This window comes from Sulfitobacter sp. PM12 (assembly GCF_045586035.1).
GTDB lineage: Bacteria > Pseudomonadota > Alphaproteobacteria > Rhodobacterales > Rhodobacteraceae > Sulfitobacter > Sulfitobacter pontiacus.
In genome coordinates, this window is sequence record NZ_CP151536.1 from 1 (window position 1) to 53,432 (window position 53,432).

At 52.6% G+C, this 53,432-nt stretch carries 46 protein-coding genes and 5 pseudogenes; 15 read left to right on the forward strand and 36 right to left on the reverse strand.

Annotated features, from left to right (window positions below; genetic code table 11):
* The 13 genes from AADW22_RS18770 to AADW22_RS18830 all read right to left on the reverse strand — a co-directional run.
* Positions 1-973 (reverse strand): glycosyltransferase family 4 protein (locus tag AADW22_RS18770; protein ID WP_407474953.1); only part of this gene is annotated, 973 nt, incomplete at its 3' end.
* Positions 970-2,238 carry a glycosyltransferase gene (locus AADW22_RS18775; protein ID WP_407474954.1) on the reverse strand — a complete coding sequence of 423 codons (1,269 nt, stop codon included), beginning with the start codon at positions 2,236-2,238 and terminating at the stop codon, positions 970-972. The genes AADW22_RS18775 and AADW22_RS18770, both read right to left, overlap by 4 nt.
* Positions 2,239-2,556: 318 nt before the next feature.
* The gene (locus tag AADW22_RS18780) at positions 2,557-3,693 is read right to left on the reverse strand and encodes a glycosyltransferase (RefSeq protein WP_407474955.1); all 1,137 of its coding nucleotides are present in this window, start codon (positions 3,691-3,693) and stop codon (positions 2,557-2,559) included.
* An 81-nt stretch (positions 3,694-3,774) separates the two neighbouring features.
* Positions 3,775-4,611 carry a capsular polysaccharide synthesis protein gene (locus AADW22_RS18785; RefSeq protein ID WP_407474956.1) on the reverse strand — a complete coding sequence of 279 codons (837 nt, stop codon included), beginning with the start codon at positions 4,609-4,611 and terminating at the stop codon, positions 3,775-3,777.
* 24 nt (positions 4,612-4,635) lie between these two features.
* On the reverse strand, positions 4,636-5,610 hold the full coding sequence (locus AADW22_RS18790) for a glycosyltransferase family 2 protein (RefSeq protein WP_407474957.1): 975 nt from the start codon (positions 5,608-5,610) through the stop codon (positions 4,636-4,638).
* Positions 5,610-7,106, reverse strand: a complete 1,497-nt coding sequence (locus tag AADW22_RS18795; RefSeq protein ID WP_407474958.1) for an O-antigen translocase — start codon at positions 7,104-7,106, stop codon at positions 5,610-5,612. Before AADW22_RS18795 ends, AADW22_RS18790 begins: the two co-directional genes overlap by 1 nt.
* Positions 7,099-7,998, reverse strand: coding sequence for a hypothetical protein (locus AADW22_RS18800; RefSeq protein ID WP_407474959.1), 900 nt, complete (start codon positions 7,996-7,998; stop codon positions 7,099-7,101). The genes AADW22_RS18795 and AADW22_RS18800 overlap by 8 nt, the downstream gene beginning before the upstream one ends.
* Positions 7,995-9,098 (reverse strand): DegT/DnrJ/EryC1/StrS family aminotransferase, encoded by a 1,104-nt coding sequence (locus tag AADW22_RS18805; protein ID WP_407474960.1) that lies wholly within the window; start codon positions 9,096-9,098, stop codon positions 7,995-7,997. Before AADW22_RS18805 ends, AADW22_RS18800 begins: the two co-directional genes overlap by 4 nt.
* The gene (locus AADW22_RS18810; RefSeq protein WP_407474961.1) at positions 9,095-9,517 is read right to left on the reverse strand and encodes a sugar 3,4-ketoisomerase; all 423 of its coding nucleotides are present in this window, start codon (positions 9,515-9,517) and stop codon (positions 9,095-9,097) included. Before AADW22_RS18810 ends, AADW22_RS18805 begins: the two co-directional genes overlap by 4 nt.
* The gene (locus tag AADW22_RS18815; protein ID WP_407474962.1) at positions 9,514-10,278 is read right to left on the reverse strand and encodes an acyltransferase; all 765 of its coding nucleotides are present in this window, start codon (positions 10,276-10,278) and stop codon (positions 9,514-9,516) included. The genes AADW22_RS18810 and AADW22_RS18815 overlap by 4 nt, the downstream gene beginning before the upstream one ends.
* A 19-nt stretch (positions 10,279-10,297) precedes the next feature.
* The gene (gene tviB, locus AADW22_RS18820; RefSeq protein ID WP_407474963.1) at positions 10,298-11,560 is read right to left on the reverse strand and encodes a Vi polysaccharide biosynthesis UDP-N-acetylglucosamine C-6 dehydrogenase TviB; all 1,263 of its coding nucleotides are present in this window, start codon (positions 11,558-11,560) and stop codon (positions 10,298-10,300) included.
* An 8-nt stretch (positions 11,561-11,568) separates the two neighbouring features.
* On the reverse strand, positions 11,569-12,579 hold the full coding sequence (locus tag AADW22_RS18825) for a GDP-mannose 4,6-dehydratase (RefSeq protein WP_407474964.1): 1,011 nt from the start codon (positions 12,577-12,579) through the stop codon (positions 11,569-11,571).
* Positions 12,580-12,602: 23 nt separating this feature from the next.
* Positions 12,603-12,971, reverse strand: coding sequence for a MarR family EPS-associated transcriptional regulator (locus AADW22_RS18830; protein WP_407474965.1), 369 nt, complete (start codon positions 12,969-12,971; stop codon positions 12,603-12,605).
* 411 nt (positions 12,972-13,382) lie between these two features.
* On the opposite strand from AADW22_RS18830, the gene AADW22_RS18835 reads away from it, so the two are divergent.
* Positions 13,383-13,895: a transcription termination/antitermination protein NusG gene (locus AADW22_RS18835; protein ID WP_407474966.1), complete on the forward strand. Its 513-nt coding sequence runs from the start codon at positions 13,383-13,385 to the stop codon at positions 13,893-13,895.
* Between the two features lie 12 nt (positions 13,896-13,907).
* On the opposite strand, the gene AADW22_RS18840 is transcribed toward AADW22_RS18835, so the two are convergent.
* Positions 13,908-14,690, reverse strand: a complete 783-nt coding sequence (locus AADW22_RS18840) for a YdcF family protein (RefSeq protein ID WP_407474967.1) — start codon at positions 14,688-14,690, stop codon at positions 13,908-13,910.
* 5 nt (positions 14,691-14,695) lie between these two features.
* The gene (locus tag AADW22_RS18845; protein WP_407474968.1) at positions 14,696-15,808 is read right to left on the reverse strand and encodes a glycosyltransferase family 4 protein; all 1,113 of its coding nucleotides are present in this window, start codon (positions 15,806-15,808) and stop codon (positions 14,696-14,698) included.
* Positions 15,809-16,247: 439 nt separating this feature from the next.
* On the opposite strand from AADW22_RS18845, the gene AADW22_RS18850 reads away from it, so the two are divergent.
* Positions 16,248-16,928 carry an outer membrane protein gene (locus tag AADW22_RS18850; protein WP_407474969.1) on the forward strand — a complete coding sequence of 227 codons (681 nt, stop codon included), beginning with the start codon at positions 16,248-16,250 and terminating at the stop codon, positions 16,926-16,928.
* A 212-nt stretch (positions 16,929-17,140) separates the two neighbouring features.
* Here AADW22_RS18850 and AADW22_RS18855 read toward each other — a convergent pair whose 3' ends face one another.
* The gene (locus AADW22_RS18855) at positions 17,141-18,226 is read right to left on the reverse strand and encodes a tyrosine-type recombinase/integrase (RefSeq protein ID WP_407474970.1); all 1,086 of its coding nucleotides are present in this window, start codon (positions 18,224-18,226) and stop codon (positions 17,141-17,143) included.
* Between the two features lie 471 nt (positions 18,227-18,697).
* On the opposite strand from AADW22_RS18855, the gene AADW22_RS18860 reads away from it, so the two are divergent.
* Together AADW22_RS18860 and xrtE are read left to right on the forward strand one after the other, a co-directional pair.
* Positions 18,698-19,477 (forward strand): sterol desaturase family protein, encoded by a 780-nt coding sequence (locus AADW22_RS18860; RefSeq protein WP_407474971.1) that lies wholly within the window; start codon positions 18,698-18,700, stop codon positions 19,475-19,477.
* Positions 19,478-19,499: 22 nt separating this feature from the next.
* A complete protein-coding gene (gene xrtE / locus AADW22_RS18865) occupies positions 19,500-21,149 on the forward strand; it encodes an exosortase E/protease, VPEID-CTERM system (protein ID WP_407474972.1) in 1,650 nt (549 codons plus the stop codon).
* 518 nt (positions 21,150-21,667) lie between these two features.
* On the opposite strand, the gene AADW22_RS18870 is transcribed toward xrtE, so the two are convergent.
* The gene (locus tag AADW22_RS18870) at positions 21,668-22,291 is read right to left on the reverse strand and encodes an SMC-Scp complex subunit ScpB (RefSeq protein ID WP_407474973.1); all 624 of its coding nucleotides are present in this window, start codon (positions 22,289-22,291) and stop codon (positions 21,668-21,670) included.
* Between the two features lie 2 nt (positions 22,292-22,293).
* Positions 22,294-23,178, reverse strand: coding sequence for a DUF1403 family protein (locus tag AADW22_RS18875; RefSeq protein WP_407474974.1), 885 nt, complete (start codon positions 23,176-23,178; stop codon positions 22,294-22,296).
* Between the two features lie 303 nt (positions 23,179-23,481).
* On the opposite strand from AADW22_RS18875, the gene AADW22_RS18880 reads away from it, so the two are divergent.
* The 3 genes and pseudogenes from AADW22_RS18880 to AADW22_RS18890 all read left to right on the forward strand — a co-directional run.
* On the forward strand, positions 23,482-23,976 hold the full coding sequence (locus AADW22_RS18880) for a transposase (protein ID WP_407474975.1): 495 nt from the start codon (positions 23,482-23,484) through the stop codon (positions 23,974-23,976).
* A gap of 95 nt (positions 23,977-24,071) precedes the next feature.
* A complete protein-coding gene (tnpA, locus tag AADW22_RS18885) occupies positions 24,072-24,464 on the forward strand; it encodes an IS66-like element accessory protein TnpA (RefSeq protein WP_407474976.1) in 393 nt (130 codons plus the stop codon).
* A pseudogene (locus AADW22_RS18890) lies at positions 24,442-24,801 on the forward strand (IS30 family transposase); the annotation flags it as partial. The gene tnpA (AADW22_RS18885) and the pseudogene AADW22_RS18890, both read left to right, overlap by 23 nt.
* A 74-nt stretch (positions 24,802-24,875) precedes the next feature.
* Here AADW22_RS18890 and AADW22_RS18895 read toward each other — a convergent pair.
* The 12 genes from AADW22_RS18895 to AADW22_RS18950 form a co-directional block, all read right to left on the reverse strand.
* Positions 24,876-26,507 (reverse strand): hypothetical protein, encoded by a 1,632-nt coding sequence (locus tag AADW22_RS18895; protein WP_407474977.1) that lies wholly within the window; start codon positions 26,505-26,507, stop codon positions 24,876-24,878.
* Complete coding sequence (locus tag AADW22_RS18900; protein WP_407474978.1) at positions 26,504-27,268, reverse strand: GNAT family N-acetyltransferase; 765 nt, start codon at positions 27,266-27,268, stop codon at positions 26,504-26,506. Before AADW22_RS18900 ends, AADW22_RS18895 begins: the two co-directional genes overlap by 4 nt.
* Positions 27,258-27,653 (reverse strand): GtrA family protein, encoded by a 396-nt coding sequence (locus AADW22_RS18905; protein ID WP_407474979.1) that lies wholly within the window; start codon positions 27,651-27,653, stop codon positions 27,258-27,260. Before AADW22_RS18905 ends, AADW22_RS18900 begins: the two co-directional genes overlap by 11 nt.
* Positions 27,646-28,641, reverse strand: a complete 996-nt coding sequence (locus AADW22_RS18910) for a glycosyltransferase family 2 protein (RefSeq protein ID WP_407474980.1) — start codon at positions 28,639-28,641, stop codon at positions 27,646-27,648. The genes AADW22_RS18905 and AADW22_RS18910 overlap by 8 nt, the downstream gene beginning before the upstream one ends.
* Complete coding sequence (rffA, locus tag AADW22_RS18915) at positions 28,638-29,795, reverse strand: dTDP-4-amino-4,6-dideoxygalactose transaminase (protein ID WP_407474981.1); 1,158 nt, start codon at positions 29,793-29,795, stop codon at positions 28,638-28,640. The genes AADW22_RS18910 and rffA overlap by 4 nt, the downstream gene beginning before the upstream one ends.
* Before the next feature lie 437 nt (positions 29,796-30,232).
* Positions 30,233-31,114, reverse strand: coding sequence for a glucose-1-phosphate thymidylyltransferase RfbA (gene rfbA / locus AADW22_RS18920; protein WP_407474982.1), 882 nt, complete (start codon positions 31,112-31,114; stop codon positions 30,233-30,235).
* 6 nt (positions 31,115-31,120) lie between these two features.
* Positions 31,121-31,987: a dTDP-4-dehydrorhamnose reductase gene (rfbD, locus tag AADW22_RS18925; protein ID WP_407474983.1), complete on the reverse strand. Its 867-nt coding sequence runs from the start codon at positions 31,985-31,987 to the stop codon at positions 31,121-31,123.
* Positions 31,984-33,021, reverse strand: coding sequence for a dTDP-glucose 4,6-dehydratase (rfbB, locus tag AADW22_RS18930; RefSeq protein ID WP_407474984.1), 1,038 nt, complete (start codon positions 33,019-33,021; stop codon positions 31,984-31,986). Before rfbB ends, rfbD begins: the two co-directional genes overlap by 4 nt.
* A complete protein-coding gene (gene rfbC / locus AADW22_RS18935; protein ID WP_407474985.1) occupies positions 33,022-33,588 on the reverse strand; it encodes a dTDP-4-dehydrorhamnose 3,5-epimerase in 567 nt (188 codons plus the stop codon).
* Between the two features lie 195 nt (positions 33,589-33,783).
* Complete coding sequence (locus AADW22_RS18940; RefSeq protein WP_407474986.1) at positions 33,784-35,103, reverse strand: UDP-glucose dehydrogenase family protein; 1,320 nt, start codon at positions 35,101-35,103, stop codon at positions 33,784-33,786.
* 102 nt (positions 35,104-35,205) lie between these two features.
* The gene (locus tag AADW22_RS18945; protein WP_407474987.1) at positions 35,206-36,249 is read right to left on the reverse strand and encodes a ParB/RepB/Spo0J family partition protein; all 1,044 of its coding nucleotides are present in this window, start codon (positions 36,247-36,249) and stop codon (positions 35,206-35,208) included.
* A 45-nt stretch (positions 36,250-36,294) separates the two neighbouring features.
* Positions 36,295-37,680: an AAA family ATPase gene (locus AADW22_RS18950; protein ID WP_407474988.1), complete on the reverse strand. Its 1,386-nt coding sequence runs from the start codon at positions 37,678-37,680 to the stop codon at positions 36,295-36,297.
* 472 nt (positions 37,681-38,152) lie between these two features.
* On the opposite strand from AADW22_RS18950, the gene AADW22_RS18955 reads away from it, so the two are divergent.
* The 7 genes and pseudogenes from AADW22_RS18955 to AADW22_RS18985 all read left to right on the forward strand — a co-directional run.
* Positions 38,153-39,166, forward strand: coding sequence for a replication initiator protein A (locus AADW22_RS18955; RefSeq protein ID WP_407474989.1), 1,014 nt, complete (start codon positions 38,153-38,155; stop codon positions 39,164-39,166).
* Between the two features lie 125 nt (positions 39,167-39,291).
* Entirely contained in the window at positions 39,292-40,407 is a 1,116-nt protein-coding gene (locus AADW22_RS18960) for an MraY family glycosyltransferase (RefSeq protein ID WP_407474990.1), read from the forward strand.
* A gap of 593 nt (positions 40,408-41,000) precedes the next feature.
* Positions 41,001-41,444 (forward strand): low molecular weight protein-tyrosine-phosphatase, encoded by a 444-nt coding sequence (locus AADW22_RS18965; RefSeq protein WP_407474991.1) that lies wholly within the window; start codon positions 41,001-41,003, stop codon positions 41,442-41,444.
* A gap of 11 nt (positions 41,445-41,455) precedes the next feature.
* Positions 41,456-43,672, forward strand: coding sequence for a polysaccharide biosynthesis tyrosine autokinase (locus AADW22_RS18970; RefSeq protein ID WP_407474992.1), 2,217 nt, complete (start codon positions 41,456-41,458; stop codon positions 43,670-43,672).
* 163 nt (positions 43,673-43,835) lie between these two features.
* Positions 43,836-44,981: a polysaccharide biosynthesis/export family protein gene (locus AADW22_RS18975; RefSeq protein ID WP_407474993.1), complete on the forward strand. Its 1,146-nt coding sequence runs from the start codon at positions 43,836-43,838 to the stop codon at positions 44,979-44,981.
* 61 nt (positions 44,982-45,042) lie between these two features.
* Positions 45,043-45,240, forward strand: a pseudogene (locus AADW22_RS18980) (transposase); the annotation flags it as partial.
* A 152-nt stretch (positions 45,241-45,392) separates the two neighbouring features.
* Positions 45,393-45,937, forward strand: a pseudogene (locus AADW22_RS18985) (transposase); the annotation flags it as partial.
* Between the two features lie 26 nt (positions 45,938-45,963).
* Here the strand turns inward: AADW22_RS18985 and tnpC are convergent.
* The 3 genes and pseudogenes from tnpC to tnpA (AADW22_RS19000) all read right to left on the reverse strand — a co-directional run bounded on the left by tnpC (position 45,964) and on the right by tnpA (AADW22_RS19000) (position 48,445).
* Positions 45,964-47,670, reverse strand: a pseudogene (gene tnpC, locus AADW22_RS18990) (IS66 family transposase).
* Positions 47,671-47,732: 62 nt separating this feature from the next.
* Complete coding sequence (gene tnpB / locus AADW22_RS18995; protein ID WP_407474994.1) at positions 47,733-48,080, reverse strand: IS66 family insertion sequence element accessory protein TnpB; 348 nt, start codon at positions 48,078-48,080, stop codon at positions 47,733-47,735.
* A complete protein-coding gene (tnpA, locus tag AADW22_RS19000) occupies positions 48,077-48,445 on the reverse strand; it encodes an IS66-like element accessory protein TnpA (protein WP_407474995.1) in 369 nt (122 codons plus the stop codon). Before tnpA (AADW22_RS19000) ends, tnpB begins: the two co-directional genes overlap by 4 nt.
* A 92-nt stretch (positions 48,446-48,537) precedes the next feature.
* Here tnpA (AADW22_RS19000) and AADW22_RS19005 point away from each other — a divergent pair.
* Positions 48,538-49,095: pseudogene (locus AADW22_RS19005) on the forward strand (integrase core domain-containing protein); the annotation flags it as partial.
* 45 nt (positions 49,096-49,140) lie between these two features.
* Here AADW22_RS19005 and AADW22_RS19010 read toward each other — a convergent pair.
* From AADW22_RS19010 to asnB, 3 genes are read right to left on the reverse strand one after another with little or no spacing between them, the layout of a single operon-like run.
* The gene (locus AADW22_RS19010; RefSeq protein ID WP_407474996.1) at positions 49,141-50,208 is read right to left on the reverse strand and encodes an EpsG family protein; all 1,068 of its coding nucleotides are present in this window, start codon (positions 50,206-50,208) and stop codon (positions 49,141-49,143) included.
* The gene (locus tag AADW22_RS19015) at positions 50,208-51,287 is read right to left on the reverse strand and encodes a glycosyltransferase family 4 protein (protein ID WP_407474997.1); all 1,080 of its coding nucleotides are present in this window, start codon (positions 51,285-51,287) and stop codon (positions 50,208-50,210) included. The genes AADW22_RS19010 and AADW22_RS19015 overlap by 1 nt, the downstream gene beginning before the upstream one ends.
* Complete coding sequence (gene asnB / locus AADW22_RS19020) at positions 51,284-53,284, reverse strand: asparagine synthase (glutamine-hydrolyzing) (RefSeq protein ID WP_407474998.1); 2,001 nt, start codon at positions 53,282-53,284, stop codon at positions 51,284-51,286. The genes AADW22_RS19015 and asnB overlap by 4 nt, the downstream gene beginning before the upstream one ends.
* Positions 53,285-53,432 lie beyond the last annotated feature (148 nt).

A 53,432-nucleotide genomic window follows, 5' to 3' on the forward strand; every position in this document is an offset into this window, starting at 1 on the left:
CATTGACATCGTCTATTGGGATCATCAGCCCGGTATCGCCGTCTGCTATTATTTCGACGGGGCCACCACTACGGGTAGCGATGACAGGTAAACCATAGGCGCTTGCCTCCAGCACCGTGCGAGAGAAGGATTCGGAACGCGAAAGGTTCAACGATGCGAAGGCACCGGCGAGAACAGAACGAGTATCGTAGGCAAACTCGCCGAATGTTACAGCATGGGATATACCAAGAGAAGCAGCTTGCACCTCTAGTCCGCGACGATAGGCACGATTGCGGGAAAGCCCCATATCCCCACCGTGAAAATGAAGTCTAGCTTGTGGGACATCGGTTAATAGTCGGGCAAAGGCGGTAATCGCCACATCCTGCCCTTTCCCGTCTATGTAATTCCCTAAAAAAATAAAATTCCGAGAATGTGAATCTCGTGGTGACGGAGTTGAGAGGTATTCAGCGCTAATGGGGTCATAAAGTAGGTCCGACTTTATACTATCTGGCAGCAGATCCTGTATGTATTGTGAAACAGCCACAATTTTGTTCGAAAGCCGTGCCGCTATAGCCAGCCAAACTTGTCCCATCCGTCCGAAGGCTCCGGGATTAATGCGAACCCAAGTAATAATCGGCCCATGATGACGGAGTAAACGCAGAAGCAGGCCCTGAGTAAGATAAAAATCGTTGACTAAAATGATAGCGCTCGGTTCACATGCTGTGAGTTGGCGTAGATGCCACGTGGCTTGGACTAGGCGAGGAAGATAAAACGCCGCATCTGTCAGTCTGCGTCGAAGTGGACGGATCGGGATATAGTGCACAGCGGCAAATTCTGTCAGCTCGATAGAAGGAATGGAGGCGGTATCGGATAATATAAGCTCAACATCAGCAATCTCGCTCAGCGCGCGGGCCATATCACGCGCTGATATGAAGGCACCAGTTACGGCGACCGATCCATCTAAGACGAAAACTTTTGGTAGTTTTTTGTTCATCGCGGCATCGCTTCCCGACCCATTTCTTCCGCGAGTTTCAACCATATTGGTCCAGTGTATTCTATATCATAACGCGCGATTGAAGCTAACCGTTCAGGACGAGTCCGGCGCAACTTGAAGTTTGGGCTAATTGCTCGTTTAATTTCGCGGGCCCAAATTTCTATTGCGTCTAGGGAATCTGGTAAGGGCATCAACGTGCCATTGGAGAGTGCAAGAGGCAGCGCGAGCGTGTCGCCGCCTTCAGGCAAAGTACCGTCTGAAAGAATTGATCGTGGCCCCCAAGGGCAATCGGCCGCCAATACCGGAATGCCTGCTGCTAGTGCTTCAATAAGTGCATTAGGTAAACCCTCAAAGCGTGAGGGAAGTACGAAAACGCGCCCTAACTGCAATAAGTGTATGGGGTTTTTCTGCATACCAGGCATGATTATGTCTGCTGTTGCTCCTTTATCAGAGATGCTAAGGCCAAGCTCTGATGCCCTTGAGCGCAGGCGGTCTTCTTCAGCCCCCTCGCCAATCAGCAAAAGCCGGGCGGCCGGGCGCTGTGCACGGACCTCGGAAAATGCCGACAAAAGAACATCATAGCCTTTCTGAATGTGTAACCTACCAAAGGCGACTATTGTCTCGCAATCGGCGAGAGGCCGTAAGTCTAAAGCAACCGGTAGTTCGGCAGCATCGACTAACGCATTCGCATGTACCGTTCCTTCTATCGCGACAACACGTGATGCAATCCAAGGATTGGCAGTTACTAACTCATGGGCTAAGCCCTCCGAAGCCGCGACTACACAGCCAGCGCGTTTATATATTAGTGGGTCTAAAAAACGTGTCCACATAAAGCGCTGGCTCGGGCTCATGCCGATATCATGCTGCTTTGAACCGCGTTCGGAAACGATGGTCTGAGCTCTCACTCCTGTTAGTGCATTCAGTAGATTCATTCCCGAAAGAAAGCTGATTGCTATGTCATTCTGCCGCTTAAGTGATCGAAGATGGCGCAGCATCCGCCACCAGCGTCGCGTTTTGCCGAGAATACCTTTAACTGCACCCAAACCATAATCCAGTTGCAGAACCTTCAAGTCAGTCCATGCGGTTGCGGAATCTAAGGGCTCGCCATACGGTCGGTCCATCACAGCGATAGTCACATCAGCGTCCTTTGCAAGATGATGGGCCAAACGAAGGAAAGCCCCTTCTGCACCACCAAAACCAAGCTGCGGAATGAGCATCAGGATACGTAGACGAGATGATCCGGAGGAAGGTGTCTTACTGCGCATAATGTTGGGCCGAAGCATTCAAATTTTGTGTGCAGTATACAAGACAGAAATTTCGGTAAACCGCATGGCTCTTGCGGGAATTGAGGGTCTGTGTATGACCTATGCCAAGTTCTCTAGAGCCGCTCTTAACTTTTAAATAACCTGTACAGCCGAACACTTTGAAGATCTTCAGGACTAATTTTGTAGGCTTCCAAAATAGAGTAGGAATAGCGAGTGGAAAGGCGTTTGCGCGGAGTGGATACCTATGGCGGTTATGGATCGACTTATAAGGCATAGTTGCTGCATCTTCCTAAATTTTTCAGTTTCACAAAGTTGCAGCTAAAACAATGCACGGTAGCGTGCTGCTACATAGCTAGGTTGGTTTTCTTTCAGAGGAATGGACCCCGGCGGCATGCGGGGTATGGTAGCGGCAACCTCTGTCATCGCTGCGGCAATATCTTCAACTCGGCCTGATCGTACTAGTTGGCCAGGCCGAGTTGGTGTCAAAATTTCTTCGGGTCCAAAATCGCACAAGCGAGCAACTATAGGTAAACCTGCGCTATAGGCTTCGATTAAAACCAGCGGATAGCCTTCCCAAAGCGAGGTGGAGACATATACATCCGCCGCCTGCAATATCTGTTCAGGCGCAGGCAGAAAGCCAGGCATATGCACTCTGCCTTTCAGGCACTTTTCCTCAATTAGCGAAGTCAAATCTGTACGGAGAGGACCCTCGCCAAGAATAATCAGAGAACCTCGTTCTTGTGCAGAGAAAGCACGAATTAGATCGTCAAAGCCCTTCTGAGGTACCATTCGGCCCACTGATATAAAAACGGGGCGTTCCAATTTATCAAACCAAGAAGCTGTGTCGGCAGACATGGGCGCAGAGACAGAAAAACGCTCGTCAACTGGATTAGGAATACCATGCACTAGATCTGGATCGAGTTTAAATAGCGACGCAGCTTGTTTCGCTACGCCGAGCGAACAACCCACAACTGCGGCTGCGCGACGATAAAGAAACCCTGTTTCAAGTGTAAGAAGTAATGCTCGTCGCCGTGGCATGGCGGCCACCTGCTGATTACGAAGGAAATCGTTGTGCTCGACGACGACGACTGGCGCACGAATGATACCGAGCATAGCTGCACGTAGCATCATACGATTCATTCCTGTCATGTGCGACAAGATCCCTGCAATATGGCGCCCCGCTAACTTTTGACGTAATCGCCACAGGAAGGGGATAACCTTTCGTGGCGAAGACGGGAGCCCAATCTCAATAACCTCTAAGTCAGGTGGAAGACGATCAGCATACGGCCCAGACCGGGAACCTACGAGTAACACTGGCCGAGCATGATCCCCGGGCCAAGCACGTGCTAAATCTAAAGCAACTCGCTCGGCTCCGCCTCCACCTAAGGTTTCTATAGCGATTAATATTTGGGGATCGGTTTCCATTGCCGTTTTCGACCTTGTACGAAGAAACATTTGTACTTTCTAATTTTCGGAAAAAATAAAGATAAAGATGGGTGCAATTTCAACCTAACCAAACAAAATTAACACGATATCTTATATTCCCAAAGAAGCGCTCTGCTTTTTTCGGCCATACTGATCCAGTAAGTCTAGAATTCCGCCTTCCGTCCACTCTACTACATATCGTTTAAGTGTAAGTTTTTGAACAGGGCACCCTGCTTCTAGAAAGTCTCGTACGGATTCAACACTAGGTGGCTGTCCACTATTTGTAACTTCTTGCAGATAATGAGGCGATTCTCCGTAAGACATTGCAATTCTATTAAATTCGTTTTTGCAATCAGTGTCGCTTGAGATTAGATATCCCATAAGATAGTTTTGAAAAAAATAAGGCGCTGCTTTAAGAAAACGTCGCCATAGCCATGATCTCCAAATGACGTAGTTTGTACGCCCTGCAGATTTCTCAATCAGATGATAAATTCTCCAAATTCCGCGCAGTTCAAAGTAATGTCGGAAACCACCGAATCGGCATATAAAGTCTGACATTTGTTTGTCCATTGATGAGACAAGCACACTAGTATCGTGCGCGGCAATGAACCAACTATAAATCAACTCGACATTATCAGTGCGAAACATAAATATTGCAGAGTTTTGGAGTTCGGCCGGCAACCAGTCATCAAGTGATTTGTTGCAATAGAGGGTAGCGTCAGCCCAGACGCCACCATACTTTTTTAAGAGGCGCCAGCGTAGAACATCCGCGAAAGCTTGAATTGTGATGCGCGGATTACGGTTGCGCACATCCTGCATGTTGACCCAGTCGGCCAGCGAATCTTCGTCCAAAACTCGTACTGTCCAGCCGGGGTTTCTACGTTGCCAGCTTTCGATGCAAATACGCACTAAAAGAGGTGCTTCAGCAAGGCCGCTGTGCCAATACATCCAAATAATCTTTGGAGCCACCATTTAACGCCCTACCCGCTTTAGGATCGGGGAATAAAAGTCTGTTAATCTCTTTATGCGAAGGATAAAAGCCGATGGCATCCCAATAAAATTAGCGAAAATCTTCCGCAGAAACTTCCCTTGGCGTGAACTGTTTTTGTTTGCGACCGTAACTTTTTGATAACCAATGTACAGTGCCAAAAGCGCGCCAAACTCGGATAACATGCCCAGTCTTTTATTTGCTCTGGCAGTCCTTAGGTTTTCACGCAAATGTGTAACGATAGGCTTTAAAGCTTTACTGCGTAGCCAGCGTCTTTTAACTTCTAATTGTCCAGTTTCACCTGGAGTACGATAACGAACTAGTCTTCCTTTGTGAAATGCTACACGACCAAGAAGAGCAGCTCTAGTTGGTAGAACTCTATCCTCCATCTCGATACATTCTGGGACGAAAGCGGGCCAAGTAAAACACTTTCGCCTATAAGAGTAAGTTGCTCCGCATCCCACCCCCCCAACATTGTTCATATGGTGCAGTAGTGTGTACTCACGCACAGCCTGCTGACGTTGTTTTCTAAAGGGAGCAAAAGGCTCAGACATTGGGAAGAAGTCTGAACATACAGCATAGGTTTCAGGCCATCTATTATAGATCGTGAGATGTTCTGCTGTGCGCTCAGGCAAAGAAATATCATCGCCTGCCGCCATTACAATAATATCGCCTTGTGCTAGGCTCACGACATCGTTGATATGTCCCATAAGTCGGCGGTTTTCACAGCTTTGCCGAACTTGCACTTTATGTGGCCCCTCATACTCGGCTGCCATCTCCTGCATGATTTTGAAGGTCCCGTCGTTAGAGCAATCGTCGGACAGGATGATCTCCAGCGGTTCATAAGTCTGTGAGAACGCTCCCTTAATCGCTTCGCGGATATAATTCTCTTGGTTGTACGAGAAGAGCGCGAACGTAACCAGTTGACGCTCGGATATGAATTTCAGGTTTGCTGTCATCAAGTGCTCCGAATTGGCCAGCCAATGGCGGCATAAATGCGAGCGAAGCGGGCGGCGATGCGCCCTTCTGGCCCCATTTTGATCAGTACGACCCGTAGGCCAAATAGTCCGGTTGCCAGCGCCAAGCAAATCGATGTAAGAGCCGCTGCCTCAGGGGTGGCCCGCGCCAGTGCCAGAAGAGCCAAGGCTAGTATAATGTGCAGTGCGAGCAACAAAAGTGACAGAGGCTGCCATCTAAAGCCCTGAAATGTGTAAGCAAGAACGTTGATTAAACCGAAGTGCAAGCAGTACGCGATTAGGAATGCTGGGCCAGCAACGGACAGACCGAAAGGCTCAAGACCAAACCAAAGTATTAGTGTGAATAGAACGTTGAAGTTAATTTGGATTAAAAGAAAAATACCTCCACGTGCCGCTGCGACAAATGCAAATCCTAGCGCCCAACTTGCAAGCTTGAACACATTTCCTACCGTCTGCCATTGCAGCAATTCCGCAGCAGGTGCAAACTCGGGCGAATACAATAACGCTAAGACCCATGGTGCCAGCCCAATTAGTAGTAGTAGAACTGGCCCACCGATCGCTAGCCCTAATTGTGCCTGATCATTCATCAGCTGGGTGGCGGCGGGACGATCACTGATGACCTCGGTCAAGCGAGGGTAATAATCGGCCGCCATCGCGCCTAAAAGGAACCCAACATAAGTCATTGTGAGGCCCCAAGCCGCAGAAAACTGGCCAGTGGCCTCCACCCCTAGCTCCTGCGTAATGTACCCTCGCACGAATAGCAGGGTAGCCGTAGTGGCAAGCCCGCCCAGCATGAAAGTCGCGCCAAGTTTGGCCATGGGTTTCCACAAGATCCAAATTTGAGCCGCGCTAGGATAACCCGCTGTGGGCTTTGGCAAATTTCTGGTATAATATTTCGCGATTACGATTGTTGAAAGCGGCTGAACGACTACGAACCAAACCAACCCTGCCTCTCCATAGAGCCATACAGCCCACAATCCTGCAATAGCACCAGCTAAGGCCGCTAGAACCGAGACGCGGCCTAGATCACCGACCCGACGCATCCCTTGTAGCAGTGTCGTTTGGGCCGTTCCGAGCAGAGTTAGTAATATGGCAAGGCCGACCAGCCCTACTTCGGTGGCGAAAGATTGATCGCCGAACAGCCATTCAGATAATTGGTCGCGAAGTAACCAGACCCCGATCATGGCAATAAGACCCTGCACCAGATGGGCTGCCATCAACACTTGTCTGATACGGCTCAGTTGTAGCTCTGCCCCTCTAGAGTTGGCAATTTGACGCACGCCGCTCGACCCTATTCCGAGGCCGGCAGCTGTCCCGACGGCATTCAACAAGCTATTGTAGATGCCAAGCAACCCAATGCCGGAGGGCCCTAACAAAACCGCTAGTACTTTCATCCGTATAATAGAGATTAAGATATTTACAGCTTGAGCGCTGCCAATAATCAACATTGATTTTATAAGGCCGCGCGTTTCAGACATCTTCGTTCAAAGTTTTTCGTTTCATTTTCTGATACCCGTCTCCAAATTTTTTAGCAATATCCTTTGGAACCTTAAGCTTGTGAACGCTAGCTCGCTGAAGCATCATTCCGTCAATTAACGATACAAAACGGGAATATCCTGGCCAATACCTTATTTTAAAAGTGCTAAGCGTTTGCTTCACAGGACCAAAGCCACCCAACCTTTTTAAAGAAACACCTGGCAAATATCTGTCTGTTGAAACGTTTCCGGCTTTTCCACTATTGTGTTTTTCAACACTTAAGGTGGATCCAATATATCTATTCTCCCCGGTGAGCTTTCCAATATCCACGTTCCCAGCGGCTAGCTCATCAAAATCGACTAGTATTACGTCCTTGAAACCGACGTTTTCGAGTACAGACAATAATCTTTCGTAGTCATAACATGTCGCTCTATGATCGCGGCAAAACTTTGGAAAATTCAACTGTAGGTGAATTGGGAGAGAGGAGAATATCTCCTGAAAATACGACGGCAATGAAAGTATTGGGTCCCTTATCGTTATCACTATTTCGCAAGGTAAGTCACCCAATATTGCCTTGAGGGATTCTAATTTTCTTTCTATAGACGCATGGTCCTGATGCACTAAAAACATCTCTTCCGAAACAAATACTGTCTTTCCAGCATTAACTAGATTAGATAATTCTTGAGTAATTTCTAGCTTTTCAACAGAGGAGTAATCTCTACTATTTTCACAAAATTTGTGCAACTTATGACTCAAGCTGCCTTCGCTCAATTCACGGGGCTGAAATGTTCCGACATATACAAAATCTTCCAAAGTAACTGAGCTGAGAGCAATCTGCATTGAAGTAGTTGCTGTTTTTGGGGGGCCTATATGACATATGATCTTTCCTCTCATAGACTTGCCCCCAGTGTGATTTGGTTGTTGACGATGGTAATATCATTCGGCAGCATCTGTGGCCCTATTGGCAGACTTAACACCTCATCCGCCAACTGACTGGCAAGAGGAAAGTCAGCATCGGCCATCCCCAAGCTTTTGTAAGCGTCCTGCATATGCGCCGGGATCGGATAATGGATTAATGTACCAATGCCAGCCTCTTCAAGGTGCTTTTGCAATGCATCCCGTTCAGGGCTTCGAACAACATAGAGATGCCACACGGGGTCCGCCCAGTCTGGGACACGTGGCAGGATCAGCCCGCTGTCTTTCAGGTTTTCGCTATAGGCCCCCGCGATCATCCGGCGGCGGTCAGTCCATTCGTCGAGATGTTTGAGCTTCACACGCAGCACTGCCGCCTGGATTGGATCAAGGCGCGAGTTTACACCCTGTACCTCATTCACGTATTTGACCCGGCTGCCGTAGTTGCGCAGCACTTGAACCTTGTCCGCCAGATCGGCGCGGTTGGTGGTAATGGCACCTCCATCGCCCAAGGCTCCAAGGTTTTTTCCAGGATAGAAGCTCCAGCAAACGATGTCCCCATGCCCGCCAATACGTTTATTCTTATAAAGAGCGCCATGCGCCTGCGCCGCATCCTCGACCACTGCGATATTCTGTTTGCGGGCAAGTTTTAAGATCGGATCCATGTCGGCAGGCTGGCCATACAGGTGGACCGGCAACAGAACCTTGGTCCGCGGTGTAATCGCTGCGGATATCCGATCAGGATCGATGTTATGGGTGGCGGGATCGGGCTCAACTGGCACCGGCGTAGCACCAACAGCGGAAACGGCCAGCCAAGTCGCGATGTAGGTGTTGGACGGAACGATCACCTCGTCTCCCGGACCCACGGCAAGTGCGCGTAAAGCAAGGATAAGTGCATCCAGCCCATTGGCCAGTCCCACCGCATGATTGGATTCGCAGTATTCGGCCCATTCCGCTTCAAACGCTTCGACTTCTGGGCCCAGTATATACCAGCCGCTATCTAACACCCGCGAGATTGCTGTATCGATTTCAGACTTCAATTCACGATAGGATGCACCAAGGTCGAGGAAAGGTACTTTCATTTTATACCTTCATTCACAGCAACGATAAATTCATCATAATTCCGATAGTAATCAGCTTCATCGTAAGGGTGTGAAGCTAGAACCATGCAAACGACACCTTGACTAAAGCTATCCATCTCACGCCAAATCAAGCGATTAATGTAGAGACCTTTGCGCGGATCGCGCAGCCAATATTCGGTCTTGTTCGTTCCATCATCTATCTTCATGCGGAAGCTGCCGGAAAGTGCGAAAACCACTTGTTCCAGATCCCGGTGTGCATGACCGCCTCGCTCGGCATCGACCGGAACGTTGTAAAGGTAATATACACGAGCAATATTGAAGGGCACATGGATATTACCCTCTACAAAGGTCAAGTCCCCACGTGGATCGCGCACCTGCGGAAGCTGAATTTGCCTTACCACCCCATTAATCGATCTCATATTCGCACGCCTTCTTCGGGAAATTCTTTTTTCCATTCAGCAACAATATTTTTTGGATAACCTCGCTGAAAATGACGGCGCCAAGGGTAAACAGGATCTCCACTGTTCTTGAACCGAATCTTTGAGGTCCTACCAATATTTCGACCAGGTACTCCAACACAAATCGTGTCTTCCGGCACGTCTTCCCGAACCAGTGTCATTGCCCCAACCAATGCTCCTCGCCCAATCTTCTTACCGGGCAGAACCGTTGACATTGTAGCGATAATTGCAAAATCACCGACGGTGCATCCTTCAAGAATTTCACTAGGCGGATGAGGGTCATTCGTAAGTACAACGTATGGAAATATCCAAATAAAACTGCCTAGAGTACTTCTTTGGCCAATGTGAACATTGCTGTGCAATCGGACATGATTACCTATCTTACAGTGCCCCTGCAGATCGCTCAATGTTCCAACCTGAAAACCATCGCCAGCAACTATCCCTTCACGAAGCGTAACGCGATGTCCTGTCTTCAGCTCGCTTCCAAAAGTGCTATTTTGATAAATAATACTACCCGAACGAATGATCGCTTCAGCACCAATACGAACTGTCCCGGAAGAAAGCATCCCGGATTCAACTCCAATTTCGCAATGTGAACCAATTTGACAACCTGCACCAATATCTGCCATTTCTCCAATTATCGAAAAAGGCCCAATAACGGTGTTATCGCCTATCTTTGCTCCTGGCATCACTATTGCCGTCGGGTGAATATTTACCGTCATATTTTTCCCTCTTTTAAGCTCACAATCTCAGGTCGCTTTCATGCGTATCAAGTACATTCTTTAAGTCGTAAAGAATGTGATTATCTTTGCCGAAACCGCGCATCTCATTGGCTCCCATAACTTTGAATTGGTCATGCGCAACGGCCAGAACGATCCCGTCGTAGTAGTCACATTGCGGAGATTCTACGAGGTTCACTCCATATTCCTCGTGCGCCTCGTCTGCGTTCGTCCAAGGATCATGCACATCCACGTGCACGCCGTAATCCTGCAATTCATGCACAACGTCGACAACACGCGTATTTCGTAGGTCAGGACAGTTCTCCTTGAAGGTAAGCCCTAGGACCAGCACTCGCGCACCATTGACCTGAATACGCCGCTTCAACATAGCCTTCACCAGTTGCCCGGAAACATATGCCCCCATGCCATCATTGATACGTCGCCCTGCAAGGATCACTTGAGGGTGATACCCTATCGCCTCGGCCCTATGGGTCAGGTAATAGGGGTCCACGCCAATGCAATGGCCGCCGACCAGCCCCGGGCGGAACGGCAGAAAGTTCCACTTCGTACCTGCGGCCTTCAGCACGGCCTCGGTGTCGATGCCCATCTTATTGAAGATGATGGCCAGCTCGTTGACCAGAGCGATGTTCAGATCCCGCTGCGTGTTTTCAATCACCTTCGCAGCTTCTGCGACACGGATGCTTTCAGCTTTGTACGTGCCTGCTGTGATAATTCTGGCATAAAGCTGATCCACTTTCTCGGCGATGTCGGGTGTGGATCCGGACGTTACCTTACGGATATCTGGCAAGCGGTGCGTCTTGTCTCCGGGATTGATCCGTTCAGGAGAATATCCCGTAAAAAAGTCTTCGTTAAAGGTCAAGCCTGAGACGCGCTCCAGCACGGGCACACAGTCTTCTTCTGTGGCACCGGGATATACGGTGGATTCGTAGATTACGATGTCGCCGTGTTTCAGAACTTTGCCCAAGGTTTCTGACGCTTTAATCAGCGGCGTCAGGTCTGGGCGCTTGTGCGCATCGATCGGGGTTGGAACGGTAACGATGTAGATTTGCGCGTTCGCCAGGTCTGCAGAATTTGTCGTGAATGAAAGGTGTGAAGCCTCGCGAAGCTCTCCCTCAGAAGCCTCCAGCGTATCGTCACGACCTTCGCGCAATGCATTAATGCGGCTTTGGTTGATGTCAAAGCCGATCACTGGGCGAATTTTACCAAACTCTATGGCAAGCGGAAGGCCAACATAGCCAAGCCCGATGACTGCTATTTTTTGCATTTCCGAACTCATTTCCCTGAATACTCCCTGTACCACTCGACAAACCGTGCGATGCCATCCCGGAAATCTGTCTGAGGGCGATAGCCCGTGAGTGTTTTCAGAAGCTCCGCATTGGCCCAAGTCGCGGGCACATCGCCGGTTTGCATGCCCATATAGTTCCGCTGGGCTTTTTGACCGAGACAGTCTTCAATCGCGTTTACAAAATCTAGCAACCGTACTTTGTCGGAGTTACCGATATTGACCACACGGTACGGAGCCACCGGGGAAAGGCTGTCGCCTTCTGCCACAACGCCATCCTCTGGCCGCTTTGGTACTGCGTCGATCAACAAGCGGATCGCGCGGACAAGATCATCAACATAGGTGAAGTCACGGTACATATCGCCGTGGTTATAGATGTCGATCGGCCGCCCATCCAGCATTGCATCTACGAACTTATAAAGCGCCAGATCTGGCCGACCCCATGGGCCATAGACGGTAAAGAACCGGAACATTGTGGTGGGTAGATCGTGTATATGAGCATAGGAATGCCCCATGCTCTCGGTGGCCTTCTTTGTCGCCGCATAGATGGTCAGCTGCGTATCAGCCTTTTCAGTCTCGATGAAAGGCATCTCTTCGTTAGCACCGTAAACTGACGAGGTCGACGCCATCATCAAATGCTTGACCTTTAAGCGCCGCGCCGCCTCCATCACATTGAAGGTACCGATCACATTGCTATCGAGGTAGGCGCGCGGGTTCTCCAGGCTGTAACGAACGCCAGCCTGCGCGGCCAGATGGACAATGACATCCGGAGCGAATTCATCAGCGACGCGGTCGAACAAAGCCTGATCCTCAAGCATCCCTTCCGTCGCGGCAAAATTTGGGCTTTGAAGCAGCATCTGGTGACGGCGCTGTTTGAGAGCCACATCGTAGTAATCCGTCATCCCGTCAAAACCGTGGACAATAAAGCCTTCAGCGAGCAGGAGCTTGGCCAGATGGAAGCCGATAAAACCAGCGGTGCCGGTGATTAAAATGCGTTTCATTAAAATATCTTTTCGGTTTGCTATTATTGTCGAGATCCGGATGCCATATCGGCCCCCAAATTCACTTCGGTTTGAAGCGTCTCTATTTCCTTTTTAAGCGCTTCGTATTCTTCCATCTTCCGCTTGAGAAATCGTGATGTAAGCGCAGCTTTTTCAGTCAGGCCCTTTGGCGTCAGGATATAGGCATAGCGGCGCTTGTCGTTCGCAGCCGAGAAATTTCCGAGCTTAACCATACCTTTTTCCACTAAGGCATTCAGACAGTAATGCACACCGCCAACACTTATCCCGACCGCGGCCGCAATATCCCGTTGGGACATTTCGGGGTTTTCCTGCAGCAAGCGCAGAACGCGAAAACGCAAGTCCTCTTGTGCTTCGCTGCGCTGCCCCACCATCAGATAGCACTCTTTTCGCAGGCTGCCGCACAAGAAGTGCCGGCGGCTCTTCTTGTGCTTACTGTAATCTGAATAAGATGCTCTAATTTAGGCATAATCGTTCAACTTTGAGCGGTAGCATGATGCTGTCTTTACGAAAAGCTAGAACTGTTCAAACAATGTTATTTATTTGCGACACTCAATGGAAACTGGTTGGGTTGGAGTGCCTTATACACGCGCATCACAAGCGTAAAACGCTTCGGGCAACATACGCTTTGAGCAAGCCGCGAATGAACGGCAACACATGAACAAGTCCGGAAGAGAATATCCGCGTCTCCTCAACCCACAGTAGGGGGCGTATACATAAGTTCGGGGTTGAAGACGGGCGCGATCAAAGGCACGGTCGTTCAAAGTTGAGCAAGCAGGGCCCCTATGAGAGATCACAAGAGCGGAACAACTTGGTTTCTGGCCCAATTCAAACCCAACAGCCATAAAATTGCCTACCGCAATCTGGTTCAGCAGGGCTTCGAGACGTTTTTACCCCTACATGAAGAGACCACACGCGTCCGTGGCAAGTTCACTGTCAGGAAGCGCCCGCTGTTTCCAGGCTATCTGTTTGTGGCTTTTGATGTGAAGCAAGGGCATTGGCGTGCGGTGAATTCCACCTATGGCATCACACGGATTGTTAGTCTCAGCAATAAGCCGACCCCAGTTCCCTTTGGCCTAGTCAGCCAGTTGATGCTGCGCTGCGATCAAGGCGACGAACTTCTGTCGCCAAAATGCCTGCAGCCGGGCGATCAGGTCGCGATAACGACAGGCCCGTTTGCGGATGTAATCACCACTATCGAAACCATAGAGCCAGATCGCCGCGTTTGGGTGTTGCTGGATATCATGGGCAGGCAAACCAGAGCTGCCCTAAAATCGGATCAGCTACGCGCAGTATAGTGTAGCAACCCTTCATCGCCTGCTAAGCCGGTACGCAAGCTGTCCCACGCGCTCACGAATTGCAGTGTTTAGCACAGCTAGATTCTGAATTAGGTTCCAGCCGATGCCGTCCCCGAACCTTGATGTGCGATAGTCGACAGGCCAAGCCACAAGACAATCCCAGCCTGCGGCTTCAAAGCTACGCATGGCGCGCGGCGTGTGAAACGCGCTGGTGATCAGAACCCAAGTTTCATCCGGGGCAGGCCTCGCAAGCTTCAAACTAAGTCGGGCGTTTTCCGCAGTGTTGCGCGATCGCCCCTCCAGAAGCAGGCGTTCAGGCAATATGCCTTGTTCAAGAAAAAATCGCTCGGCAATAGCAGCCTCCGAGGTGGTGGCACCGGCCGCGTTCCGAAGTGCGCCGCTCCCCCCTGTAAAGAGAACCTGTGCCTCGGGGAACCGACGCGCGAGAGCCAGCGCAGCCGTGTAGCGCTCCGCGCCTTCGTTGAGCTGCACTTGGCTCCAAAAGGCACTGGCACGGGCGTTTTCACCACCACCGAGCACAATGATGCCATCGACTGCATCAAGGTTAGGATTAGCCGGATAGCGGCGCTCGATGGGCTGCAAAAGAAGATCTCCGAGCGGCAGGGCGCTCAGCGCGATCAGCAGCGCCAATGAGATGCTGCTGATCCAGAGCGCCATACGCCTGCGTTGAAAGATCAATGCAAGTACGATGCCCGCCAAGGCGATGACAATCCAGGTATCCGGCCGTAAGAGTGCGCCAACCAGTTTCGATACAATGAAAAAGACGGTGTCCACTAAGATCAGCCTTGCCCGTGGCCGGCGAGGGCCTGACGATAGGCTGTGACAACCAACGCCTGGTCAAATTCGCGCTCCATCTTAAGACGCCCGGCTTGTCCCATCTCGGCCCTGGCTTGCGGCGAGAGCGCCAGAAACCGCTCCATCGCCGCAGCGAGACTATCAGCATTTCGCACTGCGCACAGAAAACCCGACACATCGTGATCGACCACAGCACGGCAACCAGGCACGTCGGTTGCGATGAGCGGTCGAGCCATGGCAGCCGCCTCGATCAGCGTGCGCGGTGCGCCCTCGCGGTACGAGGGCAGCACGACACAGGAGGCGGCAGCGATCGCCGGGCGCACATCGCTGGTCGTGCCAAGATATTCGACCACCCCTTCGGCCACCCACCCCTCGACGGTCGCGGTGTCGATCGCGGTACGGTTTTCCGAACCGGCTGCGCCCAGTAGCTGGAACCGCGCATTCGGATGTCGCGCCTTGATCTGTCGTGCCGCCGCGACGAATTCGATTACACCCTTGTCCCGCAAAAGACGCGCAATCATTAAAAACACAGGCGGCGCGTCCGCTGAAGGCAGCTCTGCCGAAGCGAAGCGCGCTAGGTCGATGCCGGACCCCGGCAGCAGTCGCGCCTGATCCATGCGCACTAGCTTGCGGTCAAGAAACAGATCTCGGTCATCTTCATTCTGGAAGAACACGATCGGCAGTTTAGCAAAGGCGCGGCGATAAAGCTGTTCAGCAACGGTCTGCAAGAAACCGCCAGATAGAAAGGCAGTGCCCAGGCCTGTCACATTTGGAATAAATGGCACACCGGCCGCGCGTGCAGCCCTTGCCCCAAAAATGTTATTCTTGATCGTAAAGCTCAGTACGGCGTCCGGTTGTTCCTCGCGAAAAATCCGCTTCAGCCTGCGCTGCAGTTTTAGATCCTCAATCGGGTTCAGCCCTTTAACGCTCATTTCAAGTGACCGGAAACGACAGCCGATCCGTTCAAGTTCGGCTACCGTGTCATCGGGTGGCGCTAGAACCGTAATTTGATGCCCATCAGCCGACAGGGCTTCAACAAGCGGTCTTCGAAAATTCCAGATATTCCAAGCGGCATTCACCGTCATCAAAATGTGCATGTAGATGCCTTTTAGAGAGCTGTTTGATTTACGTGAACGCTACTACTCACAGGAGCTGTACTGCGGCAAAAATTTAACTTCAGGCCACCAAATCTTGCGCAAGCGTTGCAGATTTAAGTCTTTTTACGATCTATTTTTTGGTAAGCCGCTAAGCGCTCTTGCGCAACACCCTTCCCAAGGCTGGCACGCCTGCGGGGGCAGCAGCACTGTAACACACTGTGCCTGACTGAGTGTTCCGCTACAATATCTCGGTATCCTCCCATAAAAAACAAACAATAAGAGCGTTCTAGCGTAGTATTCAGATCCGAACAGCTCGCAAAAGATGCACAATTATCACATGCAGCCAACATACATTAAATCAACCATAAGGTGTCCTTGCGAAGCGCCCGATAAACTGAAAATTAACACTGGTTAACGATAATCCTTAAAGGAATTCCAAATGAAGACTTCTATCTACGGAGCTGCGCTAGCTGTGCTTATTTCGAGCCCAGTACTGGCGGGTGATCTGGTCGCCCCAGTGACGGAACAACCCGTAATTGCCGCTGAGCAGCCTGTTTTTCAAACATGGACTGGTGGCTACATCGGTGGCAACATTAGCTACGGTTTTGGGTCGCTTGATGCGAACGATGACTTGGCTTCGCTTTTGACCACCAACGGATTTAGCGACAATCTCTCCGAGCCCAACGGTGTATCCGGTGCACTGCGCGCAGGCTACGATTGGCAGTTCGGCCGCGGGCTGTTCGGTCTCGGGGCTGAGTATAATTTCGGATCATACGACGGTGACGGCGAAGGCATTTTGGCAGGTTCCGGCGTAGACGTCGAAATCCAAGATATGGCGACCATCTTTGCGCGTGGTGGTTATCTTGTGAAAGATAACTTCCTTGCATACGGCTTGTTGGGCTACAGCCAAGCTGAGGGCGAAGTTTCCCTTGGTGGAGATCGCGACTCCGAGGATCTCGATGGCGTGACAATCGGTTTCGGCGGTGAATACATGTTCACCGAAAACTGGACCGGGTACGCAGAGTATAGCTACACAGACTTTGGTGATGTCGATAACACTGACGGCCAGCTAGAAGCTAATCTTCAGCAAATCAAGTTCGGTGTAAACTACCGCTTCTAAACTTTAGACTTCCAGAATCCCAAGTTTGAGCTGCTACCTAGATAAACTGGGTAGCAGTTTTTTTTATATCCGGTGGCTATTGAGCATTCCCACCGCAACGACTTCAGCCGGACGGGCTTTAGGCTTTTGCTCTAGACGTTGAAACATTCGCTGCGCATCAGTTAGGGTGGATGCTTTTATGGTCTCCCTTATAAAAAGGCATACTTGTCACCTTAAAGCCCAGCTGCCTTGGTCATATTAACCCGAAACCGGTCACGCCGTCGCTGGTAGCGCCGTGTCATCTCGGCAGAGGCATGACCGAGATGCTTTTGCACATAACGCTCGTCGACTGCGGCGCTGGAGGCGAGGCCGGCACGCAGACTGTGACCCGAATAGAGGGCCACACGTTCTGCATCAGGCAAGTCGCTACGTAGGCCAGCAGCAAGAACTGTTTGTTTGATCAGCCGTACCACATGCCTATCGGACAAGCGCGCATCAAGAGCGCGGGTGCCATCACGCGTGGTGCGTACAAAGATCGGGCCAAAGTTGATGCGCGCAAAGTGCAACCATTGTTCGATAGCGTGCACAGGACAGGTTTGATTGGTTGATCCCCGGCCAATCTCGACCTCTCGCCAGCCTGTCTTGCCACGCAAAAACAGCACTGCACCCGCATCTTCTATCTGGATCCAGCCGCCGCTGTCAGGAGTGTCGTCGCGAGCAACATCCAGACTAACAATCTCGGAGCGACGCAAGCCACCCGCATAACCGATCAGCAATATCGCCCGATCGCGCAGCCCTCGTAGATCGAAAGGTAAGGTTGCAGTCATGGCCAAGATATCCTCGGCGAGCACCGCTTCCTTTTGGACGGGCGGACGGCCGTGCTTACGGCGGATGCCTGCGAGGACACTCGCGATGTGGCGGTTCTTCCGATCAAGCACAAATCCCCTTTGTTGATACTGCCACCCCAGCCCGGAAAGGCGACGCTCAATTGTGGATACAGATAAGGCAGGCGCTTTCGTGTCGGGCGCTGCACAATTTGCAATGTAGAGCCCGATCAACTCAGGGCTAGGAGGCAACGGATCCGCACCTCGCCGACGGCACCACCGCGTAAAGTGAGCCCAATCCGCCTTGTAGGCTGCATTGGTGTTTTCAGCCGTCGCCTGACGGGCATAATCACGCGCGGTATCGACCAAACGATCAAGAGTGCCTGAAGATGCTACATCGTCAGGGATATGTATTTTAGTGTTGTCGCGACCATTGAGTGCCTGGGCCTCGTCTGAAAGCGCCGCACCGGCAGAAGGATGGGGCTTTTCTATCATGAGAGTACCCGACTGTTTACAATGCCCTACTGATAACACCTTTTCATAGATCTGTCAGTCAGGCGCTCGATTGCATTAACCATCACGCACAGCCTTAAGTCTTGACACACTTACAAATCTACAGCTTGCTACCTTAAGCAGATTATTTTTCGCCAATAGACTTTATTTTCATAAGCCACTGAAAAAAAGGAACAGTGAACATGCCTTTAGCTCACAACCACAAAAAGACCTTCTTAGTAACAAGCCTAGTAGGGACTAGCTGGTCAACATCAGTAGTTGCTGGAATTATGCCCGCTCCTAGTAACGTTCCTGAAGTTTCAACGGCCGGTGCTCTGGCTGCTATCATCGTCGTGGTTGGCTTGGCGGTGCTGATTTACGAGCGGCGCAAATCCCGATCATAATCACGTTGAACATGTCACCGATAAGGTTTCATGATCTTTGTGGTTCGGTTTTTCCGTTATGAAGAGCCTTATGGATTTTGTCGCGCCGTTTGAATTCCTAGTGCCCATTTTTTTGGTCGGTGGTTTGGCCACTTACCTGGAGTGGCAGTTCCCCAGGAGACGGGTTCTTGTATCTCCAGGGCGTTGGTTAGCCTCAGTAATGCTTTTGCTATGCTCAACCTTGCTAGGAGTTCTAATTCTTCCCGTAGCGGGCTACGCCGTCGCGAGACTATCGGAAAGCGTAGGGAGCGGCTTATTAAATATTGGGGACTTTCCCATCTGGTTGAATGCTGCTTTGACCATCTTAGCCTTAGACTTCATTGCCTTTCTCATGCATTGGCTCTTGCATCGCTATCATGGCCTCTGGCGGATCCACCGGGTTCACCATTCCGACAATATCGTCTCGGCGAGCACCAGCTTTTTGCACCACCCCTTCGAAGCTCTGATGGTCCAGGCAATCGGGCTTTTCCTCACGCCGATACTGGGGCTTCAAGCGGAAGGGCTTCTTATTTTCACTGGTATACAGTTTACCATCAATATTTGGCATCACTCAAACATTGCTTCATTTCGAGGGCAGTACTGGCTAGGTTTTGTGATCTTCACGCCAGAAGAGCACCGCGTGCATCACAGTGCAGAAAAACGGCACTATAACCGCAATCTGGGTCTAATTTTCACCATATGGGATCGGATATTCGGCACCTACATCAAAGAGAAGGATCTTGATCGATCCATCCGGTACGGGCTTGACCCTCAGGAATGGGATTACCCAGATACGATCACATCTTTGATCATCGATCCTTTTCGAAAGTAAGCTTTACCCGCAAAGGGGTCGTATGGAGACCTACGCATCTAATTTTGAAGACCGCTCCCACAGAGTTCATAGAATTTGGTTTATTCTTGTTCTTGTTATCGGCGAACTTGCGTTTCTGATCTGGGCATTCAAATTTGACCTCAGCGGGCTTGTCGTCCCAGCGAATGACTCTCTGTGCTATCTTTTTGGGGAAAATGAAAAGGCCTGTGTAGAACTGCGGTTCTTCATATCCAGCCTAAGGCTTGTGCCTTTGGTGTTCTTTATTTTTCTTGTCACTAGGGCCGGACGAACGCTAGCCTTACCCGCGTTCAATTTAATGATTAAAAACAAAGGCCGATGGCATGGGCTAACACTCAACGTCTTCGGCGTGGCCTTAATAATTGCACCAAATTTCTGGTCTGCGTTAAGTGGCCAAGACAGACTATCCCCGTTGTGGCTCGTTATACTCGCAGCTGGTACAGTATTCGTGATTTTGGGCTTTGTTTTGTGGCGTGCTCCTCTAAAGGATTGGCGCGATGCCGGAGCTGTTCATCTTGGGTTTGCTTTATTCACAATAGGCCTGCTGCTGCCCTATCTTGCACTCAAAATGGGTATGCAGGCCTGGTCAATGGATGCATTGCAACACGCAACTTTCGCATCGTCAGCGTGGATGCTTGAAAGCCTTGGATATCATACGGTTTTCGACGCCTCGAGATCCTATCTGGGCATCAACAAGTTTGCCGTGATTGTTGGCCACCCCTGCGCCGGTGTATGGGGTATCCTTTTATCATGCAGCGCTATTTTCACATTCGGATTATTAATGCGCAAACAACTGCGCTTAGACCGCATTATACTCATCCTACCGCTTGTTGCCCTCATTAGTTGGATTTTCAACGTAGCGCGTATTGTAATCCTTGTGCTGATTGGGGCCAACATCTCTCCCGAGCTCGCTGTTGAGGGCTTCCACAACTATGCGGGGTGGGTCAGCTTCATGGCGATTGTTGGCCTTATCATATTTACGCTAGATCGCTTGCCATGGATGCAGATTAGCACTCAACCAAAGGCACCAACTCTTAAGTTTACCGATGATCCCGCAGTTGCCCGCCTTCTTCCCTTCTTACTTTGGCTCAGCGGTTCGCTAGCTATCGCCACCATCTATACCAACCCTGTCTATGGCTATCCGTGGAAAGTCTTGATTTCCGGCGGCGCACTTTTGATGGTGGCACGAACCTTGCCCCCCATCCGTCTCACAGTAGACCTTGCTGCAGTATTTTTCGGGTTCCTAATTGCCGCCGTCTGGATCCCGGTTATGAGTGCCGCTGTGCCTTCGGAAAGCTTGAAAAACCTCTGGGAAACACCGTGGGAGTTTGCTGCTTGGACTTGGCTTTTTATACGCCTTGCTGGAACAGCTTTGCTTGTTCCCGTGATAGAAGAGCTCTTTTTTCGTGATTACTTGCAAACCCGCATCGCAGGTCTCTCTGGTAGATACGGTTCGGTTATTGCAGCCGTGCTTGTATCAGGGTTGTTTGCAGCTCTGCACCAAGTCTTCTGGCTCGCCTTCCTATCAGGGCTGGTGCTTACCTTTATCGCCCTACGACGCGGACGCATTTGGGATGCTATCCTATGCCATGGTGTCGCAAACTTAATAATTGGCATCTATGCAATATGGACGGACAACCTGGCTCTAATTTGAGATGTAAGCGAGCTCTGAATTGACTTTGAGTGCAGATGCAATTGATCAGCAGAAAACACTTCAAATCAGCCTTTCAGAACCAAACTGTGGGACTGCAATGGCCACAGCCGCTTGCCCTTTCTGTTCTTACATCTCGCTAGTGTCAGTTGAGCCGCTTCGGCTGCCAACCGATCTAACATTCGTGAATATATGAAGTTGATGCCTTCATAGCTTTGAGAAAGCTCGCGAAAGCCGATCAGTCGAAAACTGGCGAGCATGCCATTCGCCATCGATTATAAGTTTCACAGCCCAACAAGCCAAAATGTCAGGTTTTTGACCTTTATTTGAAGTCTATAGAATGTCCATTTTCTATGAAAATGACCATCATACGACGATACAAATTGGAACTAAGTGATTGTTTTCATATAATATGCTTAAAGTAACCCCTCCCCATAAGGCAGCGGCCCCTACGGTAAGGGCTTACAGTCATTAAATTGCTGTGCAATCGCGAATACTCCGTCCCGTATTGGGTAAAATGCCTAGGGGCTACTTATTGGTCTGCATCGCAAATCAAAAATAGCCCCTCCCGAATCCTGCAGTTGTTCTTTGTCCGGTAAGTCTCGGAGGGTCTCAAACCCAAAAGCCACCAGAAACTTCTCAGTTGTCACAAAGGTATAGGGCGCGCCGCGGCGGGGGCTGCGGGGGCCCGTGGCAATGAGCTCTTGTGCGTTCAGCCGCCTGATGAGACTGCGACTGATCTCTTGGCCAAAGATGTCCTTCAACCCGTCCCGTGAGATCGGCTGATGGTAGGCAACAGCCCCTAGAACTGCGACATCAAACGCGTCTAAGTTTAACTCTTGCTCACCTATATCCGCCGCTGCGCGGATCGCAGGTGCGTAGGCGGCACGCGTGCGGAACATCCAGCCGCCGGCCACCTGGGTGATCTCGAAGGCCCGGCCTTCAATATCCGTGGCAAGGTCCTCGACCAGCAGATCGACCGAGGCCCCTTGACCCACCACGCGGGCGAGGTCTTCGCGCGGCACAGGCGAGGCGGAAGCAAACAGCACAGCCTCGATTCGGCGCATCCATTCGCGCCACCGCAGTTCCGGCGGCAGGTCGGACAATTCGCGGTCCAGCTCGTGTGCGGATCTGTCCTTGGCCATGCTTAAACCCCGTAGAGCCGAAAAGTGTCGCGCCCCGTAAGTTCGCGCACGGCACCTAGGTCAACCAGCCGGTCGCAGAGCCGCCGCGCGGCGCGATCCGGCAAAGGCAAGGCCGAAGGTGCCATTGCGTCGCGGGTCAGGAACATCTCGACCGCGTCGCCCGCGCCCTTGGCCCGCAGCTTTGGCGAGACCGCTTTCAGCTGCTCTGCCCGACGCGCTAGCTCGGCGGCCTGCCGCACAGCTTTGATCGTCGATGAGATAAGCGCCCTATGACATGCCGAGCGAAGGCCATCGCCTTGCTTGCGCAGGTCGGCGCGTTTCAGGCCGGCGGCCAGAAGAGGCACGAGATGATCCCAGCCAAGCGCCTTTGCCAGCGCTGCATCCGCAAGGATAAGCGCAGCCTCCTCTGCACGTGGCACCTCGCGCAAAACAGCTTCCAGCACCATCCCGGCGCGATTGACCGGCCCGCCCTTCCCCGCATCGAACCACGCGGCAATCTGGCCCGGCTCGAAGGTTGGCAAGGCTCGGCTCAAAGTCTTGATCGACACCGGCCGCTCCACCGCGCGCCGCCAAGCAAGGTAGGTTTCTCCCGCCGGCCCAGGCAGATCGCCCGGGCGCAGCAAGTGCACCGCATCGCGCAGCTCCCCTGCCCGCTCTGGCCGCCCAGAGAACGCGACACAAGCCTCCGCTGCCCGCAGCGCCAAGCGGTCCCGCAGCAAGGCATGGGGGACTTCCTCGCGGCTCAACACAAGGTGCAGATGAGACAGCGCTGCACCCGAAAAAAGCGCAATATCTTCAAGTATTTCTGGTCGCGCTGAGGTGATCCACTCGGGCATCCGCGGTAGCGTATCAAGGGTGCTGATGTGATCTGTCCGGGCAAATGTCATGCTTGGAGCCTACATCGCGACGGCGCTTTTTGCCAGAAAATAGCGCAATAACCGCCTCACTTTGGCGCTCTCATTCATGTCCAATAAGTTTTGATTATCAGATATAAAAAGTATACGTCTGATTCTTGACGTCGCCACCATAAGCTGCACCGCAAAACGCCCCTTAGCATTCATTATCGCACCGCTGAGCTAGAACTAATTGTTTGGGCCCTATCCGTGGGTAATCCCCCCTATAATTAGTGGTGATGGATTCAGGCGGTCACTGCAACACAGTATGAACCTTTGCATTTAAGGACTGTGTTGATGACTAAGCCGCTGCCGATGGACGAACAAAAGAAATCAGTGATTTGGCGCGAGTGGGAACGCGGAACGCCAATGGCAAATATCGCTCGCGTTATTAACAAGCCACCTGCTACCGTTTTCTCGTATCTCCAGTATCATGGTGGCATTAGACCGCGTCGCCGATTTAGGCGCACTGATGCGCTGAGTTTAGAAGAGCGTGAGGAGATTTCGCGTGGCATATCGCATGGATATAGCATTCAATTTATCGCCAGTATTTTGTGCCGCAGTCCTTCAACTGTAAGCCGGGAGATCAACAAAAACGGCGGAAGGAATCTGTATCGTGCGATCATTGCAGATAAATTTGCCTGGTACCGTGGGCAGCGCCCAAAGCCGTTCTTATTAGGCGAAAACGCAATGCTGAGAGATCTCGTTGATGCCAAGCTTTGTGAAGACTGGTCCCCTGAGCAGATCGCGGGATGGCTCAAGCTGACGTATCCGGACACAAAAGGAATGTAACCGCGCCATTGACACCGCCTGCCTGAGGTTGGCGCTTTGATCTAAGACACGTGTTTAATGACGTCACTAATGACGTCTCTTAAACGGGGTGTGTGATGCGGGGCGAAATTCTCGGGGCTGAGCGGCGGCGTTTTTGGCATGACGACGACAAGCTGGAGATTGTCATGTCGGTTGGCGTCGACGGGGCGAGCGTGACCCAGGTAGCGCAGCGTCATGGGATTAGGCGGCAACAGATTTATGCGTGGCGGCATGACCTGAAGAAGAAAGGGCTTTGGTCGCCTGACGGCGGCGCTCTTTTCTATCCAATGGATATCCCGTTTCAGGTTGCGGTTCCTGCGCCGCAGTTGCCTGTCCCAAAAGTGCCTCCGCCGAGTGCAGTTGAATTGCGCTTTCGAGGTGGGCGCAGTTTGCACTTTGAGAGTACGCTGGATCCTGTCGCACTGGCGGCGCTGATCCGCGCGGTGGAAGGTCGATGGCAAGAAGACTGATACCGTCGTCCCTGCTTTGGCCCGTCAAATGACCAAACTACCAAGGCAACTGAAGCAAAGCCTTACTTGGGACCGGGGGACCGAATTAGCTTCTCATCAGAAGTTCACTGTTGCGACTGACATTGACGTCTACTTCTGCGATCCAAGCAGTCCATGGCAACGAGGAACAAATGAAAACACCAATGGCCTGCTGCGCCAATACTTCCCGAAAGGGTCCTGCCTTTCCAACTACTCTCAGGAACAGTTGGATGAGGTCGCAAACCAACTCAACAATCGGCCACGGAAAACCTTAGGATTCCTCACACCAGCGTGTAAGTTAGAGCAGGTGTTGCAGTGACCGCCTGAATCCATCCCCATTAAAAATGGGGGGATTACCCGTGGAACTAGGCAGTCACAATTACATGAACCGCGCTACTTCACTTGTTCACAAAGCGCCTCAGGATGCTCCCTCCGCAGATACAGAGACCAGATCCTAGACTGGCGGCATAGTCTGAATTCTGCGCCCATTTTCCTGATTAGCGCGTCATTGGTGAGCCCTAGCCGAGGTATATCCACCGAAATCATCACGACATCCACATCTTCAGAAAGCGGGGACGGTTCAGTAAAGTAATCCAGGTTTGTCGTGGGCCACACTGGAAAGGATGCGACCGGTGGAGCCCCAAGAGGCATCGTGAAATCAAACATACGACCATTTGAAATGATACCATATTGCGCAAAGTCAGGTTTTTCCTGAAGGAGTGCGATGCCATCTGCAAACATGGCATATTCGTCCCTTTCCGAGCGTACGCTTGGTGTCCCGTTTAGAATACCAGAAATAATATCGGATAAAGCAGTTTCACTAACAGTTGTGTTAAAGAAACTGTTCTCATCCGCCACGACGTAGTCTCCGGCTTGCCCTGCTTTGATAAGAGAGGCGTCCTTATGCGTAAATGCCATCACACTGCTGGCTGTTGCTGACATAACCGCGGGCACGATAAGAAAACATGCCATCACAAAGGGTAACGCGCTGACAAGCTTCCGCTTTTTAGGGCTATTGGGTAGAAAGGTATCGGCAAGATTGTACTTAGTTGAGAGTACAGCACAAATTAGCGCGATTACGATCAAAAACGGTAGAAGTTTCAGATCGGTGCTTCCGCCTGTCGTTAATATTGCTGCGTAGTACCCAGCGAATAGAATTAGCATTGGTAAGATCATTCTGACCGTTGCCACATGCAACAACACCAGCACGCCCCCGACAAGCCCTAAGGCCACGGCATGATCAACATATAAATCCACTGCCTCTGACACGAAAAAATCAATGCCAGTGCTTTCGGCCGCAGCTGAACCAAGGAGATAACTGAGCGAGCCCAAAGCCCGCTCCATACCAGGGTCAAGAAACCACACCCCTAACCCAACGCCCAGCGCGATCAGTAGACTACACCGCCATCGCGCCTGAACCAGGCATGCCAAGACCACACACGCTCCAAAAACGCCAAAGGTAGGTTTGAGCAAGATTAGAACGTAAATCGCCCCTCCTGCAAAAATAGCTCTCCCATCCTCTAAGGCGCCGGGCTTGGACTTCAGCAGCGCAAAGAGGCTCAACGCCATCATCAAGACGATTGCAGCGTGGTTATAAACAAAGGAGTGACGTGTTATCGGCTCCTCATACCGCCCGGTCTCGATCGGAACGAGCGAAAGCATCAAGGTACCTGCAAGTGCTGTCAGCAAGGCAAGATAGGAAATTGGGATGCGTTGATATCCCAATATCCAGATTACAGAACTCGCTGCGATGAACATCATCACAAACGCATATTGAATAGAGAAGTAACTAGCCCCGAATATTTGGAAGGCCCATGTTACGAACTTGCTCGTTACACCACCGTAGAAATGGGGGAAATCCAGTACCGGTTCCAAACCGTTTACGCCGCGCCAGCCTAGGTTCGCAAGGAGCACAGTATCGTCCATATGTCCTGTATCGATCAGGATCGGCTGTATGAGGAGTAAGCCAATAAACGCCGCGGCAATGAAAAGGTTTAATGCAGGAAATAACCTACCCGCTGTCATAAATCGCCCTTAGGGTTAGCGGCTTCATCATACCATTTATGAAACGTGTAGAGCCCATGATCTATATGGAAGCCTTGGCGCGTCCATACACGCTGCACAGCGTAATTGTTCAGTTGTGTTGATATCAAAATGCGCCCCTCTTCCTTATTATCAACCTGCGAAGCCGCATGATTGATAGCTGCGGTGACAAGCTGCCCGTAGATGCCTTGCCCCTGACTATCGGGTGCCACAGCATTCAGTATAATTTCCCACTCCTCAGGCGCATTGCGTTGCAGTGTGAGAAAACCGACAGTGCGTCCACTGAGCTGCGCTATGAATGCCGGACGGGTATCGGACAAACGGTGGAAACTGGTCTCCGCCCATTCAACATAGGCAGCATCCGCGCTCGCTGTTTCAAGCTTTGGGTCCGAATGGAAATGCCCGAAGTAGTTTTTAAAGGCCATACGCGCGACACCCGCAGCGGAGCTCGCGTCTTCAATCGTCGCACCTCGAATAGTCAGGTCTGTTTTCTTGCCATCCTCGGCAATGGGCTGTCTCAGGGATCTCGTATAATATATGAGGCTATCCATAAGGCGGTGCCCATCAGCCTCCAAAGCATGGATGCGATCCAACTCTCCACAATTGACCCGAGTGCTCAGCATCTGAACTCCAAGTTCCGCGGCCTTTGTGTTCAGTTGCTGGGGTGTCGCACTAACATCTATCGTGCGTGCTAATGTCGCTCCGAAACGGGCCGTTCCGAGCGTATCTATTTCAAGAGGCATTCGTATCTTTTCCAAACCGCAAAACGCGTAAGGTGATGTAAATAACAGCCGCAGTGCAAGCTACGTTAAATATTTGAGCGATCTCGGGCGGGAACCACACCAATAACACCTGCAATATCACGAGTGTCGCGAGAAGCCCGATCCCATAAGAAATTATAAACTTTGGCAGTTCCCGGCTATGTTTGGCAGTACTTTTGAACGCCCAGCGCCGGTTCAGCAAATAGCTAAGCGCGACACCAGCGATATAACAGAACCCAGCTGACAAAACTGCGGGTGTGCCAAGCCAGATCAACGTGACGAATACAACATAGAGGACAAGGTTATTAACAACACCCACCAAGCCATAGCGTGATAGCAACCGCGCTTCCTTACCGATTTCAATCATAATCGACAGAGACGTCGCTACCTTTTGGTATCGCCTCTTTGCCCCCTTCGCGATCAAATGTGGTGTACATGACAGATAGTCTTGGACGTCTACGCACCTCTGCAAAAACCCGCCCGAGATAAAGCCCATGTATCCCCAGCGTGACCAAAATTAACCCTGATAAGAACCACAAAGACAAAACCACACTGGTCCAGCCAGCCACGGTAAATGCCCCTAGCAAATAGCCGAACAACAAATAGACAGAAATTAGCGCAGCCAAAGTTGAAAAAGCGAACCCTACGAGCGCACTCAGCTTCAAAGGACGGTCGGAAAATCGGACTACGATTGCCGCAGCAAGCCTGAGCAGACGGAGTGGTGAATAGCTACTTTCACCCGCAGCGCGCGCGCTTCTGTCTATTCTAGACCTGCGGGATGGTAAGCCAGTAAGCGCCACCATCATTGGTAAGAACACTTCCTGCTCTCGAAATTTTAGAAGTGTATCGACCATATGGCGACTATAGATGCCAAAATTGCCAACGTTCTTAATCTCGATGCCCGCCAATACTTTCACTAGGCGATAGAATTGCGTAGACGCTGCGCGCCGGATCCATGAATCCGACCAATCTCCACGGTCGACAAGCAATGCATGAACCTTGCTCTCTTTTGCCTCTTCAAATAGCGCGGGCAGCATCTCAGGGTCATCTTGTAGGTCACAATCTATTACGGCGGTCCACTCTCCGCGGCAAACCTCTAAACCGGCCCAGATAGCCAGATGTTGGCCGTGATTGCGGGATAGCTTCACCCCCCGCACGCGCGCGTCCTCCTCGGCAAATTGACAAATGAGTGACCAAGGGTGATCGGGTCCGCAATCATCGACAAGAACCAACTCCCAGCTCAACCCGCTGGCATCCATCGTATCTGTGACAGATTTTACAAGCTGACTTAGACAGTCACGACATCCATATACAGGGGATACAATGCTTACCTCTGGCGCCTCTGTATCTCTCATGTAAACGTCCTAGAAGCTGGACGTTGGCTAAAAAAGTCTGTGACGTGATCTATTACCATTTCAATGTCTGCACCGAGATCAACAAACATAGGCAAGCGAATAAGCGTGTCAGAAATCTTGTCAGTAACAGCCAGATCCCCGTGCGCGCGACTAAATTTTCGGCCAGCGGGTGCTGAATGAAGCGGTATGTAGTGGAATGGCGCGATAACACCGTTTTCTCTCATATAGCTACTTAGCTCATTGCGCGTTTCCGCATCTTCCATCAGTAGATAAAACATATGCCCGTTGCCGGTGGTATGCGGGGGCACCACTGGTAAGCGCAGCAACCCATTCTCAGCCAACGGAGTGAACGCTTCGTAATAGCGATCAAAAAGCGACAAGCGTCTTTTGGTGATATCAGTCTCCACCTCCAGCTGCGCATAGAGAAAAGAGGAAATCAGCTCTCCCGGCAAATACGATGACCCGATATCGACCCAAGTATATTTATCCACTTCACCACGAATAAAGCGCGATCTATTGGTCCCTTTTTCCCGGATGATTTCAGCCCGCTCCATCAGCGAAGGCTTGTTAACGGTCAAGGCACCACCCTCTCCGCTGATCACGTTCTTGGTTTCATGAAAACTAAAGGCAGCAAGATCACCGAGGCTTCCGGCTGGGCGGCCTTTGTATGTAGAGCCAAGCGCCTGTGCCGCGTCTTCAACTAAGATCAAGTCATGGGCACCTGCAATCTTTGCCAAAGCGTCCATATCGGCAGGAAAGCTCGCATAATGCACGGCAAATATTGCCCTTGTTCTTTCCGTCACCGCGTCTTCGACGCAAGCGGGATCAATGTTCAACGTTGACGGATCAATATCAACGAACACAGGAACCGCCCCGCGTAATACGATGGCATTCGCAGTGGATACGAAAGTGAAAGAAGGCAAGATCACCTCGTCACCCGGTTCAAGATTACACAAGATCGCTGCCATTTCCAAAGCTGCCGTACACGAGTGCGTCACAAGAGCTTTGGAGCTTTGGGTAAGCTCTTCGATCAGAGCATTACATCGCTGCGTATAGTAACCGTCGCCAGACAGCTGCCCGCGCTGAACCGCGTCGAGTATGTAGTTCATTTCGTTGCCGACGAGAGATGGCCGGTTCAGGGGGATTTTAGACATAAATTGGTTTCAATATGCTCGAGATATAGGAGTGAGAGCTGTGCTGCAGCAGATATTATCGAAGGAGGCGGGCTGTGATTAGTCGTTCGTAATTCCCATAGGTTCAAGCCGCCAAGGTCAAGCATATATCAGAACTAGAACAGCGCCACGCGACATCGGTCAGACGATCAAGAATACTATACCTGCCATACTACCAGACATGACTGCAGCATTTTCAACGCCGGAAGTCATAGAAAAATCACGCATTCACGCGGTTCTTGGCCTTCCATAAATTGGGTGGTGTGGCGCAGTCATAGATAGAAGTTATCTTGACTTTCAGGAATGGTAGACTTGGGATTTGGAAGCTTCAAATTGCTACGCCTTGGAATGTTTCGCGCGCGAAACATTCCAAGGACTGAGCCAAGCAAGCCGAATGTTAGGCTGAAAGAAAGCGAAATTTATTTGAACAGTTTCCCAAGATAGGACCCGTAGTCGTTTTTCGCGAACATCGCTGCCCTTTTTTCTAGATCGCCTTTGCTAATCCAGCCCTGCTCGTACGCGATCTCATCGGGGCTTCCCGTCTGCAGGCCCTGCCGTGTCTCCAGCGTTCGCACGAAGTTCCCTGCATCCAGAAGGCTCCCATGCGTCCCGGTATCCAGCCAAGCATACCCTCGCCCCATACGCTGCACATTCAACGATCCGTCATGAAGATACGTTTCAAGCAGCGTCGTGATCTCTAGCTCTCCTCGTGCCGATGGCTTGACCGTCTTGGCGCGCTCGCTTGCGGTGTTATCCAAGAAATACAGCCCCGTGACCGCATAGTGCGACGGGGGCACTTCCGGCTTCTCAATGATCTGTCGCGCTTGGCCGTTCTCGTCGAAATCCACCACGCCATAACGTTCAGGGTCCGAAACGCGGTAGCCGAAGACAGTGCCGCCTGTGGTTTGCGCGTCGGCTTGAGCGAGCATCTCGGGCAGGCCGTGGCCGAAGAAGATGTTGTCGCCAAGCACCATCGCGGACGGCGCTCCGTCGAGGAACTCTTCCGCCAAGATGTAAGCCTGAGCCAGTCCATCGGGGCTGGGCTGCGTGACATAGCTCAGCGAAATGCCCCATTGGCTGCCGTCTCCCAAAGCCCGTTTGAATTGGTCAGCGTCTTGAGGCGTGGTAATGATCAGTATGTCGCGGATACCGCCAAGCATCAGCACGCTTAACGGATAGTAAATCATCGGTTTATCATAGATCGGCAGCAGCTGTTTCGACACGGCAATCGTGATCGGATAAAGCCGCGTGCCGGAGCCGCCGGCGAGGATAATACCTTTGCGTTTGGGCGTCTGGGTCATGGGAAATCAATCCTTGGAGAAATCAAGTTGGGTCAAAATATGGGTGAGGCTCTGGTGCCAATCGGGGCGGGAAATGCCAAAGGCGGCCTCGGTCGCACTGCAATCCAGCCGAGAGTTCAGAGGGCGTTTTGCGGGGGTAGGGTAGTCAGCCGACGGGATATCAGTGACAGCGCAGGGGATATTGGCGGCGTCGAAAATTACGCGGGCGAAATCCGCCCAGCTGGTGTCTGGGGTGCCTGAAAAGTGGTAGATCCCAGCCTTATGCGGTTCTGACACGAGGGTTTTGGCGATTGTCACACAGGCATGTGCGATCTCTGCGGCACCGGTGGGGCCGCCGATCTGGTCGGCGACGATGGTTAGTGCCTCGCGTTCGGCCCCAAGGCGCAGCATGGTTTTGACAAAGTTATTGCCGTGGGCTGACACAACCCAAGAGGTGCGCAATACGGCGTAGCGCCCGCCCGCCTTTACAATTGCGACCTCTCCGTCACGCTTGGTGCGGCCGTAGACGCTTTGTGGATCGGTCGGGTCGTCGGGTGCCCAAGGCGTGTCGCCCGCGCCGGAAAACACGTAATCGGTCGAGATAGACACGAATGGAATGTCGCGCGCGGCACAGGCTTGGGCCATGGCGGCGGGGGCATCGGCGTTGATGATCTGCGCCGTTTCCACATCTCTTTCGGCCTTATCCACGGCGGTATAGGCGGCGGCGTTGATCACAGCGTCAGGCGCGTGGGCATCGATCGCAGCGGCGCAGGCGGCGGGGTCGGTTAAGTCCGCATCGGCGCGGGCGAGGGCGGTGATCTGGACGTCATCGCCGTCCAGCGCGCGCAGTTCCGTGGCGACCTGACCACTGTGACCGAAGACGAGGATCTTCATGCCTTGCCCAATCGCTCGCCAACACCCTGACGCATTTGCAGTGCGCGCCACCAATCCTTATTCTCAAGATACCAATCCACGGTGCGCGCCAGCCCTTCTTCCACCGTGACCGAGGGCCGCCAGCCGAGCTCTGTCCGGATACGTGTCGGGTCGATGGCATAGCGCTGGTCATGGCCGGGGCGGTCGGCGACGAAGGTGATCAGGTCGGCATGGGGTGCGCCTTCGGGGTGGCGATCATCGAGTAGGGCGCAGATCATTTTGACCAGCTCAAGATTGCTGACCTCATTCTCGCCGCCAATGTTATAGCTGCGGCCCAATTCCCCCTTGGTCAGCACGGTCAGCAGCGCATCGGCGTGGTCTTCGACAAACAGCCAGTCGCGCACATTCGCGCCATCGCCGTAGACCGGAATCTGCTCTCCGGCGAGCGCTTTGAGTATGACGACCGGCACCAGTTTTTCGGGGAAGTGGTAGGGCCCGTAATTATTGCTACAGTTAGTAAGTACTATTGGCAGGCCATAGGTCTCGCCCCAAGCGCGTACCAGATGGTCGCTGGCAGCTTTCGAGGCGGAGTAGGGGCTGCGCGGGTCATAAGGCGTGTCTTCGGTGAACTGCCCCGTGGGCCCAAGGGAGCCATAGACCTCATCAGTTGATATATGGTGGAAGCGGAAACCATCGGGCTTGCCTGCCCCTTGCCAATAGGCGCGGGCGGCCTCCAGCAACGTATAGGTGCCGGTGACATTGGTCTGAATAAACGCCCCCGGCCCGTCGATGGAACGGTCCACATGGCTCTCGGCCGCGAGATGCATCACCGCGTCGGGCTGATGTGTATCAAAAATCCTGTCCAACGCCTCCCGATCACAGATATCGACCTGATCAAACGCATAAAGCGGGCTGTTCGCCACGCTCTCCACATTCTCAAGGCACGCCGCATAGGTCAGCGCATCAAGGTTCACCACACTATGCCCTTGGGCAATCGCCAGCCGCACCACTGCCGAGCCGATAAACCCCGCACCGCCTGTCACCAATAGCTTCATCTATACACCCTCAAACGTGAATGGACTGTTAAGATCGGCCAAGGCGGGCGCATTTGCGTCCTTATCCGATAAGACCGGCGTCATACCCCCCAAACCCCAGTCAATCCCGACCTCGGGATCGTTCCAAGCGACGGCACCCTCGGTCTCCTGCGCATAATAATCCGAACACTTGTAGATAATTTCGGTGTCCTGCGTACGCGTCACGAAACCATGCGCAAAGCCTGCTGGTACCAGCATCTGCTTTCCGTTCTCGAAGCTCAGTTCAGCGCCATACCACTGCCCGTAGGTGGGAGAGCCGTTACGGATATCAACCGCCACGTCAAAAAGCGCACCACGCCCGCAACGCACCAGCTTGTACTGTGCATGGGGTGGTGCCTGAAAATGCAGCCCACGAATAGTGCCTTGGGTCATGGACAGGGAGTGATTGTCTTGCACGAATTGCGTGGTGATCCCACGCTCGGCAAGCGCTTTGAAGCTGTAGCTTTCGGAGAAGAATCCGCGATGATCTCCAAAGCGGGCGGGAGTTAAGACTAAAACACCCGGAAGCAGTGTTTTCTCAATCTTCATCTATGAAAAACCTTTGATAATAAAATTATTACTTACCTACCGAAACAGCAATCACCTGTCGACTAATCCCTCCCCCGTAAAAACCAATACATTACATGCATTATCCCCCTCGAATGTTTCGCGCGCGAAACATTCGAGGGAAAGGGTGGAAAAATGACGACCTCAGGCTTTCAGCTGCCCACATCTCTCGGCGCTTCAAACCCCAAACCCTTTACGACCGATCGAGACATAGGCCGTAAAACCCGCCTGCTTCACATCCTTTGGCGTATAGATGTTACGCAGATCGGCCATGACGGGCGTCGTCATGCGTTTAGCCATCCGCTTTAGATCCAAAGCGCGGAATTCGTTCCATTCGGTCAGGATGACTACCGCGTCAGCGTTCTGGGTTGCTTTATATGCATCCTCATTCCAGGCGACGCCCGGCAACAGCCCCTCGCCTTCACGCTTACCTTGAGGGTCTACGGCACGGACCTTGGCACCGTTCCCGACCAGCCATGGGACTATTGTCAGGCTTGGGGAGTCCCGCATATCATCTGTGTTTGGCTTAAAAGTTACACCCAGCACAGTGATCACTTTGCCATTTACCGAGCCCCCGCACAGGTCAACGATCTTATCGATCATGCGGCGCTTAACCTGATCATTCACCTTGATCACAGTTTCAGTCAGTTGCATTGGTGTTGCGTGGTCTTGCCCCATACGCGCCAAAGCTTGGGTGTCCTTGGGAAAGCAGCTGCCTCCATATCCAGGACCTGCATGAAGGAATTTATCACCAATACGGCCATCAAGCCCCATGCCTTTTGATACCATTTTAACGTCAGCACCGGTCTTTTCACACAAAGCGGCGATTTCGTTGATAAACGTAATCTTTGTCGCCAGAAAAGCATTGGCTGCATATTTGATCATCTCAGCGCTTTCCAGATCGGTTGCCATGATCGGGAACTCACGAAGGTAGAGAGGACGATAAATTTCATTCATCACCTCCGCAGCCCGTTCATTCTGCACGCCCACGACAACACGATCAGGACGCATGAAATCGTCGATTGCAGCCCCTTCGCGCAAAAACTCGGGATTGGAGGCGACGTCGAAGTCTGCCTTCGGGTTCGCTTTAGAAACAACCTGTTTGACCTGACGGTTGGTGCCCACTGGCACCGTCGATTTAGTGACGACCACAGCGTAGCCTGTCAGCGCGGTCGCAATCTCTTCTGCAGCAGCCATGACGTAGGTCAGATCCGCATGCCCGTCCCCGCGGCGCGTCGGTGTCCCTACCGCAATGAAGACAGCGTCAGCCCCGTCGACAGCCTCGGCCAAATTGCCCGTGAAAGAAAGACGGCCCGCGTTGACGTTCTTGGCCATGAGGTCTTCGAGACCAGGCTCATAAATCGGGGCAATACCGTTCCTGAGTTGCATAATCTTATTCGGATCTTTGTCGGCACAGACAACATCATGCCCGAAGTCAGAGAAGCAAACACCCGAGACCAACCCAACGTATCCGGTACCGATCATAGCAATTTTCATAAAGCAAACTTTCTAAATCAATGTGAATATCACCTGAGATAAATAGCCTGCTGTGTCAATTATTACGGCTTCACAACTCTAAATGTTTCGCGCGCGAAACATTTAGAGGTTTAGCGCTGCACGGATACGCTTTTCGACTTCGGGTGTGAGCTCAGTTCCGCCAATCGTGATGGTTTTAGCAGAGCGCTCTAGCCAGAGTCCGGGCGAAAGCTCCTCTCTTTTTCCTCCCGCTTGCTTTGCAATCTTAGGTGCCTTTGGCGTCTCGAGAGCGGCCGCCAAAATATCTTGTTCTGCTTCAAGCGTAGGGACACTTCCTAGCTTATTCAAAGCCTCAACAACATCCGACTTAAACGCTTCATCTGCCTGCAGCTTCTGGGACAAAGCTAGCCCCAAGCGTTCCCCGATCCCGGCGGGGTAGGAAAGATACGGGCCGAGTTGCTCGACCACGGGAAGGAAGCTTTTGATCTTGGAGCGTTTGGCACGGCTACCATTGCCAAACAGACCGTTTAGAGCCGATTTTGTATCTATATACACCCCCTCTTCAACTGCACGCGAAACGATGCGGGCGCGTTCGAAATACGACAGTCCGACGCGAATTTCGTTTTCTTCCACCATCGCGACATAGGCATCAGCAGCGTCGACGGGGCGGCGGACGAGAGCAAGGACAGTGCTAAAATGCGCATCGCCAGTTTCTTTATAGAGCTGGGTGAGGGCTGTCAGACGGCGCCAACCGGAAATGAGGCCGTAACCGCCCTGTTCCGTTGAAACCACTTCGATTGGCGTTTGCTGCCCGCGCGCTGACAGTGAGGCTCTTAGCGCTGCCATATCTTCGTCGTCAGCAACAAGCCGGTCTCGGACGAGGTAACTGCTTTCGATCTGATCCAAGTGCAATGACTGGACCATGCGGCCTTCAGCACGGGCGGAGTGTAATTCGGCTGTAACCTCTGCCAAGGCTGCACTGGTGGCTGCATCACTAGCGACATGGGCGATCGGCGGGCTGGGAGAGCGCATCTTCGGGGCCACACCCTGAGGGTACGTAGGGAAAAGTGCTTTTGTCTCTAATGAAGGCGTAGAGCCTGCGTCTGTCACAGGTTCCCCAGCGAGGTAATCGCCACGTGGCGGAGTTAGTCTTTTACGTTTTGCCATGTCTTATCCTCTCTCTTGAGCGGTACAATGCTGAGGGCAGTAGAGTTAACCAGATGCTGCTCCTGCGTCCGCAGCTTTCGCATCACGATGCCAGGCACCGATCAGCAGGCGTTTGAAAGCAGCATAGGTTGAATCGAATGTCTGGCGCCCGCGGGCGTAAGTCTCGCGGTTGAAATCACGGTAATCCGCCTCGTAGATGCCGTTCACGCTTTCGCCGGCCTGCCCGATCAGAGCAGTAAAATCCTGCCGGTGCGGCGACAAAGTTTGTCCCAGATACGCCTGTATCAGTGCTGCAAGCTCTGCCTGTTGCGCGCCATCATAACGGGTGATGACAGCACGTACTGCGTCCCACTCGAACTGCAGCCCCTCACGGCCCAAAGCGCGGGCAGCCATGTTCTCGCCTTCTTCGATGGAGCTGAAGGTGGAATGGAGCATATCAAAGAACCGCCCGGTACTATCGAATTCAAGAAACGAGGCGCCAAGGGGGACCAATAGGATGTCAGCAGCCGCTAGACCGTTGATGGTGAGATAGCCAAGGGCAGGGGGGGTATCGACGAAAATCACATCGTAGTCGTCTAGTACGCCGTCGGCTTCGAGCCGGTCGGTCAATGCATCCCAGAGCTTCCAGCCCCGTGTCGCCATACGCCAGACAGGGATCTGGAACTCGGCCCAATACAGATTCAGCTGGGCGCCAATCAGGTCGATGTTGGGCCAATGGGTCGGGCGGATCAAATCACCGGTGCTCATCTTGAGCGCTTCTGACAGGGTATCATCCAGCGGTGTCGGCGCCTCGCCTCGGTCGGCTTTGGCGCGGTTCTCGGCTTGGGCGGCCTCGGCATAGTGGCGGGCGATCACCGGGAAAACTGTGCCCCATTCATCTTCGATCCGGCCCCCAAAAATCGATGTCATGGAGCCTTGGCTGTCGAGGTCAATAACCAGCACTTTGTAGCCATCCAGCGCGGCCGACATCGCCAGGTGAGCGGCGGTAGAGGTTTTGCCCACGCCACCTTTGAAATTCGCGACTGATACGATTTTGGCGGGCAGGCCCTTGGGACGGTAGGGGCGGTATTCTTTCGACTTGGAACCTTCAGATCCGAAATGGGCCCGCAGGCGCAGCACCTCGTCGAGGGTGAACCATTTGGCGCCGCCAGCGGTTTCGGATGTGCCTTGGGGCAGGTCCGGGTTGTTGCGCAGCACGCGGCGGAAATGAGCTTGGGCCACGGGGATCAGATACTTGGTGATCTCCCATGTCGAGAACAGGCGCAGGCGCTTTTGACCCGCTTCGTCCATCCCCCGACCAGCAAGATCTTGGCGCCCTCGAGAGCAGGCTTCGGCGATGGCATGAAAGTCTTGCGAGGACGTCGGTGGGCCCAGATCGGCCATGGCTTGATCGGGATCAATATTGAAGTACGGGGGGAGGGGCTCACTCATCGGAAATTCGCTTATGTATTGCGTTTACATCAATGTACCAGAAAACGCGTCACATGGAAGAAAAACCGTACTTTGCGAAGATTTTCTTAGCAAATACTAAGGGTTCAGCTGGGTGCTTAGCTTAAAAATCCTGATGTGATGCAAATCCAACCCAGTGTTATGATGTGTTATTATCAAGTTAAGGGTCCTGTGTGAAATCCATTTGTCCCATTTTATCAAAGGCTTTTGGATAGCATTTGCATAGGGAGTGACTCTGAACCCCCGAAAGACTGACTCTGAACCCACGATAAAGCGACTCTGATCCCCCGATCAAAATGCCCGAGGGCAGGGGTGAGTGATGGACAAGCAATGTGGATAACTTTTAGGGTGGTGTCACTAAAACCACGATTCCCAAAAAGGGAACATCGAGCAGTGATCACGGCAGAAATTCGCACGTAAGAGGCGGAGGCTGTCCACAGGCAGAGGACAGAAAATGTCAAACCCCGCGCCCGCAGAGGGCCTGTTGCCCTACCGGCATCAGGCGGATTTCTTTGTCTGCGATATCTTTGATGCGATCCCGAAAGACGACCTTGCAACGATGGAGCATCCGATCTTCTCGCTCTCGACCAAGCCGGATCGACGCATTTTGAACTATACCCATAACGGAACCGATATCACCGTCGTACCAAGCATGCGCGGGCTTGCGACCATCCATGATAAAGACATCCTGATCTTTTGTATCAGCCAGCTGATGGCCGCGCTGAATGCTGGCCGCGCTGTGGGGCGTACGTTGACGGTGCGCGCCTACGATATGTTAGTCGCGACGAACCGCGAAACCTCTGGCGATGCCTACCGCCGGCTACGCGAAGCTTTCGAGCGGTTGGCGGGGACGCGCATCACCACAAATCTGGAGACAGGTGGGATGGAGGTGACCAGCGGCTTTGGTCTGATCGAGAATTGGGAGATCGTGCGACGTGCCCGCGGCGGCCGGATGGTGAGTGTCAAGGTCACCCTGTCGGAATGGCTTTATCGCGCGGTGCTGTCAAAATCGGTGCTCACACTGAGCCGCGATTATTTCCGTTTGCGCAAACCGCTGGAGAGACGGGTCTATGAGATTGCGCGCAAGCACTGTGGGCGCCAACCGGCGTGGCGGATCTCGGTTGAGCTGCTTTTGAAAAAATCCGGATCTGCGTCCCCGCGCCGTGTTTTTCGCAAGATGCTGCGCGATATGATCCAGGCGAACCACCTACCAGATTACGAGATGGAGGAAGAGGCGGGCGACATGATCCGCTTCACCCGCCGTACCCTGATCGAAGACGGCCCCGAAGCGCCACCCTTGTCTGAACAGGCGATCGAGGCTGCGCGGGCAATTTTACCAGGTGCTGATGTCTATGCGCTGGAGGCCGACTGGCGGGCCTTTTGGGCAGCTTCCGGACGGCCCAAGCTACGCGCAGCAGATGCCGCGTTTGTGGGATTCGTTAAGATGCGGGCGGAGAAGGGGGACTAAGGCGCACACCAAAAACACTGGCCTTGAGATAAAAGACACATCGGTGTAATATTAGGATGCTTATTTTAAAGTTCTGATATTTTTTCACCTGTTTAAATTTCTCTAGACCAAGTAGTTCACATGCCATGGAACACCTCGGGATAAATATGTTTTTCTGGCACAATTATGTGCTGATATTTCTATCGTTTTTTATCTGTACGATCCTCATCGCTCTTGCGCCTCGCGCTCCTAGATTGGCAGGCCAGGATGACCACACATGCGCGGTACAATCCATGCACGTCCGCCGAACGGCGCGGGTCGGGGGGCTTGCGATATTTTTGTCGATTGTTGTCAGCATCTTTTTTGCGCCAGATGCGATTTCTGGACCCTATGCCTACCTCATCCTTGCCAGCTTGATTTTGTTTCTCGCAGGCATCTTTGAAGACTTAGGCTTCGGAGTCTCTCCTCGGGATCGTCTTATAGCCACAGCTGTGGCGAGCCTTGCTGTGATGTTCTTTTTCGAACTGTGGCTACCACGGGTCGAAATTCCAGGGCTTGATATGGTGATGTGGCATTGGGCAGTTGGTATTCCGGTGACACTGCTAATCACCGCTGGCGTGGCCAATGCGTTCAACATGGTTGACGGCGTAAATGGGTTGTCATCGCTTTCCGCAATGACAGCTGCGCTCACCCTGGCTTATATCGCACAGAAGTCTGGGTATGCAGATATTGTCCCCCTTGCGATTATGCTGGCCTCCACCGTGCTTGGGTTCTTTTTGCTCAACTACCCTTTTGGCCTGATTTTCTTAGGCGATGGCGGGGCCTATGTTCTTGGCTTTATCCTAAGCTGGCTAGGCATCTTCATTATCGCCAATGCACCGGAAGCTTCCCCTTGGGCAATTGTTCTCACGATGTTTTGGCCCATCGCTGATATGGTGCTTTCAATCTACCGCCGATCAAAGCGGAAGAAAGCGACGACCGCCCCGGACCGCCTTCATGCACACCAGATGGTAATGCGTACGCTGGAAATACACTTCTTGGGTCGAGGACGGCGCGGGCTCGCAAACCCGCTTACCACGCTCATTCTGGCCCCATTTGTTATCGTTCCGGCTTTGACCGGTGTGCTGTTCTGGGATCAACCACGTGCGGCATTTTTTGCGGTGGTATTTTTCAGCGTGGTGTTTGTTTTGTCGTACACCTATGCTCGGCCGATCGTGCGGAAGTTGAAGCGGCGAGTGCGGCTGATTACCATCCATAGCTAAAGTCTAAGGCCGCTCTTTTGTGTTTGCTTTTGCCCAGCGCTGTCTTTGGTGCCTCCATGACAGAGCCAAGAGGGCAGGCAGGGCAAGGGTGTATACCGTGTCAGAAAACGCTTCGCTCCAATTCACGCGACCGGTCCATGCGATCCAGTCAAGGCAGTCGAGTATCTCGTTCGTGACTTGGACCAAAAGCACACATCCCAAGGCGAAAGCGGGGGCATGTTTGGTCCGGCGCGCAAGGATCGCCACGCCTAGAAATAGAAGTATGCCCAAAACAATATGGGCGGCATTCGTGCTTAGGCTCATATGTGTAAGGATGTTTTTTTTACCCTCATACCACCAGCTGTTCATACCAGATTTGCCCTTCTTGCTTTGCCTGCGCATGCATCACGACAAATCGCATCTAGCGGCTTGGAAAAATCTCTTCAAGCCGCTAGGAGTTAGCAAGTTTTGCATGAGGGTCTGACCATTTTTCCTTGCGCCAATATGGATGGGTACACATGCGAAAGATATAGCCATGTGGTATTTTGCAGAGCTTGCTGGCCGAGTTATGCCAAGAGGCAGTTTTCTCAAGACTGCAAACAGGATATGTGTTGATGGTTTCTTCGATTTTATGTGTGTGTACCGGCAATATCTGCCGTTCTCCGGTGGCTGAGGCGGCGTTGCGTGCAGCTTTGCCGGATGTGGCTGTAACCTCGGCGGGGCTGCATGCGCTCGTGGGACGGGATATCAACACGGACAGCGCCGAGGCGGCGCGCGAGCAAGGCATTCCCTTACTCCCACATGCTGCGCGGCAGTTTACATCGCAACTGGGCGAGCAGGCCGAACTGATTTTGGTAATGGACCAGGATCACCGCGACGAGATCATCCGCCGCTGGCCGCAATTTAGTGGTAAGACGATGTTGCTGGGCTATTTCGAGAACAGTAAATCCATTCCGGATCCATATCGGATGGGTATGGGCATGCACCAGCGTGCGGTCGAAATGATCCGAGAAAGTGTCCCGCATTGGGTACAACAACTGGCCGCGATGCGCGGATGAAGGGCTCATCCATGACCGAGAACTCCCAAAAAAATATTTCGCAAATCGAAGATAGCGATGGCGATTTAGATCTCAGCGACCTGTTAGCACAGCTTTTTGCTCGGAAATGGCTCATTGCCGGATTTGTTTTACTTGGTGGATTGATCGGATTGGTCATTGGGCAGCTTGGTCCGAATGAATACCGTGCGACATCCGTGGTTCAGATAGAAAAGCGTTCAAGTGGGGTGGTGCTTCCAGAAGAACTGATCGGTAACCTACTATCTGGTGGAGAACAAACTCGCGGATCATCTTTTGAGACCGAGATACATGTGATCCGTTCACGGCTCATTCTAGGACCCGTCGTTGAGGAGCTTGGGATAAACGCTCGTGTGGAGCCAGTACGCGCGCCTATTATCGGAGACTTTCTTGCGCGTCGGTCAATTCCTTTAATAGGGTCTTTGCTGTCTGAGGCTTATCAGCGTCCAGGCGAAAACATTTCGCTGAACCAGCTCCGGGTTAGTGAAGACTTGGTGGGGGTGCCTATCTCGTTGCGCGTAACTGGTTCCGATAGTTTTGAGATTAGCGCCCCAGATTCAACTGCAGCAGTTACTGGCCGGGTTGGTACGCTTGTCACGTTGGGTGACGATATCCAATTACAGGTGACCACACTAAATGCGGCCAAAGGGCGTGAATACCAAATTTTTGCCGAGCCTTTACGTGAAGGCGTTGCGCGCTTGCGTGAAGGCCTATCTGTAAGCGAACGCCGGTCAACTGGCATTGTTGATTTTGGGTTTACCAGTTCGGACCCTGCTTTAAGCCTCATCGCTGCCAACACAGTGGTTGAGTCGTACCGCACGCAAAACCTGCAACGCCGCTCGGCTGAAATCGACCAAAGCATCGAGTTTATTGAAAGTAAAATACCAGAGGTTCAGTTGGAGCTGGAAGCTGCCGCGACGGCGCTGTCTACCTACCGAGAATCTCAAGAAAACCTAGAGCTCAGCCTTGGAACACAGGATCTTCTGGACCAGATTGTCCAGATTCAAGCTCGCTTGGAAGAATTGGAATTCCAAGAACAACAATTGGCACAGCGTCTGACCCCGAACCACCCTGACTATCAGTCACTTCTGGCCGAGCGTACGCAGTTGCAAAACCGCCGCGATAACCTGCGTGCCGACCTTCAGGATGTGCCTGCCGCGGAGCAGGAGTTTGCGCGATTGCAGGAGCGGATGGTCAGCGCACGCGAGTTGGAGCGCCAATTGATCGCCCGCGCTGAACAGTTGCGCGTGCTGCGTGCCAGTGCCGTAGGTAATATCCGCGTGCTAGAGCCGGCTGAGGTGGCCCGTCTTGTCGGACCAAATCGGAAGATGCCCGCCCTTGGTGGGCTGTTTGGGGGGCTGGTTTTTGGTGTCCTACTTGTCTTCGGGCTCAATTTCTTGCGCCGAGGCATTGAAGATGCACGCGAAGTCGAAGAACTGGGGCTATCCGTGCTGGGGTCAGTTAACAAAGTGCCTAAACTAGCTGGAGCCAGAAATGGTATCCCAGCATATGCTCTGGTCAGACATGAACCAAGCAATGTAGCCGTCGAAGCCTTTCGCGGGCTGCGCACCGGTATGAGGTTCACCCTAGCGGCGCGCAATGCCAAAACGATTATGATTACGTCATGCGCACCCGCAGACGGTAAGTCCTTTGTTTCTTTGAACCTTGCTATGATTAACGCGACGCTTGGCACACGGGTTTTGTTGATTGATGGTGATATGCGGCGCGGCAAGTTAGGGCGCAATTTCGGGGTTACAAGTAAGCAAGCAGGCCTTGCTCAGGTACTGGTAGGCGAAGCTGATCTGCAGGCTGCGATACATACCGACTCCAAAACTGGCCTTGATTTTATCGGGACTGGCAGCCGTCCTCCGAACCCGGCGGAATTGTTGGAAAGCAACTCTTTTTCAGACCTGCTTTCTGTGCTCTCTGAACAATACGATTTGATCATTGTCGATGCCCCGCCGATCCTTGCCGTAACGGATGCTGCGATCATCGGACAGAAAACCGATATTACGCTGATGCTGGTTCGCCATCTGGTGACGACTAAGCCGCAGTTACAGTCCGCTTTGAAGGGATTGGAGCTTGCAGGGATTACACCTGCAGGTGCGATCATTAACCAGTATGACATGAACAAGAGCCGCTACGGCCAATATAGCACGAGTTATGGGTATCATTACGGTGCTTACAACTACAATTACTCTACAGAGGAGTGACGTGGCCTGAATATTTTTCCCGCCGTCGAAGCACATCTAAAAAGCGTGGCCACTTTTCTTACTGCGGAACTGGATTTATCAGTTTGAGTATCGCATACCTTTCGACAGACATGATGCGGACTAATCAATAATATCTGTCCTCTAGTAGCAGGACATGTAAATATTGAAGACCAACAAAAGTGGGCGGGGCACGATGCAGAACGGAATACAACGCAAGGCAGCAAAACTGGTGCTTGCGGCATTGGTACTCGTTTTGAGTGGATGCGCAGGGCAAATGCGGTTTCCCATTTCTGAGAATGCTCAAGAGAAACTGGTCGATCAGAACATCAATGTCGTTCGTATAACGACGGAGAATATCTCGCAGTATCGTACCCCCGTTTTCTTCAGCAATCAAACACAGCCCGCAAACCCTCCCGGAGATCCAGCCCCTTATACATATCGAGTTGGCGCTGGTGACGAACTGCGGATCATGGTCTGGTCGAACCCTGAGCGGACTCAGGCCGTAGGCGCTTCCGAGGGAGCGACGGGCAATGTTGAGCAAGGTATCGTGGTTAATGAGCACGGCCAGTTCTTCTACCCCTTTGTAGGGGCCATCCGCGGCGCAGGGCGCAGTGCGACCGAAATTCGAGCTGACTTAACAAAACAGCTCCGCACCTTCATTGCAGCCCCTCAGGTCGAGGTGACTGTTTCGAGCTTCAACTCCCGAAAAGCAACGATAACAGGCGTTGTTGGCACCCCTGGGCCGGTGACCATCACAAACGTGCCGCTGCGTTTGCTGGATGTCCTCAACCAAGCGGGGATCGACGAAGCAGGGGATTTGGCTAATGTCACGATCCGCCGTCGGGGCAAAGCATATAACGTCAACCTCAAGGCTTTTGTAGACCAAGGTGCGGCGCGTCAGAACCCTATTATTCTCGACGGCGACGTCATTAACGTCCCCCCAATCCGAGACAACAAGATATTCACCTTTGGCGAAATCGACACCAGAGAGATACCGCTGCCCTCCAATGCACCAGTTTCTCTGACGGAAACACTTGCTGAAGTGGGCGGTATCGACCGTATTAGAGCAGATTCTCGCGGGATCTTCGTCTTCCGTCGCACACCTTCCACGCCCCAAGGATTCGATGTGTTTCAGTTCAACCTCAAGTCAGCTACGGCGTTAGTGCTCGCGACAGATTTCAAGATGGCACCCTTAGATATCATCTTTGTTACCAATGACCCGATTACGCGCTGGAATGACACGGTAGGCTCTCTTGTTGCTCCGTTGACTGGGTTGGTACGTGTTCGAGCCGTTGTGGACTCGGACTAAATGAAGAGTGAACCGCGCCGGGTTTGCCGGAGGCTCCAACTTATGAGTAGGATGGAGCATCATGACAAAGACAACGAACAAGTATTCACCAGAAGTGCGCGAGCGTGCTGTGCGGATGGTTTTGGAAGGCGTAGGGCAGCATGAGAGCCGTTGGGCGGCGATCGTGTCGATCTCGTCGAAGATTGGCTGTGCGCCGCAAACGCTGAACGAATGGGTCAAGAAGGTCGAGGTTGATACCGGCCAGCGTGGCGGCCTAACGGTAATCCCCCCTATAATTAGTGGTGATGGATTCAGGCGGTCACTGCAACACAGTATGAACCTTTGCATTTAAGGACTGTGTTGCAGTGACCGCCTGAATCCATCGTGTTCACAAGTAGAATTTTCTCGGCAAGATATCTGAGGAGATTTACGATGAAGAACGGACGATACAGCGACGCGCAGATTATGGCAGTGTTGAAGCAGGCTGAGGGCGGTGTGCCTGTCTCAGAGCTTTGTCGTGAGCATGGAATGAGCAGCGCCAGCTTTTATAAGTGGCGTGCGAAGTTTGGCGGGATGGATGCGTCATTGATTTCCGAGATGAAGGATATGGCGGAAGAGAACCGCCGTCTGAAACGCATGTATGCTGAGATGAGCATGCAGAACGATCTGCTGAAGGAAGCGCTTGGAAAAAAGCGTTAAGGCCGTCTCTGCGACGAGAGATGGCCGTGAATGCGGTCGCACGGCACGGCGTGAGCATCGCGTTGGCGTGCAGAGCGTTCGAGATCAGCGAGACCTGCTACAGATACAGCCCAATCCTGAGCGATGAGAATGAAGAGATCGCCGATTGGCTGGAACGTCTGACCGCAAACAAGCGGAACTGGGGCTTTGGCCTGTGTTTTCTGTACCTGCGCAACGTGCAAGGCTATGGCTGGAACCACAAACGAGTCTACCGGATCTACTGCGAGCTGGAGCTAAATCGTAACGGCGCCATTGATACCGCAGTTTACGCGGCTTGACTATCGGCTGCTTGTCCCAATGCCTTCCAGTTCCACGGCAGGAGCTCATCCAGCTTTTTGATTTTGTGGTCGTGGATGCGGTCGAGAACGTCCGCGAGATAGGCCTGGGGATCGATGCCGTTTAGCTTGGCTGTTTCGATAATGGTCATGGCGCGAGCCAAGGTTTCCGCACCTGTGTCGGCGCCTGCAAAGAGCCAGTTCTTTCGCCCAATACCAATAGGGCGCAGAGCCCGCTCTGCTGGGTTGTTGTCGATTGCGACCCGTCCATCGGACAGGAACAGGCTGAAGGCATCCCGTCGACTGAGGCCATAGCGGAATGCTTTGGCCAGATCGCTCTTACCGGGAATGCGCAGGAGTTGCTGTTCGGACCAATCAAAGAAGGCCTCCACCCTTGGTTGGCTGAGCCTTTGACGGGCCGCAAGGCGAGCCTCTGCGGCCTGGCCGTTGATGTCGCGCTCAATATCGTAGAACTTACCGATCCGGTCGAGCGCCTCACGCGCAATCTCGGACTTGGTGGAGGTCCAAAAGTCGTGGAAGTCTCGTCGTAGGTGCGCCCAACAGGCCGCCTCGCGCAAACGCGGCGGGCCATCGGATTGAGGCGCGTAGAGCTTAGCATAGCCCTTGTAGCCGTCTGCTTGCAGAATGCCGCGGGCATCGGCCAGATGGCTTAGAACGTGCTCTTCTTTCCAGTTGGGTGCGAACCGATAGACAGCGCCAGGTGGCGCGGCTCCCGCCCACGGGCGCTGGTCACGCATATAGGCCCAGATCCGGCCTTGCTTCACGCCTTTACCCAACCCTTTGTCTCTTCGGGAACGGTCCAATACCCGGATTGGGGTATCGTCCGCGTGTAGAAGGTCGCTGCTCAGGATGTCCGCATCGATCCGCTCGATCAGCGGCGATAGTGTCTTCATGGCGCGGCCGCCCGGGGCTCCGCCCGTTTACACCTCAGCCTGTCCACTGGACAGGCTGTCGCTTCGCGAACCGGTGCTCACCCAACCTACGAGTGAGCTTTCGGGAATGTCGGCCCCCATCCGCTCGAAGATTTCATGCTGGCGGTAGAGAGGCAGATGGTCGTCGAACTTCGAGACCAGCACATGCGCCAAGAGGTTCGGCCCGGCCATGCTGCCCGGGATCGGACGGCTGGGTGCAGGTTCTTGCACCATCCGCTCGCAGCGCCGACAGGATTTCTTGATCCGGGCGATCTGGATCACCTTCATCTGGGCGGCGATCATGTCGAGCAGTTCGCTGACATCCTCGCCCACCACACGCAGATCGCCCCCACACTCTGGACAGCACGCACCTGGGTCAAGCTCGCGGCGCTCCCGCGGGGTTGCATCCGAGACACGGGGGCGGCGGCGCAAAACAGTAGCTGACGCCTCCTCTGGAACGGGCTCATCCAACCCTTCGTCGATAGGGGCGTCGTCCTTCTCAGCCACTGCAACCAGCAGGTCTTCCAAAGCCAGTTCCAGTTGCTCGATCTCGCGCTCGACCTTCTCCGAGGATTTACCAAACGCCAGCTTTTGCAACTTGGCGATCCGCAGGCGCAGCGTCTGCACCAATTGATCATGGGCCCGCAGCGTGGCTGACATCTTGGCGTTTTCCGCCGCGATCTGAGCATTTTCAGCCTGCAATGCCGCGATCATCGCCTTCAATTCGGCAGGATCATTAGGCAAGTTTTTGGCTGGGTTGGACATGCGCCTGACTACCAAAATTCAGGTGCAAACACCATATAAATATAGCAGATCAGAAGCTATAATCACCCCACGCGCGCAGGCGGAGCGCCCCAAGCCGGACGCCGCCAATCGATGCCTTCCCAGAGCATTGCAAGCTGCGCAGAGGTCAAACGCAAGGCACCGTCTTCCGCCCTCGGCCAAGGAAAGCGGCCGCGTTCCAGAACTTTATAATAGAGGCAAAAACCCTGACCGTCCCAGTACAGAAGCTTCACCCGGTCCCCGCGCCGACCCCGGAAGGCAAACACAGCACCGCCCGCGGGCTTCTGGCGCAATACATCTTGAGCCATCGCGGACAAACCTGCGATCCCTTTGCGCATGTCCGTCACACCGCACGCCAGATACACACGGACGCCGGTTCCGGGCCCGATCATGCTGCCTCAACTGCCCGAATGAGCTGCTGGACGCGCTCTAATGGCAGATCACTGGCACAGCGCAGCTTGCGACCATTTCCAAGCACGACTTCGATCTCCAAGGGTTGCCGATCTCTTGACTGCCCCGGCACCTCGCGAGAAGGCGAAGGCAGCGGCAGAAAAACCGTCTCCGAAGTCCGCGGTAAAACCCCTTTACGCCGAAGCTCCTGGCGCCACTGGTAGATATGCTGGCGTGTAATGTCATGACATCTCGCAACATCACTGACTGTTGCGCCATTTAAGCCAACCTTTTCGAGGATCGATAATTTCTCCTCTTCGCGCCAACGGCGCCTTCGCTCAACGCCGACAATCACTTCATGACGCATATCTCATCCCATCGCATACGACGTCAGTAACGACGACAATAACGACAGTAGTTAAGTGAGTATGGGTTCACGCGGCAGGCGGTAACAATCGGGCGCTTACGCTAAATCTGCGGATCAAGCCAAAGAAGCGGCTGAAACGGGACAAGCCTGAGCCTCTGGTGGTGCCTGACAGGCCCAATGAGACGTGGTCGATGGATTTTATGGCGGACCAGCTTGCAGATGGGCGTTCGATCAGAACACTGAACGTTCTGGATGACTTCAATCGCGAGGGATTGTGCATAGAAGTGGACTTCTCGTTGCCTGCGGAACGCGTCGTGCGCAGTTTGAACCAGATCATCGAGTGGCGCGGTCAGCCGCAAGCTATTCGTGTGGACAATGGACCCGAATATATCAGTGGTACGCTCATGGCATGGGCCGAAAAACGCAACATTCGGCTTGAGTACATCCAACCCGGAAAGCCGCAGCAGAACGCCTATATCGAGCGCTACAATCGCACAGTTCGCGGTGAATGGTTGGGCCAATTTATCTTTGAAACCATCGAGGAGGCGCAAGACCAGGCAACGGAATGGCTCTGGACTTATAACAACGAGCGACCCAACATGGGCATTGGCGGCATCACACCCGCCATGAAACTGAAAACAGCCGCATGAATTCTACGGCTGGACCCCATTAAAAATGGGGGGATTACCGTTCATTTATCGCAGAAGATCGTTGCTCGGCAGCCCAAAAATCCAGTTGCTATATGGAATGTAGCATTGTTGAAAATGGCCGGACAGCAGTGTCCAAGCACCAAACACCAATAGAAGTAATAGATAAGGCAAAGTAGAATGAAGCGCATGAGTTGATTTGAAATCTAAGTAGGGGATACGCGCAAAAATCATAGCTTGGATTGGAATGAGATAATATCCAAACCGATCACTGATAACGGAGGAAACAGGGATCAAAAGAAACGCCAACACCATGCCGATAACACCTACACTAACAATGCTGTAGTCTCGTGGAAAAACTCTCATCCATTTATTCCGAATGAATAAAAAAAAGTAGAGCGCGGTTAAACCAAGGATGCCTACGCGAAATACTGCTCCGTAAGCTTCAACGCTGGTTCCTATATAACGACTACTTGCAACCTCCCCGCTTTCTCCGCTGGCGAGAAAATACGCACCTGGAATGGCAAGAAGTGCTGCTAGGGCCAACCTTGGCTTAGTGTAGCGCCCTGCGGCCACTGGGAACAGTAGAAGGAAAATCAGTGCGCTTACGTGAAATCCAGAAGCGATCAGTACCCAAAATGCGTACCATATCGGACGTCGATCTATAAAGGCCGAAAATGCAATACAAATCATCCCGATGGCTGCGCCTTGACGGATGCCTGACATTGGCATGTTTATGATCAGAATCGGAAATAGCAGGACTAGATAGCCTAGGGGATCAGGCTGACGACGCGCTAGTATATGAACCCCTATGAAAAATACAGCGCTTGAGGCAATGTTTGCCACCGGATAAGGTAAATCTAGTGCGTTGATCCTGCCTAGGATTGCCCACCAAATTGGCTCTCGACTTTCGATAATGAATGACCAGTCAATATTCTGGGCAATTAAGAATTGATGGTAGTATCCTGACCAATCACAGCCAACTTGAAACCGGAAGGCCGAGAAAATAAATAGCGACCAAACAACGATATAGTAAAATTGTCGACGGGCATTCTGCGCGCTTGCCAGAGCATAGCGAAGTAAGAACAATACATTGGCTAGGCCAAAATAGACCATTAACCGCCAGCCTTGTTTTCAGCGACACTGCGCAGCATCTGTGCCACACGTGGGCCCCATACTTGTAGCGAATACTTCTCCTCAACTTTTCTACGGCCAGCAGCTCCCATCCGACGGCGTAAAGCGGGATCATCCAATAATTTTTCAATCGCCGTGCGCCATTCGTCATCATTTTCGGCGAGAAACCCGTTCACGCCGTCTTCAACGATGTCACGATTCACACCGACAGGCGAGGCTACGACTGGCAGCCCACACGCCATATACTGGATCAGCTTGTAGCCGCATTTGCCGCGTGTCCAAGGCGTATTAGGTAGCGGCATGACCCCTATATCCATTCCTTGGATCATAGCCACTTCCGTGTCTTCAGCCCATGGGCGTATTTCGATGGTCCCTGCAGTTTCAGACTGCATACCTGCCCCCACGGCCACAAACAGCGCGTTTTTTTCTGCTAGTATTGAGTCTAGCACTTTATGAACGGGATGGGCGAGAGCCTGCCATGTTTGGGGGGTTCCAATCCAGCCTACGCGTAGCTTATCCTTAGTCACTGCTTCTGCGCGGAGTTCGTAGGTATCAAGGTCCACAACAGTCGGGACTATTTCAACTTGTGACGCACTGGCTCGCTGAGCATGATCAGCAAGATAGGGGTTTCCTGCTAAGACAAGATCAGAGGCTGCCATTACATGGTTGATTTTCTTGCCCAAAGCAGCCCGAACGATTCCTCGCGTATGTCTGTCATAGCGGTGAAAGACTGCGTCGTCGTAATCGCTGACGATGGGTATCCCGCGCGGTAAAAATGCGCGTTCAATTAGCCAAGGGATCCAGGGCAATGCTTCGTATTCTAACCAGACCATGTCCGGCAGCGGACTTGCTCGCAACTGTGCGATCCGGTCAACCATGTATGACAATGTTGATCCGCGTTTTTTCTGCCCCGCGTAGAGTGCATTTAAATAGGTGTCATCGAAAAATGGGGCGACCCGAATGTTGAAGCCCTCACGCTTTAAATACGGCAGATACTGCATCGTGCGCAAACGGCTGGACGCACCCATGCGCGTGTAACGTGATAACAACAAGATGTTCATGCGTGTGTCTGCGCTGCGTGCCACGCCTGAAACATCAATATGGTCCAGAGCCGAGCTGAATAATCTTTACGCCCAGATAGATGTTCAGACCATGTCTGCCGTATAATTTCTGGGTTAAACAGGCCACCCTCAGTTAGTCGTTTATGGGATAGCAGGTTTTCGGCCCAGTCTCGCAAAGGCCCTCGCAGCCAAAGCCCGATCGGTATCGCAAAGCCAGCTTTTGGCCGTTCAATGATCTCGCGCGGCACATACTTATAAAGCAGCTGCCGCAAAGCCCATTTGCCTTGGCCACCTTGAATTTTCATGTTCATAGGCAGGCGTGTGGCGAACGTAATCACATCGGGATCAAGGAACGGAGTACGTGTTTCCAAACTAACCCTCATTGCGGCGCGGTCTACCTTACACAGAATATCGTCGGGCAAATAGCTGCGCATATCTTGGACCATCATTTCCATAGCCGGATCTTGAGCACCAAAATCCGGTAGTGGGTCATCAAGTTGCAAAGGTGCTGCGTCTACATTTTCGTTGATCAAGACATGAGGCTCTATCCATGTACTGGCCATGTTGCGATACAAGTCATCTAGACTATCTGTTATGCGTAGCCTCTCGGCCAATCGATGAACCTTGGTTCCTAGATTGGATATTCCGGCACTTCCTGTTCGGACTTTGTTATAAGCTGCACCAACAGTGTTCCAGCCGTGTTCTGGCAAAGCCAGTGCCGCACGGCCCGCAAACCGCCTTATAGGGTGGGGCATACTTGATATGCGCTGCCATAAACCGGGGCCGCGGATATAGCGATTATATCCACCAAACAGTTCGTCTCCGCCGTCCCCCGAAAGAGCGACAGTTACATGCTGACGCGCAGCACGGCAAACAAGATGGGTAGGAATTTGTGAGGAATCTGCGAAGGGTTCGTCATAAATCTGCGGGAGATCAGGTATCACATCACGCGCATCTGCATCGGTCACGCGTAATTGGGTATGATCCGTGCCCAAATGCTTTGCTACCGCAGCGGCATGGGGCGACTCGTCAAAGGCCGCTTCGTCAAACCCAATAGTAAAAGTCTGCACTGGTCGCGTGCTTTGTGCCTGCATCAACGCGACAATTGCCGAACTGTCAACGCCCCCAGACAGAAAACCACCGAGTGATACATCAGACAACATTTGACCCTGAACTGCCTTGCCTAAAGTTTGGTGGAGCATTGAGATAGCTTCGGTTTCGTTCAGAATTGGGGCGCGCGCGCCGGCTTCAATCTCAGCGTTCAAGTTCCAATAGCGGCGTATGCTAATACTGCCGTGCCGCTCTCCTGGGCGGATTGGCTCTTTAGAAGCCGCTGCAGGCAAGGCGCCGTTCACCGTGAGGATAGTACCGGGTTCTAGTTTGTAGATCCTGGGATGAATGCTGCGCGGCGCAGGCACATACATAAAGCGCAGATATTGGGCCAATGCTTCGCGGCATACTTCGCTTGGACAGTCGGGGTGTGCACGAAGCGCTTTGAGCTCAGAGCCAAATACGAGATCCGCTCCAGCCCAACCCCAGTAAAGCGGCTTTTCTCCCATCCGATCACGCGCAAGACTAAGGCGCTTCTCGGCTCGATCCCAAAGTGCAATTGCAAACATGCCGTGCGCCCGGCGAAGCGTTTCGTCGAGGCCCCAATACGCAATTGCAGCTAGCAAGGTTTCTGTGTCGGAGTGTCCGCACCATGGCGGAGCTGCCCCCTCTGTCTCAAGCACATTACGCAAGTCGAGATGGTTGTATATTTCGCCATTGTAAGAAAGTACGAAACGTTCACAGACCGAATGCATCGGTTGCGCACCTGCGTTTGACAAATCGATTATTGAAAGACGCCGATGGGATAGTGCCACCCCGTTTTCGGCCCACACCCCACTGGCATCCGGGCCGCGATGAACGAGTTGATTTGCCATGAGCACGGCCATATCTCTGAGGCTGGATACCGATGACGCTTCTGATTGAATGATCCCAGTGATACCACACATTTTTATTTATCCTCAAAGATCAGTTCGCTCAGACAACGGCGAAAAGTTTCCGGAGAGAATTTTTGCATCACACGCGCGCGGCCGGCCTTCCCCATTCTAGTTGCGAGGTCTGGGTCGCTACAGAGCGCCTGCATCGCTTTTAAGCAGG

Coding starts and splice junctions, on each gene's coding strand:
- AADW22_RS18900 (WP_407474978.1), bottom strand. CDS start 27,268: ATGCCTCTTGAAATAGATACGCTCGGAACGGCCCGTTTCGGAGCGACA.
- AADW22_RS18795 (WP_407474958.1), bottom strand. CDS start 7,106: ATGTCTGAAACGCGCGGCCTTATAAAATCAATGTTGATTATTGGCAGC.
- AADW22_RS18970 (WP_407474992.1), top strand. CDS start 41,456: ATGACCGAGAACTCCCAAAAAAATATTTCGCAAATCGAAGATAGCGAT.
- rfbB (WP_407474984.1), bottom strand. CDS start 33,021: ATGAAGCTATTGGTGACAGGCGGTGCGGGGTTTATCGGCTCGGCAGTG.
- xrtE (WP_407474972.1), top strand. CDS start 19,500: ATGGAGACCTACGCATCTAATTTTGAAGACCGCTCCCACAGAGTTCAT.
- AADW22_RS18960 (WP_407474990.1), top strand. CDS start 39,292: ATGGAACACCTCGGGATAAATATGTTTTTCTGGCACAATTATGTGCTG.
- AADW22_RS18940 (WP_407474986.1), bottom strand. CDS start 35,103: ATGAAAATTGCTATGATCGGTACCGGATACGTTGGGTTGGTCTCGGGT.
- AADW22_RS18875 (WP_407474974.1), bottom strand. CDS start 23,178: ATGACATTTGCCCGGACAGATCACATCAGCACCCTTGATACGCTACCG.
- AADW22_RS18825 (WP_407474964.1), bottom strand. CDS start 12,579: ATGAAACGCATTTTAATCACCGGCACCGCTGGTTTTATCGGCTTCCAT.
- asnB (WP_407474998.1), bottom strand. CDS start 53,284: ATGTGTGGTATCACTGGGATCATTCAATCAGAAGCGTCATCGGTATCC.
- AADW22_RS18775 (WP_407474954.1), bottom strand. CDS start 2,238: ATGCGCAGTAAGACACCTTCCTCCGGATCATCTCGTCTACGTATCCTG.
- tnpA (WP_407474995.1), bottom strand. CDS start 48,445: ATGCGTCATGAAGTGATTGTCGGCGTTGAGCGAAGGCGCCGTTGGCGC.
- AADW22_RS18780 (WP_407474955.1), bottom strand. CDS start 3,693: ATGTTTCTTCGTACAAGGTCGAAAACGGCAATGGAAACCGATCCCCAA.
- AADW22_RS18860 (WP_407474971.1), top strand. CDS start 18,698: ATGGATTTTGTCGCGCCGTTTGAATTCCTAGTGCCCATTTTTTTGGTC.
- AADW22_RS19010 (WP_407474996.1), bottom strand. CDS start 50,208: ATGGTCTATTTTGGCCTAGCCAATGTATTGTTCTTACTTCGCTATGCT.
- AADW22_RS18850 (WP_407474969.1), top strand. CDS start 16,248: ATGAAGACTTCTATCTACGGAGCTGCGCTAGCTGTGCTTATTTCGAGC.
- rfbA (WP_407474982.1), bottom strand. CDS start 31,114: ATGACCCAGACGCCCAAACGCAAAGGTATTATCCTCGCCGGCGGCTCC.
- AADW22_RS18835 (WP_407474966.1), top strand. CDS start 13,383: ATGAGAGATCACAAGAGCGGAACAACTTGGTTTCTGGCCCAATTCAAA.
- AADW22_RS18805 (WP_407474960.1), bottom strand. CDS start 9,098: ATGAAAGTACCTTTCCTCGACCTTGGTGCATCCTATCGTGAATTGAAG.
- tnpB (WP_407474994.1), bottom strand. CDS start 48,080: ATGATCGGGCCCGGAACCGGCGTCCGTGTGTATCTGGCGTGCGGTGTG.
- AADW22_RS18910 (WP_407474980.1), bottom strand. CDS start 28,641: ATGAGAGATACAGAGGCGCCAGAGGTAAGCATTGTATCCCCTGTATAT.
- tnpA (WP_407474976.1), top strand. CDS start 24,072: ATGCGGGGCGAAATTCTCGGGGCTGAGCGGCGGCGTTTTTGGCATGAC.
- AADW22_RS18815 (WP_407474962.1), bottom strand. CDS start 10,278: ATGACGGTAAATATTCACCCGACGGCAATAGTGATGCCAGGAGCAAAG.
- AADW22_RS18955 (WP_407474989.1), top strand. CDS start 38,153: ATGTCAAACCCCGCGCCCGCAGAGGGCCTGTTGCCCTACCGGCATCAG.
- AADW22_RS18870 (WP_407474973.1), bottom strand. CDS start 22,291: ATGGCCAAGGACAGATCCGCACACGAGCTGGACCGCGAATTGTCCGAC.
- AADW22_RS18785 (WP_407474956.1), bottom strand. CDS start 4,611: ATGTATTGGCACAGCGGCCTTGCTGAAGCACCTCTTTTAGTGCGTATT.
- AADW22_RS18880 (WP_407474975.1), top strand. CDS start 23,482: ATGACTAAGCCGCTGCCGATGGACGAACAAAAGAAATCAGTGATTTGG.
- AADW22_RS18895 (WP_407474977.1), bottom strand. CDS start 26,507: ATGACAGCGGGTAGGTTATTTCCTGCATTAAACCTTTTCATTGCCGCG.
- AADW22_RS18950 (WP_407474988.1), bottom strand. CDS start 37,680: ATGAGTGAGCCCCTCCCCCCGTACTTCAATATTGATCCCGATCAAGCC.
- AADW22_RS18845 (WP_407474968.1), bottom strand. CDS start 15,808: ATGCACATTTTGATGACGGTGAATGCCGCTTGGAATATCTGGAATTTT.
- AADW22_RS18800 (WP_407474959.1), bottom strand. CDS start 7,998: ATGAGAGGAAAGATCATATGTCATATAGGCCCCCCAAAAACAGCAACT.
- AADW22_RS18810 (WP_407474961.1), bottom strand. CDS start 9,517: ATGAGATCGATTAATGGGGTGGTAAGGCAAATTCAGCTTCCGCAGGTG.
- AADW22_RS18790 (WP_407474957.1), bottom strand. CDS start 5,610: ATGACAGCAAACCTGAAATTCATATCCGAGCGTCAACTGGTTACGTTC.
- AADW22_RS18830 (WP_407474965.1), bottom strand. CDS start 12,971: ATGGTGGGGCAGCGCAGCGAAGCACAAGAGGACTTGCGTTTTCGCGTT.
- rfbD (WP_407474983.1), bottom strand. CDS start 31,987: ATGAAGATCCTCGTCTTCGGTCACAGTGGTCAGGTCGCCACGGAACTG.
- AADW22_RS18905 (WP_407474979.1), bottom strand. CDS start 27,653: ATGATTGAAATCGGTAAGGAAGCGCGGTTGCTATCACGCTATGGCTTG.
- AADW22_RS18945 (WP_407474987.1), bottom strand. CDS start 36,249: ATGGCAAAACGTAAAAGACTAACTCCGCCACGTGGCGATTACCTCGCT.
- rffA (WP_407474981.1), bottom strand. CDS start 29,795: ATGTCTAAAATCCCCCTGAACCGGCCATCTCTCGTCGGCAACGAAATG.
- AADW22_RS19015 (WP_407474997.1), bottom strand. CDS start 51,287: ATGAACATCTTGTTGTTATCACGTTACACGCGCATGGGTGCGTCCAGC.
- AADW22_RS18965 (WP_407474991.1), top strand. CDS start 41,001: ATGGTTTCTTCGATTTTATGTGTGTGTACCGGCAATATCTGCCGTTCT.
- tviB (WP_407474963.1), bottom strand. CDS start 11,560: ATGCAAAAAATAGCAGTCATCGGGCTTGGCTATGTTGGCCTTCCGCTT.
- AADW22_RS18855 (WP_407474970.1), bottom strand. CDS start 18,226: ATGATAGAAAAGCCCCATCCTTCTGCCGGTGCGGCGCTTTCAGACGAG.
- rfbC (WP_407474985.1), bottom strand. CDS start 33,588: ATGAAGATTGAGAAAACACTGCTTCCGGGTGTTTTAGTCTTAACTCCC.